The organism is Nostoc sp. (assembly GCF_036917615.1).
Lineage (GTDB): Bacteria > Cyanobacteriota > Cyanobacteriia > Cyanobacteriales > Nostocaceae > Nostoc.
This window is the reverse complement of the sequence record NZ_JBALCZ010000081.1, coordinates 1-57,671: the sequence shown is the minus strand read 5'-3', so window position 1 is coordinate 57,671 and position 57,671 is coordinate 1. Positions and strand designations below refer to the sequence as shown.

The 57,671-nt window shown below is 42.4% G+C and carries 50 protein-coding genes and 5 pseudogenes (1 of these 55 running past the window's edge); 29 read left to right on the top strand and 26 right to left on the bottom strand.

The features are described from left to right. Window positions 1-465 carry the 3' portion of a GNAT family N-acetyltransferase gene (locus V7K85_RS29645; protein WP_334819200.1) on the top strand. It extends 42 nt beyond the left edge of the window, so the window shows 465 of its 507 coding nt (coding positions 43-507); its start codon lies beyond the left edge, outside the window; its stop codon occupies window positions 463-465. 74 nt (window positions 466-539) lie between these two features. Here the strand turns inward: V7K85_RS29645 and msrB are convergent, their stop codons facing one another. The 4 genes from msrB to V7K85_RS29625 all read right to left on the bottom strand — a co-directional run bounded on the left by msrB (window position 540) and on the right by V7K85_RS29625 (window position 4,481). Further along, on the bottom strand, window positions 540-1,034 hold the full coding sequence (gene msrB, locus V7K85_RS29640; RefSeq protein WP_334819198.1) for a peptide-methionine (R)-S-oxide reductase MsrB: 495 nt from the start codon (window positions 1,032-1,034) through the stop codon (window positions 540-542). A gap of 113 nt (window positions 1,035-1,147) precedes the next feature. Then, on the bottom strand, window positions 1,148-1,825 hold the full coding sequence (gene msrA, locus V7K85_RS29635; RefSeq protein ID WP_334819196.1) for a peptide-methionine (S)-S-oxide reductase MsrA: 678 nt from the start codon (window positions 1,823-1,825) through the stop codon (window positions 1,148-1,150). A 634-nt stretch (window positions 1,826-2,459) separates the two neighbouring features. Continuing rightward, window positions 2,460-3,923 carry a D-alanyl-D-alanine carboxypeptidase/D-alanyl-D-alanine endopeptidase gene (dacB, locus tag V7K85_RS29630; protein WP_334819194.1) on the bottom strand — a complete coding sequence of 488 codons (1,464 nt, stop codon included), beginning with the start codon at window positions 3,921-3,923 and terminating at the stop codon, window positions 2,460-2,462. 81 nt (window positions 3,924-4,004) lie between these two features. After that, complete coding sequence (locus V7K85_RS29625) at window positions 4,005-4,481, bottom strand: tellurite resistance TerB family protein (protein WP_334819192.1); 477 nt, start codon at window positions 4,479-4,481, stop codon at window positions 4,005-4,007. A 718-nt stretch (window positions 4,482-5,199) separates the two neighbouring features. Here V7K85_RS29625 and V7K85_RS29620 point away from each other — a divergent pair. Together V7K85_RS29620 and V7K85_RS29615 are read left to right on the top strand one after the other, a co-directional pair. Continuing rightward, window positions 5,200-5,637, top strand: coding sequence for a hypothetical protein (locus V7K85_RS29620; protein ID WP_334819190.1), 438 nt, complete (start codon window positions 5,200-5,202; stop codon window positions 5,635-5,637). Between the two features lie 84 nt (window positions 5,638-5,721). Next, entirely contained in the window at window positions 5,722-5,949 is a 228-nt protein-coding gene (locus V7K85_RS29615) for a DUF4351 domain-containing protein (RefSeq protein ID WP_334819188.1), read from the top strand. A gap of 153 nt (window positions 5,950-6,102) precedes the next feature. Here V7K85_RS29615 and ilvB read toward each other — a convergent pair whose 3' ends face one another. The 3 genes from ilvB to V7K85_RS29600 form a co-directional block, all read right to left on the bottom strand. Beyond that, complete coding sequence (gene ilvB, locus V7K85_RS29610) at window positions 6,103-8,016, bottom strand: biosynthetic-type acetolactate synthase large subunit (RefSeq protein WP_334819185.1); 1,914 nt, start codon at window positions 8,014-8,016, stop codon at window positions 6,103-6,105. Window positions 8,017-8,148: 132 nt separating this feature from the next. After that, window positions 8,149-9,411 carry an MFS transporter gene (locus V7K85_RS29605; RefSeq protein ID WP_334819183.1) on the bottom strand — a complete coding sequence of 421 codons (1,263 nt, stop codon included), beginning with the start codon at window positions 9,409-9,411 and terminating at the stop codon, window positions 8,149-8,151. A gap of 119 nt (window positions 9,412-9,530) precedes the next feature. Continuing rightward, window positions 9,531-10,103 carry a hypothetical protein gene (locus tag V7K85_RS29600; RefSeq protein ID WP_334819181.1) on the bottom strand — a complete coding sequence of 191 codons (573 nt, stop codon included), beginning with the start codon at window positions 10,101-10,103 and terminating at the stop codon, window positions 9,531-9,533. Between the two features lie 624 nt (window positions 10,104-10,727). On the opposite strand from V7K85_RS29600, the gene V7K85_RS29595 reads away from it, so the two are divergent. Continuing rightward, on the top strand, window positions 10,728-11,843 hold the full coding sequence (locus V7K85_RS29595; RefSeq protein WP_334819179.1) for a ferrochelatase: 1,116 nt from the start codon (window positions 10,728-10,730) through the stop codon (window positions 11,841-11,843). 1,155 nt (window positions 11,844-12,998) lie between these two features. Here V7K85_RS29595 and V7K85_RS29590 read toward each other — a convergent pair. After that, window positions 12,999-13,544 (bottom strand): NADPH-dependent FMN reductase, encoded by a 546-nt coding sequence (locus tag V7K85_RS29590; RefSeq protein WP_334819177.1) that lies wholly within the window; start codon window positions 13,542-13,544, stop codon window positions 12,999-13,001. Between the two features lie 437 nt (window positions 13,545-13,981). On the opposite strand from V7K85_RS29590, the gene ftsH reads away from it, so the two are divergent. Then, a complete protein-coding gene (gene ftsH / locus V7K85_RS29585; RefSeq protein ID WP_334819175.1) occupies window positions 13,982-15,907 on the top strand; it encodes an ATP-dependent zinc metalloprotease FtsH in 1,926 nt (641 codons plus the stop codon). Window positions 15,908-16,766: 859 nt separating this feature from the next. Here ftsH and V7K85_RS29580 read toward each other — a convergent pair. Continuing rightward, window positions 16,767-17,147 (bottom strand): hypothetical protein, encoded by a 381-nt coding sequence (locus tag V7K85_RS29580; RefSeq protein WP_334819173.1) that lies wholly within the window; start codon window positions 17,145-17,147, stop codon window positions 16,767-16,769. A gap of 547 nt (window positions 17,148-17,694) precedes the next feature. Here V7K85_RS29580 and V7K85_RS29575 point away from each other — a divergent pair. From V7K85_RS29575 to V7K85_RS29560, 4 genes and pseudogenes are all read left to right on the top strand, one after another. Continuing rightward, window positions 17,695-17,868: a hypothetical protein gene (locus V7K85_RS29575; RefSeq protein ID WP_334819171.1), complete on the top strand. Its 174-nt coding sequence runs from the start codon at window positions 17,695-17,697 to the stop codon at window positions 17,866-17,868. A gap of 218 nt (window positions 17,869-18,086) precedes the next feature. Continuing rightward, on the top strand, window positions 18,087-19,163 hold the full coding sequence (locus tag V7K85_RS29570; protein ID WP_334819168.1) for a cellulase family glycosylhydrolase: 1,077 nt from the start codon (window positions 18,087-18,089) through the stop codon (window positions 19,161-19,163). A gap of 12 nt (window positions 19,164-19,175) precedes the next feature. Next, window positions 19,176-19,535: pseudogene (locus V7K85_RS29565) on the top strand (transposase); the annotation flags it as partial. Between the two features lie 312 nt (window positions 19,536-19,847). Continuing rightward, a complete protein-coding gene (locus V7K85_RS29560; protein ID WP_334819166.1) occupies window positions 19,848-22,544 on the top strand; it encodes a two-partner secretion domain-containing protein in 2,697 nt (898 codons plus the stop codon). A 459-nt stretch (window positions 22,545-23,003) separates the two neighbouring features. Here the strand turns inward: V7K85_RS29560 and V7K85_RS29555 are convergent, their stop codons facing one another. From V7K85_RS29555 to V7K85_RS29535, 5 genes and pseudogenes are all read right to left on the bottom strand, one after another. After that, window positions 23,004-23,519, bottom strand: a complete 516-nt coding sequence (locus V7K85_RS29555; RefSeq protein ID WP_334819164.1) for a DUF1036 domain-containing protein — start codon at window positions 23,517-23,519, stop codon at window positions 23,004-23,006. Window positions 23,520-23,575: 56 nt separating this feature from the next. Then, the gene (locus tag V7K85_RS29550; RefSeq protein ID WP_334819162.1) at window positions 23,576-23,740 is read right to left on the bottom strand and encodes a hypothetical protein; all 165 of its coding nucleotides are present in this window, start codon (window positions 23,738-23,740) and stop codon (window positions 23,576-23,578) included. A gap of 658 nt (window positions 23,741-24,398) precedes the next feature. Continuing rightward, window positions 24,399-24,615, bottom strand: a pseudogene (locus tag V7K85_RS29545) (IS4-like element ISLpn5 family transposase); the annotation flags it as partial. A 425-nt stretch (window positions 24,616-25,040) separates the two neighbouring features. Further along, entirely contained in the window at window positions 25,041-26,558 is a 1,518-nt protein-coding gene (locus V7K85_RS29540) for a M16 family metallopeptidase (RefSeq protein ID WP_334819160.1), read from the bottom strand. A gap of 35 nt (window positions 26,559-26,593) precedes the next feature. Next, complete coding sequence (locus tag V7K85_RS29535; protein WP_334819159.1) at window positions 26,594-28,237, bottom strand: M16 family metallopeptidase; 1,644 nt, start codon at window positions 28,235-28,237, stop codon at window positions 26,594-26,596. A gap of 150 nt (window positions 28,238-28,387) precedes the next feature. Between V7K85_RS29535 and V7K85_RS29530 the strand changes: the two genes are divergently transcribed. Beyond that, window positions 28,388-29,002 carry a TetR/AcrR family transcriptional regulator gene (locus tag V7K85_RS29530; RefSeq protein WP_334819157.1) on the top strand — a complete coding sequence of 205 codons (615 nt, stop codon included), beginning with the start codon at window positions 28,388-28,390 and terminating at the stop codon, window positions 29,000-29,002. Between the two features lie 62 nt (window positions 29,003-29,064). Here the strand turns inward: V7K85_RS29530 and V7K85_RS29525 are convergent, their stop codons facing one another. After that, window positions 29,065-29,505: a DUF4332 domain-containing protein gene (locus V7K85_RS29525; protein ID WP_334819155.1), complete on the bottom strand. Its 441-nt coding sequence runs from the start codon at window positions 29,503-29,505 to the stop codon at window positions 29,065-29,067. Between the two features lie 101 nt (window positions 29,506-29,606). Beyond that, window positions 29,607-29,768, bottom strand: a complete 162-nt coding sequence (locus tag V7K85_RS29520; protein ID WP_334819153.1) for a hypothetical protein — start codon at window positions 29,766-29,768, stop codon at window positions 29,607-29,609. Between the two features lie 178 nt (window positions 29,769-29,946). Between V7K85_RS29520 and V7K85_RS36705 the strand changes: the two are divergent. Continuing rightward, a pseudogene (locus tag V7K85_RS36705) lies at window positions 29,947-30,048 on the top strand (DUF29 domain-containing protein); the annotation flags it as partial. 11 nt (window positions 30,049-30,059) lie between these two features. Here the strand turns inward: V7K85_RS36705 and V7K85_RS29515 are convergent. Further along, complete coding sequence (locus tag V7K85_RS29515) at window positions 30,060-30,860, bottom strand: PhzF family phenazine biosynthesis protein (protein WP_334819150.1); 801 nt, start codon at window positions 30,858-30,860, stop codon at window positions 30,060-30,062. 320 nt (window positions 30,861-31,180) lie between these two features. Here V7K85_RS29515 and V7K85_RS29510 point away from each other — a divergent pair, with 320 nt between their 5' ends. From V7K85_RS29510 to V7K85_RS29500, 3 genes are read left to right on the top strand one after another with little or no spacing between them, the layout of a single operon-like run. Continuing rightward, the gene (locus V7K85_RS29510) at window positions 31,181-31,420 is read left to right on the top strand and encodes a hypothetical protein (protein WP_334819148.1); all 240 of its coding nucleotides are present in this window, start codon (window positions 31,181-31,183) and stop codon (window positions 31,418-31,420) included. A 35-nt stretch (window positions 31,421-31,455) separates the two neighbouring features. Further along, on the top strand, window positions 31,456-32,838 hold the full coding sequence (locus V7K85_RS29505) for an aminopeptidase P family protein (RefSeq protein WP_334819146.1): 1,383 nt from the start codon (window positions 31,456-31,458) through the stop codon (window positions 32,836-32,838). Window positions 32,839-32,891: 53 nt separating this feature from the next. Beyond that, window positions 32,892-33,362: a hypothetical protein gene (locus V7K85_RS29500; protein WP_334819144.1), complete on the top strand. Its 471-nt coding sequence runs from the start codon at window positions 32,892-32,894 to the stop codon at window positions 33,360-33,362. Between the two features lie 349 nt (window positions 33,363-33,711). Here the strand turns inward: V7K85_RS29500 and V7K85_RS29495 are convergent, their stop codons facing one another. Beyond that, window positions 33,712-34,341: a Uma2 family endonuclease gene (locus V7K85_RS29495; RefSeq protein ID WP_334819142.1), complete on the bottom strand. Its 630-nt coding sequence runs from the start codon at window positions 34,339-34,341 to the stop codon at window positions 33,712-33,714. A 215-nt stretch (window positions 34,342-34,556) separates the two neighbouring features. On the opposite strand from V7K85_RS29495, the gene ffh reads away from it, so the two are divergent. The 5 genes from ffh (at window position 34,557) to V7K85_RS29470 (ending at window position 38,599) form a co-directional block, all read left to right on the top strand. Next, window positions 34,557-36,023: a signal recognition particle protein gene (ffh, locus tag V7K85_RS29490; RefSeq protein WP_334819140.1), complete on the top strand. Its 1,467-nt coding sequence runs from the start codon at window positions 34,557-34,559 to the stop codon at window positions 36,021-36,023. 201 nt (window positions 36,024-36,224) lie between these two features. After that, window positions 36,225-36,485, top strand: coding sequence for a 30S ribosomal protein S16 (gene rpsP, locus V7K85_RS29485; RefSeq protein ID WP_334819138.1), 261 nt, complete (start codon window positions 36,225-36,227; stop codon window positions 36,483-36,485). After that, window positions 36,448-36,882: a KH domain-containing protein gene (locus tag V7K85_RS29480; protein WP_334819135.1), complete on the top strand. Its 435-nt coding sequence runs from the start codon at window positions 36,448-36,450 to the stop codon at window positions 36,880-36,882. The genes rpsP and V7K85_RS29480 overlap by 38 nt, the downstream gene beginning before the upstream one ends. Window positions 36,883-37,139: 257 nt before the next feature. Continuing rightward, a complete protein-coding gene (locus tag V7K85_RS29475; protein ID WP_334819133.1) occupies window positions 37,140-38,093 on the top strand; it encodes a PhoH family protein in 954 nt (317 codons plus the stop codon). 101 nt (window positions 38,094-38,194) lie between these two features. Further along, window positions 38,195-38,599, top strand: a complete 405-nt coding sequence (locus V7K85_RS29470) for a ChuX/HutX family heme-like substrate-binding protein (protein WP_334819131.1) — start codon at window positions 38,195-38,197, stop codon at window positions 38,597-38,599. 5 nt (window positions 38,600-38,604) lie between these two features. Here V7K85_RS29470 and V7K85_RS29465 read toward each other — a convergent pair whose 3' ends face one another. After that, the gene (locus V7K85_RS29465; protein WP_334819129.1) at window positions 38,605-38,943 is read right to left on the bottom strand and encodes a carbon dioxide-concentrating mechanism protein CcmK; all 339 of its coding nucleotides are present in this window, start codon (window positions 38,941-38,943) and stop codon (window positions 38,605-38,607) included. A 304-nt stretch (window positions 38,944-39,247) separates the two neighbouring features. Between V7K85_RS29465 and V7K85_RS29460 the strand changes: the two genes are divergently transcribed. Beyond that, window positions 39,248-40,045 (top strand): DUF6816 family protein, encoded by a 798-nt coding sequence (locus tag V7K85_RS29460; protein ID WP_334819127.1) that lies wholly within the window; start codon window positions 39,248-39,250, stop codon window positions 40,043-40,045. Between the two features lie 91 nt (window positions 40,046-40,136). After that, window positions 40,137-41,945, top strand: a complete 1,809-nt coding sequence (locus V7K85_RS29455) for an ABC transporter ATP-binding protein (RefSeq protein ID WP_334819125.1) — start codon at window positions 40,137-40,139, stop codon at window positions 41,943-41,945. A gap of 615 nt (window positions 41,946-42,560) precedes the next feature. On the opposite strand, the gene V7K85_RS29450 is transcribed toward V7K85_RS29455, so the two are convergent. The 3 genes and pseudogenes from V7K85_RS29450 to V7K85_RS29440 form a co-directional block, all read right to left on the bottom strand. Then, on the bottom strand, window positions 42,561-43,517 hold the full coding sequence (locus V7K85_RS29450) for a hypothetical protein (RefSeq protein WP_334819122.1): 957 nt from the start codon (window positions 43,515-43,517) through the stop codon (window positions 42,561-42,563). Between the two features lie 189 nt (window positions 43,518-43,706). Continuing rightward, a complete protein-coding gene (locus V7K85_RS29445) occupies window positions 43,707-43,871 on the bottom strand; it encodes a hypothetical protein (protein ID WP_334819121.1) in 165 nt (54 codons plus the stop codon). A 19-nt stretch (window positions 43,872-43,890) separates the two neighbouring features. After that, window positions 43,891-44,040, bottom strand: a pseudogene (locus tag V7K85_RS29440) (Uma2 family endonuclease); the annotation flags it as partial. Window positions 44,041-44,259: 219 nt separating this feature from the next. On the opposite strand from V7K85_RS29440, the gene V7K85_RS29435 reads away from it, so the two are divergent. Then, on the top strand, window positions 44,260-46,371 hold the full coding sequence (locus V7K85_RS29435) for a M3 family metallopeptidase (RefSeq protein WP_334819120.1): 2,112 nt from the start codon (window positions 44,260-44,262) through the stop codon (window positions 46,369-46,371). 450 nt (window positions 46,372-46,821) lie between these two features. On the opposite strand, the gene V7K85_RS29430 is transcribed toward V7K85_RS29435, so the two are convergent. Next, on the bottom strand, window positions 46,822-47,277 hold the full coding sequence (locus V7K85_RS29430) for a pentapeptide repeat-containing protein (protein ID WP_334819118.1): 456 nt from the start codon (window positions 47,275-47,277) through the stop codon (window positions 46,822-46,824). A 311-nt stretch (window positions 47,278-47,588) separates the two neighbouring features. Beyond that, complete coding sequence (locus V7K85_RS29425; RefSeq protein ID WP_334819116.1) at window positions 47,589-48,452, bottom strand: alpha/beta fold hydrolase; 864 nt, start codon at window positions 48,450-48,452, stop codon at window positions 47,589-47,591. A 286-nt stretch (window positions 48,453-48,738) separates the two neighbouring features. Here V7K85_RS29425 and V7K85_RS29420 point away from each other — a divergent pair, with 286 nt between their 5' ends. The 5 genes and pseudogenes from V7K85_RS29420 to V7K85_RS29395 form a co-directional block, all read left to right on the top strand. Continuing rightward, window positions 48,739-49,884 (top strand): glycoside hydrolase family 10 protein, encoded by a 1,146-nt coding sequence (locus V7K85_RS29420; RefSeq protein ID WP_334819114.1) that lies wholly within the window; start codon window positions 48,739-48,741, stop codon window positions 49,882-49,884. 12 nt (window positions 49,885-49,896) lie between these two features. After that, window positions 49,897-50,328, top strand: a complete 432-nt coding sequence (locus V7K85_RS29415; RefSeq protein WP_334819112.1) for a DUF2358 domain-containing protein — start codon at window positions 49,897-49,899, stop codon at window positions 50,326-50,328. Window positions 50,329-50,339: 11 nt separating this feature from the next. Next, complete coding sequence (locus V7K85_RS29410) at window positions 50,340-50,744, top strand: helix-turn-helix domain-containing protein (RefSeq protein ID WP_334819110.1); 405 nt, start codon at window positions 50,340-50,342, stop codon at window positions 50,742-50,744. A gap of 182 nt (window positions 50,745-50,926) precedes the next feature. Beyond that, window positions 50,927-51,097 carry a hypothetical protein gene (locus V7K85_RS29405; RefSeq protein ID WP_334819108.1) on the top strand — a complete coding sequence of 57 codons (171 nt, stop codon included), beginning with the start codon at window positions 50,927-50,929 and terminating at the stop codon, window positions 51,095-51,097. A 24-nt stretch (window positions 51,098-51,121) separates the two neighbouring features. After that, window positions 51,122-52,498: pseudogene (locus V7K85_RS29395) on the top strand (HNH endonuclease family protein); the annotation flags it as partial. Window positions 52,499-52,571: 73 nt separating this feature from the next. Here the strand turns inward: V7K85_RS29395 and uvrA are convergent. Continuing rightward, window positions 52,572-55,460, bottom strand: a complete 2,889-nt coding sequence (gene uvrA / locus V7K85_RS29390; RefSeq protein WP_334819106.1) for an excinuclease ABC subunit UvrA — start codon at window positions 55,458-55,460, stop codon at window positions 52,572-52,574. 119 nt (window positions 55,461-55,579) lie between these two features. On the opposite strand from uvrA, the gene V7K85_RS29385 reads away from it, so the two are divergent. Together V7K85_RS29385 and V7K85_RS29380 are read left to right on the top strand one after the other, a co-directional pair. After that, complete coding sequence (locus tag V7K85_RS29385) at window positions 55,580-56,329, top strand: Uma2 family endonuclease (RefSeq protein ID WP_334819104.1); 750 nt, start codon at window positions 55,580-55,582, stop codon at window positions 56,327-56,329. 398 nt (window positions 56,330-56,727) lie between these two features. Further along, a complete protein-coding gene (locus tag V7K85_RS29380; protein ID WP_334819102.1) occupies window positions 56,728-56,883 on the top strand; it encodes a hypothetical protein in 156 nt (51 codons plus the stop codon). Between the two features lie 161 nt (window positions 56,884-57,044). On the opposite strand, the gene V7K85_RS29375 is transcribed toward V7K85_RS29380, so the two are convergent. Continuing rightward, window positions 57,045-57,671 (bottom strand): WD40 repeat domain-containing protein (locus V7K85_RS29375; protein ID WP_334819100.1); only part of this gene is annotated, 627 nt, incomplete at its 5' end.

Genomic DNA, 57,671 nt, shown 5'->3' with positions numbered 1-57,671 from the left:
GTGGTAATTTATAATGCTGCAATTCCTAGCGGCATGGCAACCGCTGATTTAGAGCCAGTATCTGTGGAAAGTCGCCTTCCTTGGTTTAAGGCGCGATCGCCTTCACAACGCCCAATTTGGGTAATCGAAGTAGAAGGAGTAATTGCTGGATGGCTTAGTTTCCAATCCTTTTATGGGCGGCCCGCCTATAGTAAGACTGCCGAAATTAGTATTTACATAGCCCCTGGTTTTCATCGATGTGGTTTGGGACGACAACTATTAGCACAAGCAATTAGCGAAAGTTATAGTTTGGGTTTAAAGACCCTACTATGCTTTATTTTTGCCCACAATCAACCCAGTTTAAAACTTTTTGAAACATTTGGTTTTCAACACTGGGGACATTTACCTAAAGTTGGCGAAATTGATAGCGTTGAATGCGATTTAGTAATTATGGGACTCAGAATTATTGACACTCCCACAACTTGAAGTTGTGGGAGTGCAAGGTTTCAGTGAATCTGTTCATTGCCGATACATCTACCCTGAATAGAATTGGTAAGACTTTAATCTTGAACGAACTTCATCGCCACCCCATTCATACAGTAACGCTTGCCAGTAGGCGCAGGTCCATCATCAAAGACATGACCCAAATGCCCACCACAACGATGACAATGTACTTCAGTTCGGGTCGTCATAAAAGAGTTATCTACCGATGTACTAACTGCCCTATCAATAGGTGCATAAAAACTAGGCCAGCCTGTGCCGCTGTTGAATTTAGTTTTAGATGTAAATAATGGTAAGTCGCAGGCAGCACACTCATAAGTCCCTTTAGCATGTTGTCTATCAAGTGGGCTGCTGTTAGCTAGTTCAGTATCATGTTTCCGCAGCACATCGAACTGTTGGGGCGTTAAAATCCGCTGCCACTCTTCGTCAGTTTTAGTGATTTCAAACTCCTCTTTTGTAATTGCCATAACTTGTGGCCTCCCAGTTAAATACCGTGATAACCATCCTGCACCAACAATTGCTGCGCCAGCTTGTAAAATATATCGTTTTTTCATAATTCCGTGGCTGATTTAATTACTTGAATAATGTGCATGAGCAAAGATAATTTTTTAAGTCAAGGTGGTCGATATTGAACAATAGCAAAAGTATCTTTGCCAAAAAGCCACACCTACTTATACAAATTGGGGAACTGTGATTTTAGTTGAGCCAACTTCGGCAAGTCATTTACTACCACATAGGGATAATTTGGATTGCGGTCAATAAAGTCTTGATGATATTTCTCAGCCTGATAAAAACCCTTCAAGGGAACTAGTTGAGTTACTATCTGCTGATGAAAGATGTGTGCTTTGTTGAGTTGATGAATATAATCAAGCGCGACCCGCTTCTGCTCACCGTTGGCAAAAAATATGACTGAACGATATTGCTCCCCTGAATCAGGGCCTTGTCTATTTAACTGTGTTGGGTCATGTGCCACAAAAAAGTAAATTTTTAGCAGCTGACCATAGGATATTTGTGATGGGTCATAGGTGATTTTTACTGACTCAGCATGACCCGTCAAGCCGGAACTGACAACTTTGTAGTCTGCTGTTGCTGCACTACCACCAGAAAAACCAGAGACAACATCAGAAACACCTTTGAGATGCTCAAAAACCGCTTCCATTCCCCAGAAACATCCTCCGGCTAAAACTACCGTCTGTTTTTCTCTCGCTGGAGAATTTAAGATATCGGTAGCGGGATTAGGAAGGATTACTCTCGACGTACCACGCACGAGTAAAACAGATATCAGCGAAATGATGGACAAACTAACTAGTAAGTATCCCTTGAGGGGAAAACTGCGATTTGACATAAAATAGCTGATTTTTTCTGACTGTAGTCATTACTATAAGATTAATTTCTGAAAGCAACATTAGAGAAACATTAGAAGTTGCCGAGATCGTGCTTTTCTCAGTAGCCATTTTGTAGAGCTTTCCCATTACGGTTCGGTTAACGTTTTCAGATTTTGAATATCCCCCCAACCCCCCTTAAAAAGGCTTGCTCATAACCCTCTTTTACCCCTTTCAAATGGGGTCGCCACAGGCGGGGAGATATTAACCTAACCCTATTGACCATCAACCATATCTTTAGTCATTAGTCATTAGTACAAATGACCAAGGACTTTGGAGACGGGCGGCTATCCCGGATACCCCTTGAAGGAATGGGATTCCCGCCGATTTTCTTTAATTAAATGTTGAAAACTTATTTGTTGGTAGTACTGATATAATTGTCGTTAGAAAGCAGACTGCAACTGCGCTAAACTATTAAACATTATTGTCTTTGTATTAATGCCCAAGTGATAGCTCGGAGTCTAGAGACTTATTGTGAATAAGTTACGGTAGAACCAATGTTCTGATCATCCTGTACTGTCTATACTGCGATCGCTTCAATTAGTTACCAGATTAGGCAAATTTAGAGACGCAAAATTTTGCATATCTAAACATTTCTTAACAACGCTGCAACTGTGTTAACAACACAACAATTTCATCAATAGCCTGCCGCACAACTGTTGTCGGTTGTTCCGATTGATTCATGATAATACTAAAAACTAACGGCTCATACTTAGGCGCATTCATATATCCAGATAGAGAAACTACACCCGTTAACGTACCTGTTTTTGCTTGGACAATGCCCTCAGCAGAGGTGTTTTCAAAGCGGTTCTTCAAGGTTCCACTTTTACCCGCCACGGGTAAAGATGCACGATATACATATGCTGCTGGTGTTCTTGCTATTCCTCGCAAAGTTTGTACAAAAGTTTCTGGCGTCACTAAATTACGACGTGATAAACCCGAACCATCCACTAATATATAATTTGCTGGATCAACTCCCAATTGAGTTAAACTCGTTTTGACAACTTCCAAACCGACATCAGTGCTAGTCTGATTTTTCATTCTGGGTTTTTTCATAGCTAATGCTCTCAGAAGTGCTTCAGCATAAAGATTATTACTATTCTGAAGAGTTTCCATTAATAATTCAGATAAAGGTGGCGACTCTACAAATGCTATTTCCTCTTGATTAACGCCACCACTTACTACTAATGTTTGCCCCAAAGTAATTTTTTCTGTTACCAAAGCAGTACGAAAGCGCCGTAAGAAGTAATAATTAGGGTCAACTACAGGCAAATCTATTAAAGACGGTTCAGAATTTGTTGTCAGTTGTCCTTGAATTCGTAATATTGTTCCTGATAATTCGCGGGTAACGTTGACGTAGGTTGGTTGATTTTGGGCAACGGTTACTGACTGATTAATCGTCTGCCATTGTTTCGCCTCGCCAGCATCAATCCACACCACTTGTAAGGATTTACCTACAGCCTGCGGTACAAGTTTTAAGCTAAAAATATTTTGATTTAGAATAAAGCTGCTGACTGGTGCGCCATAGTCTGACTGCACATCTTCCCATTGCCAGGTAGGATTAACAATATCCCCTTGAATATAACTATCATCAGCTATCAATTTCTGAATTTGGGTAATACCTTTCTGTTTTAGCTGATGTGCCAATGTTTGCAGTTGAGTATCACTTAAGCTGGGATCTCCCCTACCGACAACACGTAAAACACCATTGCCATTCTGATAAATTGAAGTGCGAATCCGAAAATTAGCACCCAACTGCTGCAATGCAGCTGCTGTTGTCAATAACTTGAGGTTAGACGCAGGTGTAAAATATTTCTGAGCATCCCGACTGTAAAGAGTTGTCCCGGTTGACAGGGGTTGCACCAAAATTCCCCAGCGCCCCCGACTGAATAAAGGACGATTGATTACAGCATCGATAGCTGTTCCCAGTCGGGTGGAGCAAATTGATTTTGTGGTAGTTGTTGGTGCAACTGGGGTTTGTGCTTTAGCTGTTGACTGGGTAACACCAATTTGAGTATTCAGAAACAGCAGCATCAAGCCAAGAGAAATTTTTCTGGTCATCACATAGTTGTTAAAACTACTTGATGATAATACCTTTGTGTAGCATTTTTTTAACATCAGTTGGACGGGAGGAAATTAACACTATTCTTCCTCTTCTTCCTCTTCTTCCTCTTCTTCCTCGTCTGCCCCGAATACTTCGTCTATGAGTTTTTGTGCTCGCTCGTCTGAAATTTTCAAGGCTTCTTGAAGCTCAGAGATATAATCCTGTTCTGTTTCGGGTACTTTCTCATCAATCCCTACCATTAAAATAGCGGTGGTGTATGCAGCTTCTCGATAATCTTTATTCGGTAAGGATTCGATCGCCTGCTTGATTAAAACTTTAGGTTCTTCTTCTAGTAGGCTGGTGACTTTCTCGGTCAATTCTTCAAAGTCTTCATCAGAGTAATCTTCAAATTGGGAAACTGCATCTAATATCTCACTCAAAGCATATTTTTCTTCTATGGTTATGCCTTCACGATCAGCAGATGCGGAAATGAGTCCAATAACTGCGATCGCAACTTCTGGTTTTAGAGCAACTGAACTGGTGCTGTGGCCTTTGGGTAACTTGCGTTTAAACATAATTATCCTTTAAAAGTTACGTGATCTTTCAGGAAGTAACACCTTGCGGTTTCTAAACCTTCCTAAAATTTAGGATTCCCAAAAGAATGGGGAGAAATACATTAGTATGAATCTTTTTTTCATAAAAAATCCGCAGATGAAGATATTATCTGCGTATAAAAACGGTTAAGTTGCCTTGAGCGAGGGAGGTTTTTAGTACTTGTGTACGCCACCGCAGCCTAAGAGGATGTTTGAAAAGTTATGATTGATGTATCAAATATTCTTTTACCCCACCCTAACCCTCCCCTTGTAAAGGGGAGGGAACGAGAATCTCTTGTTTCCCCCCTTTACAAGAGGGGATTAAGGGGGGTAATTCGACTTGTGTGTACACCGAGCTTATAAAGGGGAGGGACTTAGATGTTCTAGTTTCCCCTTTATAATGTTATTTTTGCGATCGCATTTATTGATTTGGCGATGCCTGCGGCGGGCTACGCCAACGCATTTATTGATTTGGCGTTCGCATTTGTTGATTTAGCGTTCGCATTTGTTAATTCGGCGATTATTGTTGCTGATTGCACTTATTCTCAAACAACAAATCGATCTTAAAAATGAGTAAAAATACAGACAAACTCGTAATTATTTCGTTGAACTTTTAATGAAATAAATCCACAAAACTCCCCATCTCAGGCAAAAAGATATTCCACTATGTTGAAAAAGGATTATAAAAAAAGGATATCTGATGTCTTTAAGAACTCGTGGTTCTGCTGCTGTTGACAAAGCCCAACTTCGTCTCGCCTTGCTTAAATCCCTTAAAGAAAATCTGGATTTAGGACATGGATTAACCATTGAAGCCTACAACCACCTGATCAACACTACCCGTGCGACGTTAGAAGCTCAAAACACACTTGTGTCCAATCTTGAAGAATCGCGTAAAACAATAACCCAGATGGATAAAGCCCTCTCCGAAATGTCTGAACGAATGCTAAATGGAGTTGCAACTGTCTACGGCAGAAACAGTATAGAGTATTCCAAAGCTGGCGGCTCTAATCGAAAAAGAAGTAAACAGTCTAGTTCAAAAGTTGCTCCACTTGTAGCGGTTCTTGCCAGTCAACCTGCTCAAGCTGCAATTGCGAATGCGTCAACTAACGGTAAAAGCACAACTCCTTTGCTGCAATAATCGACTGATAGCAGAAATCTAGTGCCGTGTCAAGCCTAAATTTGTGCATTAAATGTAAGTTAAGTTGACGTAAGGAAACCCAACATGGATAATGTTCAAGACTTACGCGTATGGAAGCCGCTACAATTAATTTTGCGTCAGTTAACACGTCGCTTTGGTGCAATTGAGCCGGAGATGCAGCAGCAGATTCGCACATTATCCATAACTCAACTAGAAGAGTTAGCTGAGGAGCTGTTGGATTTCTCCAGTCAAACTGATTTAGTCAATTACTTTGGAAATATTTCTTTATCTCAACCTAATCAGGAAGATTAACTGATGTATACGCAAGAGGAAAGGGGGCAGGGAGCAGGGGGGAGAAAAAACCCCATAAATAAATTTATTTGCTCTTAAACCCTTGATTGCTGACGAATTCCAGCATCTTTCTCCCCTATTCCGCGGCTTCTCTGGTCAGATTATCAAAAAGCGTTACAACTTTGTCCCACACTCAGCGCAGAAGTTGTGGGTGGGAGCATTTTTCGCACTACAGTGGCTACAATAAACTGGCTCTGCTGCTGCTTTCGGCGGTTGCTTCTGCAAGCCGACCATTTGAGCGTTGCTCTTGCCAGGAACTACCATTGGATAGCAGTTTTCGTCTCTGGTGACGTGGATATTCAAGATCACTGGGCCTTTGTGTGCTAGCATTTCGGCGATTGCATCTTTTAATTGACTGCGATCGCTGATTACCATGCCCTTAATCCCATAGGCTTTTGCCAATAACTCTACGTCTGGCATCCCTACTTCCATGTTTGAGCATGAGTAACGCTCACCATAGAACGCTTGCTGCCACTGGCGCACCATCCCTTGCCAGCCGTTATTGATAATTATTGTCTTGACATTTATTCCATACTGTGCAAGTGTACCAAGTTCCTGTAAACACATTTGGAAACTGGCATCGCCGCTAATACAGATAACTTCTTCATCAGGAAACGCCACTTTAGCGCCCATTGCCGCAGGTAAGCCAAAACCCATCGTTCCCAAACCAGCACTAGAAATCCAGCGCCTTGGCCCGTTCTTGAGGAATTGTGCTGCCCACATTTGATGTTGTCCCACATCTGTGGTGTAGTAAGCCTGGGGTGCTTGGTTACTGACTTCTACGATCACTTCTTGGGGGGAAATGCTGTCGGGATGGTGCGGCACTATTAGAGGATACTCTTCGCGCCAACGGTTAACTAGATTCAGCCACTCTTGGTTTTGATTAGGTGTAGCCTTGACGCCTGCTTCTTTGCATCGACGCAATAAGTCTACCAACACATTCCGCACATCGCCGACGATGGGCACTTCAGGAACGCGGTTTTTGCCGACTTCTGCTGGATCGATGTCGATGTGAATTACTTTAGCGCGGGAGGCGAATTCGTCTAACTTACCTGTCACGCGATCATCAAATCTGGCACCAACACAAATTAGCAAGTCACAATCACTAACGGCGAAGTTAGCGTAAGCTGTGCCGTGCATCCCCAACATTCCCAAAGCTAGGGGATGATGTTCGTCAAAGGCACCGATCCCCATTAAGGTTGTGGTGACAGGGATATTGAATAATTCAGCCAGTTCTTTTACTTCTTCATGGGCACCAGCTGCGATCGCACCACCACCGACATACAATAGCGGACGGCGACTTTCTGTAATCAACTGGATCGCGGCATTAATTTGCCGGGGATTTCCCTTCACCGTGGGACGATAACCGCGTAACTTCACTGAACCTGGTTTTACAGGTATGTAGTCAAATTCTTCTAAAGCTACATCTTTGGGGACATCAATCAAAACTGGTCCCGGACGCCCAGTGCTAGCGATGTGGAACGCTTCGGCGACAATTCGCGCCATATCTTTGGGGTCACGCACTACATAGGAGTGCTTCACGATTGGTAGCGTAATCCCGTAAATATCAGTTTCCTGAAAGGCATCTGTACCAATCGACGGACGTGCTACCTGTCCTGTAACCACAATCATCGGGATCGAATCCATGTAGGCTGTGGCGATCCCGGTTACCAAGTTAGTTGCTCCTGGGCCTGAAGTGCCAAAGCATACTCCTACCTTCCCTGTGGCACGGGCATAACCATCGGCTGCGTGGGCTGCGCCTTGTTCGTGTCTCACGAGGATGTGCTTAATAACACCAGTCGCTTCCACCTTATACAGGTCGTCGTAAATTGGCAGAATTGCCCCACCAGGATAACCAAAAATATAATCAACGCCGTGGCGGTGAAGGCTGTCAAGTAGAGCAAAACCGCCAGATGCACGTTTGGGCACGACTGGCAGGTTAGAAGTACGAGACTGTTTGTGATTCTCGATTTGTGGGAGACTAATTTGGGAAGCCGATTCTCCTACGGAGACACTTTGTGAACGCACGGTCAAACCTCAGACTATAGCTAAAATTAATGCTGAATTCTGTAGTTAAGATTTCATTTTAATTGAAAACTTCAATCAAAATCTTATAAATTTTTATATTAAATATAAAGCTAGACTATTAGCCTACATTAATTAAATTACGTCTTGCAAGACTTTGCGGCTATTTTTCCAAGCCCAAACACCGACAACTACGACAACAATACTCATTCCTACAAGCACAAATCTCAAGCCCAGAGCATCAGTTAATGGCCCAGTAATCGCCAGAGGTAACGCCAGAGCGATGTTGACGGCATGATTTTGAAAGCCAAATACTTTACCGTGCATGGTAGGTGGTGTTTGCTGTTGAATTAAAGTTTGCATGGGCACACCAATTAAGGCAGCACCTACACCCAAAAATGCACATAGTCCTAGCGCCAGCAATAAGTTGTGTGTAAAAGTGAACACTCCTAAAACTAGTGAAATCATCAAAAATCCCATTAAAGGTAGGGGCTTATGATGCAATTTATCACCCCAGTGACCTAAAATTGCTGCTCCAAATACCATACCTACCCCTGCCGCTGCCAAGAAAAAGCCAAACTGTTTTTCTTTGAGACCAAACTCTGCGGCTAATCGAATCGTCAGCACTGTTAAGGCTGCAAACACACAATATAAAGTTGTCAGTTGCAACATGGCATTCAAGATCAAAGGGTTTTTCTTGAGATAGCGCAGGCTGTCGGTAAATTCAGCCCAAGGGTTATTTGATGTCCGCTGTTCCTTCGGTCGTTTGGGTTCTTTAAACCTAACTGGCTGGATAATAGCACCCGATAATATGTATAATCCACCAACCACAAGCTCTTGACCGTATTCTTCTCCCATCAAGCTTTTCGCCAAACTCAAAATCGGCTCTCCGATAGCAAAGCCAACAATTAATGCTCCCATCATCGTGCTGCTAAACAGCGCATTGGCTGCCAACAAATTCTCTCGCTTCACCAATAAGGGAATGGCTGCTTGTTCAGCTGGTGCAAAAAACTGCGTTACCGTGGAAATGGCAAAAGTCAGGATTAACAGAATCAGGAACTCTCGTGGTAACAAGGGAAGACACAGCGTTAATATTCCCCGCACGACATCTGAGCCGACCAGAATCAGCTTTTTTGGTAAGCGGTCAACAAAGATACCACCAGCAGAACCAAATAAAATTGCTGGTATTGTAAACGACAGCATCAATGTTGAATACATAGAGTTTCGTGCCAACCCACGAAGCGGTGGGTAGTTCTCCAGCAGAGCAATCAGCAAAACGAAGAAGACTTTATCTGCTAACTGGGACAGCAGTTGCCCAATCCACAGGAGCATAAAACCACGGTTTTTTAGCAGTGCGCCAAACCCGTTATTAACAGCAGTTGGTTCAGTTGGAAACATTTAGATACTTTGCTTTGGGTAGATGGGGGGTGGGGAGTGGGGAGTGGGGAGTTGGGAAACTAATGACAAATGACTCACTCCTCACTCCTAACTCCTGTTTACTTACTCTATTGTCCGGATTAATTTGCTTCATAGCGCTTTAACAGCATAAGCAAAAACTCAGATGCTGTGAGATGACCTTTGGGTGGAAAAATCCCAATGGATGAATCTAACCACCAGCCTTGTACAGTTTGGGGCGATTGCCACATGGACAAATGATCAACTGCTGGCTGTGCATAAAAGTTATTTTGCCCACTACCTAGCAAACAGGAACTCCAATGGGTGAAATAATCATGGCTGATCCGATGAATAGGGAAATTACCTTGTAGTGGTACTCCCCATCCATCTATAGCAATAAACGCTTTCACACGACCACCCAAGAGTTGCCATAAATGTGCCGCCCCTATTGCCCCAACTACGCCAGCACTAAAGCTAATAAATATAATTGGCGATTTTAGCTGATTGCCCAAGCGATCGCGCAAAAACTGTAAGAGATGAAATGCTGATAGAACCAAAACATCTTTACCCGGATAAATCAGTATATTTGCGGAATTATAGGCGATCGCGCCATTAGAAACTAAATCTAACAATCCTACTCTAAAGCTTTCAGTTAAGTTTGACTCATGAATTCCAGGGCAAATAATTATACTCATCTGTCTGTTATGAAAATTATGTATTGGAAGATAAATCTTTCTGCCTGCACAGTCAGACATAACCCTCTTCTGTCACTCTCCGGAAGGGTGATCGCTAGAAGCCTCATGAGGCAATCAATACAAGCTATACTATTAGAAAAAAATTGGTCTTGTATTTGTTATTAGAAAATAATCGCGCGATGGCTACGGCGCGGCGAAGCCATCGCTTGCTATATAAAAGCTCTAGAATCCAGAAATGGCAAGTGTTTTCGGAGAGTGACAGAAGAGGGTTATATTGTCATATCCTCTACTGCTTGTGCTTGCTCATGCCAGCAGGTAGTTTTTGAAATTCCCGGAAAATCATCAATCGCCATGATATCTGCCGACTGCCGCCCTATTTCAGGCAAGCTGAGGGTGCGTGAGCGTATCGCCTCATAGCCCTATTCCAGCGATACATACAGATGGCGCATTGATTCAATTTTCCATGCCCAATCCCTACGAAAGTCTTACTTTTGATGTATTATTTTGATTTCCCCACCTATCCTATCCCCCTGGATGGGATAATAAGTTAGTAGTAGGGAAAATGTGCAAGCTATTCCCTAATTTTATATCTCTCTGCACTCTGGTTATATTGAGGAACTCATTGTGGTTGCCACGCCGGAAAAAGTACAACACACCCACGAGCATCTATCAGGTAAAGACCGTGTAGCCGTACTGCTTATGGGCTACGGCGAAGTCGAAAGCTACGAAGATTTCGCCAACTATAACGAACAGGCTTTAAATCTACTGACAGCAAAATTCGCACCAGTACCAACCTGGATTTATCCCCCCCTAGCAAAACTTTTAGCGCTATTTGACCGCCATGAGTGGGCACACACACACCACGATTTTATCTCCCCACACAATGCCATTTTTGAACAGCAACGGGCTGGTATCGAAAAGCATATACAAGAAAAATGGGGTGAGAATGTTCAAGTTTTCAAGGCTTTCAACTTCTGCGCCCCTTTCCTACCCAATCAAGTCCTGGCAGAAATCAAAAACCAAGGCTTCGATAAGCTGCTAATCTACCCACTGCTGGTTGTTGATTCTATCTTTACTAGTGGGATTGCAATCGAGCAAGTTAACAACGCTCTTGTTGAGTTGACTGATGGTGAAGAACACTGGGTTAAAGCACAGCGCTACATTCCTTCTTTCTTCAATGAACCAGCCTACATAGATTTAATGGCTCATCTAGTTGAAGAGAAAATTACCGCTGATTTAGCCGCAGCTTACCTACCTTCTCAAATCGGCATTGTGCTAATGAACCACGGCTGTCCCCACAAAGCCAAAGGATTTACTTCTGGGATTACCGAAAGTCAAGCGCTGTACGATTTGGTTCGGGATAAGTTGATTAACCGCTATCCCTTAATCTCGGTGGGTTGGCTCAATCACGATACACCCTTAATTGATTGGACACAGCCAAACGCCGAGCAAGCAGCAAATAACCTAATTCAATTAGGTGCAAAAGTGGTCATTTTTATGCCAATTGGCTTTGCCACAGAAAACCACGAAACTTTATTGGATGTCCACCATATCATCCATGCTTTGGAAAAACAGCATCCTGGTACGAACTACGTGCAAATGGCTTGCGTCAACGACCATCCAGAATTTTTGGCTATGGCGGGCCAATGGGCTGATGCTCATATTGCAGAGCTGTTGTCACAAAGTTTGGTAGTTAATCCCCAACTAGCTGGGGATCACCATCACCACCATCATCATTAAGTAAAGTTTGAGTTTAGGAGGGTGGGCATAGCTTTGCCTACCCTAAATTTTATAGTGTACTCAATTAACACTCCTACGCTTTCAAGCGTGGAGTTTTTTGATTGAAACTAAGCTTTCTCTGTGCCTGTTACTTAAGCTTGAATTTCTCTATGCCGCACTGTACTAATATACAATTATTTTTTTAATTTATTTTCTAAGCAAAATTACGATATTACTTACGCATATTCACTGAAATTGCAAGCTCTTGACCATAGCAGGAGCAGAATTTTTAAGTAACATTACATATTGAAAACTGAAACGCAATTTTAACTTTTTATTGATCAGAGCAACAAGCTTTGCAAAATATTTGGCTGGAAGTTTTGAAAGAGCAAGACTTGACCGATTATCTCCGTGTGGGCGAACGATTAAAAAGTAATCGTTGAATTTGAATCACTCAAAAACAAATTACCTCAGTATTGTTACTTATAAATTTCTCAAAATTCTTGTAATTATCCTGTAGTTTCTAACGGTTACAACTAGATAGAAAATTCATATCTTTAAAGCATGTTTGAAAAAACATAAAGTTTACTAAATGCTTATCTGCATTAATACTGTCGTGTCTGACTGTGAGGGGATTCTATATTTTTCCGAGGAGTCAAGCATACGATTACCTTAGGCTGTTTCGGAAAAAGTGAGACATACCTTTATTTTGGGCGAAGGTATTGTTAAAAAGATACTTTTTCAAACTTTTTTTAGGTAGATATTTGCAGGATAGACGTGAGGTAATTAGTTATAGGACTTACGCACTGTACAAATTGATTATTATGTGCGTTACAAAAATATTTAGTTTCAGACTTTTCTCAATCATCCTTTGAGCAGTCTGATGACATCAAGCCCGATTAATTCCTTATGATATATCATTGCGTTGGCGTAAGCCTTCTCGTGGGGTACGCAACGGAGTAGTCAGAACAATTTTTACAAGTTTGCTACCTTCTAAAATTCCCCAAAGTATAAATATCTAGTCTCAGAAGGCAGGAGACAGAAGGAATATTGCTTATAAATTAAGCTTTTTAACTTTTTTCAACTAGATAGTTATTTCTGTGATGCACTAGCTTTAATTGACTCACCATTACCATCATTGAGTTTGGGGTAGGCAAAGCTTTGCCCACCCCACAACTAATTTACACCCCGTAGCTTGCGAGTATTATCAACTAAACTCTGAGCAAATTGATCAAATCTTTGAGAGAGTTTCTCATCTACTAGCTTGTTTTCAGGACTGAAAGCACCCCAAGCTTGTCCGATCGCAATTTGTTCGGGAATCACCCAACCATGTACCCAACGAATAATTAACCGTAGGTCATTTAAAGCATTACTATTAGACTGACCACCCAAGACACTAATTAGTCCTGTGACTTTATCAGACAGTTGGTCAAAACTCATCAAATCTAAGGTATTTTTCAGGACACCACTAACCCCACCATGATACTCAGGTGTCGCTAAAATCAACCCATCGGCGCCACTTACTGTATCTTGCAAGCGCTGAACATCTGGATATTCTGGATACTCCTTTGCTCCTGTACAAAACGGTAGCTGCAACTGCCGTAAATCGAGAATTTCTACCTCTGCACCCACAGCTTCAACCCTTTGCACTGCTACTTCTAAAGCAAGCTGGGTATAGGAGTTGGGTCTTAAACTACCACCAATGCCAACAATTTTCACCATAATTAACCTACAAACTATTAACTAGCTACTATCACCAAATTTATTTAAAGCGGAATCGTTATGACTATGTTTATTTTAGCGATTTGTGTCGGAATGTGTCAAATTAAAATTTACTGGAAGGATTGGGGATGAGGGAGTGAGGGAAGAAAGAACAACACTTGCTACCCTGGGGGAAGGCTAAGAGCTAACAAGCTGGGGAACTCTCCAACGCAGTGGCTCCCCAATCTCCGGTCTTAACAGATCACATGACTGGATAAATCTAGATAACGATCTAGGTTGCTCAACTTCATGCAATAGCCGCAAGAAACTTGGGAATGGTTTTGTGTGGAAGTTAGACTAGATAAGAAAAGTGTAATTTCCAGTTATTACAATTTTGAAGAGAAAAATAGGCATAAAACCATAACTCAACTTGTGCCAGCAGACAAAGGGTAATTATTATGACAAATTTGGGAAAAAAAGCATTGAAAAAAGGGCAGTCGTCAAAGCGGGTTGCTTGGGTTGATGCGTTGGCGTTCGCAAAGCGTCTCGTAGAGAAGCCCGCCGTAGGCATCGCTGCTAGTTTGATTATGTTGCCAGGAATTTTCGTGAGTACTCCCGTTTTGGCACAAAAAGCAGAGAGCGCCTCTCTAAATTATGGTGACTTGATTAAGAAAATAAAGGCGGGAGAAGTCGAAAAAGTAGATATTGACGAAAGTGAACAGATAGCAAGGGTTTCTCTCAAGGGGCAAAAGGATAATGCCCAACAGGTGAGACTTCTGGGACAAAACACAGAGTTGATTAACATACTCAAAGAGAAGAATGTTGATTTTGGCGAAGTTTCCTCTGCTAACAGTCGGGCTGCTGTTGGGCTGTTGATCAATCTTATGTGGATTTTGCCACTGATGGCTTTAATGCTATTGTTCCTCCGTCGCTCTACTAATGCTTCTAGCCAAGCGATGAATTTCGGCAAATCCAGAGCTCGCTTCCAAATGGAGGCAAAAACTGGAGTTAGATTTGAAGATGTAGCCGGGGTTGAAGAAGCTAAAGAAGAACTTGAAGAAGTTGTTACTTTCCTTAAACAGCCAGAAAGATTTACCGCTGTAGGCGCACGTATTCCTAAAGGAGTGCTGTTAATTGGCCCCCCTGGTACAGGTAAAACTCTACTAGCAAAAGCGATCGCAGGTGAAGCAGGTGTCCCATTCTTCAGTATTTCTGGTTCAGAATTTGTGGAAATGTTCGTTGGCGTGGGTGCATCTCGTGTGCGTGACCTCTTCAAAAAAGCCAAAGATAATGCTCCTTGCCTAATATTTATCGATGAAATAGATGCAGTAGGTAGGCAACGGGGCGCTGGTATCGGTGGCGGTAACGACGAGCGCGAACAAACCCTCAACCAACTGCTCACCGAAATGGATGGTTTTGAAGGTAACACAGGCATCATCATTATTGCTGCCACTAACCGCCCAGATGTTCTCGATGCAGCACTGCTCAGACCCGGACGCTTTGACAGACAAGTGATGGTGGATGCACCGGATCTCAAAGGGCGACTGGATATTTTGAAAGTCCACGCGCGGAATAAAAAAATTGATCCTAGCGTATCATTAGAAGCGATCGCTCGCCGCACTCCTGGTTTTACTGGCGCAGACTTAGCCAACTTACTCAACGAAGCTGCCATTCTCACTGCTAGGAGGCGCAAAGAAGCTGTCACCCTTTTAGAAATTGATGCTGCTGTAGATCGAGTCGTTGCAGGTATGGAAGGTACCGCCTTAGTAGACAGCAAGAGCAAGCGCTTGATTGCCTATCATGAAGTTGGACATGCTTTAGTGGGCACATTGCTCAAAGACCATGATCCTGTGCAGAAAGTTACATTAATTCCACGGGGACAAGCACTAGGATTAACTTGGTTTACTCCTAACGAAGAACAGGGGTTAATTTCGCGTTCCCAACTCAGAGCCAGGATTACTGCTACTTTGGGTGGTCGCGCCGCCGAGGAAATTGTTTTTGGTAAGCCAGAAGTGACCACAGGTGCAAGCAATGACTTGCAACAGGTGACAGGGATGGCGCGGCAGATGGTGACACGCTTCGGGATGTCAGAGTTAGGCCCATTGTCCTTGGAAAATCAGAGTGGAGAGGTATTTTTAGGACGCGATTGGATGAATAAATCAGACTATTCTGAGGAAATTGCCGCCAAAATTGATTCGCAGGTGCGCGAAATTGTTAACAATTCCTATATCAAGGCAAAAGAACTGTTGCAACTCAACCGCATAGTTTTGGAGCGTTTAGTAGATTTGCTAACGGAACAGGAGACTATTGAAGGTGATTTATTCCGCAAAATTGTTGCTGATAATGCCCAGGTAGCCGATGCGAAATTGGCTGTACCTCATTAGAAAAAAGGCTTTTAGCCATTTTGCTTAATTCTTTATTTACCGAGTCGATTACGCGAACGGTGAGTTATATCATGTCCGGCTAATTAGTTATGATTCTCATAATCATTGCACCCCAAAGAGCCAAAGCTACGCTTTGTCTCCCCTAAAAGCAAGCTCTTAGGGCATTAAGGGGAGCCAGTGGGTTGGGCGGCTCTGCCGACTTGTACTCCTACGGAGAAGCAAGCTACGCGCAGCGTCTCCCTTAGGAGAAGCACCTGGCGTGTGGGGTTCTTGGGGTTTAATAAGTAATCAAGCGGACATGATATTACTTAAATCAAATAATTTCTTTCACTATCGGGAAATGACTGAGGACAAGTTGTAGTAACAAGTAGAAACTAAATCAGGAACCAAAACCTCTGGGAACTCCAGAGGTTTTTTCTTCAAACTACGCTTTTATTGGACTTTGGACAAAAAAAAGATTTATTCGTGTGTCATTTACAGGAATAAATCGAAATGATTAATTTTGTTTATATTTTTCCGCCGATTTTATCAAATCGGCTGACTATAGCGTCAATTAACAACCTCCGTTGTGCAGCGTTACACGATTGAGCCATTACGTGCAATTAGTGACTATATATATTGATGTAACGTGATCGCTTTTTTGGCATTGAGCCGACAATCGTGTAATTTGGGTTAGTTTGTACGGAGTAGAGCATATACTCTGAACAAACAAGCCTGCCTGATGTAAGAAAAGCTCTTAAGCGACGGCTCTTTTATAAAGGCTTGCAATCACTTCTAGTAAAGCTTTCCAGCAGCCAGTCCTACTCCCCTTCAATGACGGGCCTTCAAGTATAGTGTTCATTTTATCTAGAGTTTTGAGCTACGCAGCTTTGAAATCAATCCACTGCTTGTAATCACGACCAGCACAAAGAAGTTCCTCATAATCTTGCTGTATCACTGACCAATCGCAATACCCTTGTTCAACATCGTCAAGGTCAAAATAAATCTGATAAATGCATTTTTGGAAGTCGTCTGAGAGTTCGTTATGCTCATTAATTAAGAAATACAGGTTGCTAAATAACTGACTGTGTTCCGGTTGTGCGAATCGACCATTATCAGGTAAAACAATTGGATAAACTACACCCAATTTTGCAATTAACAATCTGAAGGAAACTTCCAAATCTCTTTCACCTGGAATACAATCGAGCAGGTAAATAACGTCTAATAGATGTTTATCTTGGCTTGTAGATAACTCAATCATCCAGTCTGCGGGATGGTCGCTTTCTTCGAGAAGTAGGTTGTGGGCATTTTACAGCATAATAAATATTGTTGAATTTCAAAATTTGAAAATCCTATTTTTTGTCTCTAAACTGTCATCAACTATGCCAACCCCTTATTGCTCCGTTGATTGAAGACATATAGACAGGCTTGAAAACCCTTGTACAGACTGGGTTATAATTTCAGGACAAGTCTAATGTCATAAAAAGTCAGTTACACACCAGACTACTGTTAACTGTAACCGCTAACACTTAATTAAAGAAGTAGTTGTACACAACTACATTTAACTGTAATATCAGCTAATAGGGAACAAGGAACAGTTAATATAAAATAGTTTTAGCTTACTTTACATGACTGATTAAATGCTCTATTGAACTCCTGACATTTTCTGGCTCGACAGCCATAAACTACGGTGCATAATTCAAAGGTATTGGGGCTACCGACCATTAGAGGATTTTACCAAAGTACACAGACTTGGCTTAATTCAAGGGCATTGGGGCATCGAAAATCGACTGCATTGGGTTCGAGATGTGACATTCCAAGAAGACTTTCCACCACGACGTGGTGGCAATGCTCCTGTGAATTGGTCTATCTTACACAACTTTTTCATTACGAACGCCCGCAACCTCTGTTTCAGAACTATTCTTCAAGCACAACGTGCCCTCTCCAACCAACTGCACAAAGTTTTTTCTTTCTTTGTATGAAACTACCCTGCCCTCCTCGCTTGCTCTTAGGGGGTTGGGGGTGGGGTTCTTGTACCTCACTTAACCGATAACCGCTATAAAAGTAGTGGTAAATATGTAGGGACACCATAGTAGGGGCGAGTTTATATAATTCTTGATTCCCCTGAATCAATTGATGATAAAACTCGCCCATAACCAACAATAAATCAACAATCATTATTAAATTATTTGGGATTTTTATGAAACGTCGCCAGCTGATAATTAACACAGGAATGGTTTGTGTTAGCGGTTTATTATTTACTACATTACCATCACTAGTGAAGGCTCAAAATAAAAAATCTACCTTCTATACTGAAGGTCGATATCTTTATAATAGATTTGGTGAAAACGTAATTCTTAATGGAATAAATTTACCCATTTTGGATGACTGGAATTTTCCTCAAGAAGATAAGTTAGCAGAACTAGAAAAAACGGGAGCTAATGCGGTCAGAATTCAATGGTACAAAGATTATGGTCAACCTAATCGTCCTAGTTATTCGATTTCTGACTTGGATAATGTTCTCACTCGCTGTCGTCAAAGTCAAATTATTCCCATAGTCATGTTAGCTGATTCGACCTGTAATAGCGATCCACAGTTTTTAAATACCCAGTTAATTCCTTGGTGGACGCAGAATGATGTGCTGAAGGTACTTAAAAAACATGAATCCTATCTAATTATTAATCTAGCCAGTGAATTGGGAGTTTATCGGTGGACAGATAATCAACAAGCTGCTTTAAATAGTTTCAAGAATGCTTATAAAAGTGCGATTAGCAGTATTCGCCAATACTTACACCTACCAATTATGATTGACGCACCAGATTGTGGTACGTCAATCGAAGTTTTTCCCTTAATTGGACAAGAATTAATTGATTATGATCCCGATCATAATCTCTTATTTAGTGGTCATGCCTATTGGTCTGGCTATGATGGGATACCATATATTGACACCATAATTAATGCTAATCTCCCCCTCGTTTTTGGTGAAATTGCTAATAAGCAAGATGAAGATATTAATGGTGCAACTGAATATTGTTATTACGATCTAGATGGGACTACAGAAAATCACCCACCTCTCATAAATTTTGCCTATCAAACTTTATTAACAATTCTCCAACAGAAACAAATTGGTTGGATGGCTTGGTGTTGGTATAAAGATAATTGTACGAATCGTCAAATGACATTAAATGGCGATTTTGATGACCTAACACCCTATGGAAATGATTTAGTAAACAATCCGATTTATGGTTTAAAAGTGATTGCTAAAAAATCGCGGTAAAGTCTCAATACTTCTCGGTTAAGAATTAAGCAGTATTGTCCTAGAGGTGAGATGGAAAATTGCTTTAAGGAACAACAACTGGAACTTTTTAGTGATAGAACCAGTACACACACATTCGCGGGTAATCAGTTACGATTGTGGTTTTATTCTCTTGCTTACGTTTTGATGAATGCCTTGCAGTCAAAATGTTTGACCAAGACGGAACTACAAAACGCCCAAGTTGGAACTATTCGGACTAAATTACTAAAATTAGGCGCTCTGATTACTGCAAGCCCACGGCGAATTTTAATTGCAATTACTATCTCTTGTCCATATAAACATATTTTTGCTACTGCTTACAGATGCTTAAAATTGCTCCCCAATACTGCTTAATGTCAACTCAAACTGCATTCAATTTTTCATCATTAATAATACTTTAAGCTTGGTTTGATCTAAGTCTGGTTTTGAAATGCTTATTTTTCTGAACACAGCATTTAATTTTCAGTATAAAGATAGATATAGTGATGATTTTATCTTGATAACTACTATTTTATACTTAATCTATTACACCACGTAAATTTAATTTCATGATGTATCAAAAAAATGTCTTATATCAGATCATGTAAATTGATTTTTTATTGTTTGTGAGAAATCCGAGTTAGCAGAATAAAATTAGACCAAAGCATTAAAGTGATCACCAAAGCGATGACACAGCCTAAAATACCCATCACTACAATTACTATACAAACTAACCTTGATTCAACAATTGCTGTTTCTGTGGGGATGGGAATTGCGTGGCTTGCCGCCGTAGGCATCGCAGCTTTTTGGGCAAATTGCGCTTTTGCTCAAATTACCCCCGATACCACTCTACCGAATAATTCCACCATCAAACCTGAAGGGAACACCACAACTATTGAAGGCGGAACCAAAGTGGGTGGCAATCTGTTCCACAGTTTTAGCGAGTTTTCTATTCCTCATGATCGCACTGCTATTTTTAACAATGCTCTTGATATTCAGAACATTATCAGCCGAGTAACAGGTAGAGCGGTGTCTAATATTGATGGGTTAATCCAAACTAAAGGCACCGCTAACCTGTTTCTACTTAATCCCAATGGAATTATTTTTGGACCTAATGCCAGTTTAAATGTCGGTTCTTTTTTGGCAACAACGGTCGATGCGATCGTGTTTCCTAATGGTGCTCAATTTAGTGCAACTAATCCCGGTGAACCGAGTAGCTTACTGACGATAGTAGGCGATCCGAGTGGTTTCCTGGCTTCTCAGCGGCAACCTGGGAGCATTCAAACCTTCGGTAGTACCCTCACAGTTCAGGGAAGGCAGAGTTTGGTCTTACTCGGCGGAAATCTCAGCTTCGATTCTGAAGGCAGTAGTCCAGACGGTACATCAAGCGTTTTAGGTACCGCTGACAATTACGAAGGGCAAGTTGAACTGGGGAGTATCGCTGGGGCTGGCATTGTCCAACTCTCCAGAATGCCAACACCGGATGGTAACCTTCTGAGCCTAAGTTTTCCAGATCAGTTGGCACGGGGAGATGTATCATTCAGGCACGGAAGTACAATCGGTGTTCTTGCTGAAAGTGGCGGCAATATCTCAATTTATGCACGAGATATCCGCATTTTGGAAGGCAGCCAACTTTTAGCTGGGATTGGGGGAGGGTTAAACGGAACACAGGCAGGAGATATTAGGTTAAATGCAACGGGTGCAATTACCTTGAGCGGTCAATCCAGTCATGGAGAAAGGAGTCGTCTTTTTAACACGGTGAGTAGTAAGGATTCTGTTGGCAATGCCGGAAACATTCTGATTACAGCCAGATCGTCGCTCTCGGTCACCGATGGCGGCGAAATCAACACCAGCAGCTTTGGGCAAGGCAATGCAGGCAATATCGCGATCGCCGCTCCAACGGTTTTCCTGGATACAGGGTTTCAGGGGGGTGGGATTTTCAGTGATGCGAACCCGGCTGTTAGTGGAGAAGGCGGGAGTATCTTTATTAAGACGGATACCCTTTCTCTCACGAACGGATCAACGCTAAATGTAGCTGCCACCGGACAAGGAAATGCAGGCAATATTTTCATTGATACGCGATCGCTCTCGGTTACTGGAGGTGCTCAAATTAGTGCTGGCAGCAATGGATTGAATGCCGGGAATGTAGCGATCAATGCCAGGAATACGGTTAAGGTGGATGGGTTTGGAGTGGATCAAAATGGGCAAGTGATGCGTCGAGAAAATAAAGAACCTGCACTCAGTCAAATCATTAGTGGTGTAGCCGGCAGTGGGCAAGGGGGAGATATTCGCATCACCACCGGATCTCTATTCGTTACCAATGGTGGACAACTCACCGCCAACACCTTTGGGCAAGGGAATGCTGGAAACATTATCGTCAATGCCCGTGACTTTATTTCTCTCAGTGGAAGACTCGACCAAGGCTCCTTCCATGAGCCAAGCGGACTGCTTGCTAGAACTACAAATAGCGGACAGGGTGGAAGCATTATCCTCCAACCCCAGGCTGTTAATCAAGTATTGTCTGTGTTTGTTCAAGATGGAGCCACGATCGCCGTCAACAGCCAGGACAGTAGTATAGGACAGGGCAATGCAGGCGACATACGAGTTACAGCCCGTTCTATTCGTCTTGATAACAAAGGCAGTATTCAAGCTATAACTACATCAGGCAATGGTGGAGATATTACGTTGAACGTGCAAGACCTGTTAACCTTGCGTCGTACCAGCCAAATCTCCACTACTGCTGGTACTGACCAAAAAGAAGGAAATGGCGGTAATATCACCATCAATACCCCGTCGGGCTTCATTGTCGCCGTTCCCAACGAAAACAGCGATATCAGCGCTAACGCCTTCACAGGGATTGGTGGTAGAGTTGACATTACAACAGAAGGGCTTTTCGGTATTGTGCCGCAAAAAAGTCCAACCGGAAAGAGCGACATTACAGCGAGTTCCCAATTGGGAGTGAGTGGGGAGGTAACTATCAAAACTCTGGGTACTGACCCTAGTCACGGCTTAATTCAACTACCCTCTAAGGTCGTGGATGCATCCCAACAAATCGCCCAAGGTTGCACACCCAGAAGAGGAAAAAACGCCAGTCGTTTTATCGCTACAGGACGCGGTGGATTACCCCTTAGCCCCAACGAGCCTCTGCGGGGACGAGCAGTGATTACAGGTTGGGTAGATTTGCCCCCACAAGCAACACAGAGAGTAAGGAATAAATTAGCTGTGGAAATTCCAGATAAAAAACCTACTGTATCTATTACCAAATCTACTAATCAGATTGTGGAGGCTCAAGGATGGATTGTCGATGCTAACGGTGATATTATCCTTGTGGCTCAATCTGGGCAAAGTTCTTCTATTCCGTCTGCCATTTACTGTAATCAATGATTCCTTACCCCAATCTCAATGTTGGTAAAGTCCTGGTGGTTCGCTTTCGTCTCGCAACTCAATTATCGGCGCTGTCATAAGCGGAGTTTATATTTCGAGCCTCACACCCTGATTCTGTGGTGAGAAACCAGAGCTGCATCGCCATGTAGATTAATAAGGAAAACGTAATTCCAAAACATCAGAGCTTGGAGTCACCAAACAATCAGGGTTTGAGTCCTGTACATTAATAATGGTGACAAGACCCTATCGGCACTTGAGCGCTATTTAGAAGTGACCGACGAACAGAAACATCTGGCGATCGCGCTTGTTGATTTTTTGAGCGCCACGCTCTGAAATTCTACCGTTGCTGGGATTAATATCTGGAACACACCACCAAAAAACAAATCAATACCTTCCCCAAAATGCCCAATTAGCGAAGGTATTGATTATTGAATAGCTTCTGTAGTCAGAAACCATCACTTATCGTTCCGCACGCGGAGAGTTCCAGTTGTTGGAATAATTATTAGGTGCAAACGTGTAACCGTAGAATGTGGGGCTTATTCCTGTTACTGGGTTGGGAACCCAAACTGAGAAAAAGTTTTGTACAGAACCGCAATATTGGGTTTCGTCAGCGTAGGGGATTGTAAAATTTGGGGTGCTTCCAATACAAAAAGGATGGTTTCCTTGCCACTGATTACCTGAATCACTAGTGGCATAAAGGTAGTAGCGAGTGTTAGTGAGTGAGTTCTGAACTTGTATGCACGAGCCAGGTGTTTGAGATAACTGGTATCGACCTTGGGTAGTCCAAATGTAACCGTTGTAGTAGGCAACTGTGACATTAAGATTTTCACCCGATTCGTTGCAGACATACAAACCTGATGGTGATGTTTGGGCAGAAGCTTTTTGATTTGGTAGAGGTGCAAATGTCATACCAACAAATAAAGCTGTAATAGTTACAGTTTTTGTCCAGTAACTTAAAATTGATCTAAATAGCATTTTGAATTCACCCAAGTTAGTTGATAAATTGGTACAGTGTGCTTACGCCGCTCTACTTACGTGACATCTTCAGGGTCAATGCCAGCAATGCCAGCAATGCCAGCAATCAGCCAATAAGTCTTGCGTAAAATGGTCAATTTAACGTTGTTTTCGGAAAACCAGTTATGCCCCGATCCGTAATTAGGATAATGTGGCAATATCCAAATCGAGGGTTTTACCAACCCTCATTGCCTATTACGATGCATTTTTGTGATTTATGCATGTGAACAAAAAATTAAATAGATGATGTAGAGCGATAGCACCTCGCCACCGATGCAAAATCCACAGCTAGCTATAAGAAGTGCTACGCGGTAGTTAAATTATTTAATCGTGGGTTTGAAACGACATCGGATGATGAAGGCGCTGGTGAGAGGCTGCCATTCGATCCAGAAACCTATGAGCAGCTAGAACAGCTTATCGAATATACAGGGCTGACGAAAGCGAAGCTGCTCAGGGCTTTAATTCAAGAAACAGCAAATTTACTGCAAAAATCGCAGTAAAATATTACTTTAATCTGAAGATTAAAATGGACTTTTCCCGTCCCAATCTCAATTAAAATGCTCAAACCGTTTGGGGTTTTGAGCGGTGTAACGAACACTGTGCTGAATATTTTTGTGACCTAAATAACTGGAGTTTAGACTAATTTTACCCATCAAACCGCCAAACCCTTATCCAGACAGGCTTTGATAATTTATAGGCTTGATAGAATTCCGAAGTCTAAAATGCTCACCACACAAGGGTTGTAGCCTTAAAAAAAGAATTTAGTCTAAACTCCAGTCATAAGATCCCTGCTAAAATCATCAAACTCAGTCCGAAACAAGTCCAAATTCAGGTAAAAAATACGGTCTTCATACCATCAGCAGCAAGTCTGTATCTTTCTACCTGACATCCCGACTTGAAAATTTTGTGATATTCCTCTACACGCCAACGGTAAGAATACCAACGTAAAATTGTGGCAGCCATCTGTTCATCTGCAACAACTTCCGTAGTCAGCAGCATCCACGTCCACTGGTGTTTCACCTTCTGGGCAATCAATCTCAGGGGCATAAACAGCATTTTTCCTAGTGCCATTCGATACTTGTACCCTGAAATCAGCGGTTTCGACTATTTCGCATGGGGGGAGTCAATAATTACCCTTGGTCAATACCTTTATCTGGGGAAAGGGTATCACTTGCTCAAAGTGGTGTTAATGTAGGCAGTGAACAAATCCTATCTGTGATATGCGATTCATCACTACCATGGTATAAACAATTGTATTTGTTAATAGCAGATAGTGCCTATAGTCAGCGTTCATTTATCTTTGAGCAATCCATTCACAAAAATTTGGTAGTGGTAGCCAGAGTTCGCTAATTTTCAAGACATGACTAAACGAGTTTCGTCTGTAGAAGAGATGATTGTATAATATTCTGATCTGGTTTGTGATTCTAAATGACTAGAGACGCGCTAAATCGCGTCTCTAGTCATTTAGATCGCAATTTGTGATTAATTCTTCGCCTGTGGCTGCGAACCAGGAATCGTTACATCTATTGGTATCACCTGTGTTGCTAGCTGCGTCAAGGGTGGTTGAATGGTAGTTTGATTCCCCACCACTAGAGTGACGATCTTTTCTGGCTTGAGGTATTCTCGTGCTACCCGTTGCACATCAGCAGCTGTGGTGGCGGCGACGGCTTTTTGATAGCGAAACAGAAAATCAGCTGGATAACCGTAATATTCGTATCGCATCAACCGTGATAAGGTTTGGCTGGGGTCTTGAAAGTTGAATACAAAAGAGTTAAGTGTAGACTCTTTGGCAAAAGCCAGTTCTTTTGCTGTTACTCTTTGAATTTGGATACGCTTGATTTCATCTTGTAAGGCTTTGACAAACTGGACGGTAGCATCCGATCGCGTTTGTCCACCAGCAATAAACATGCCAGGATAATCGTAGCGGGGACTCCACTGGCCATAGACAGAGTAAGCTAAACCTTGACGCGATCGCACTTCATTAAATAAGCGTCCACCAAATCCATTTAACACCCCATTCAATACATCCAGCGCTGGATAATCAGGATTGTCGAATCGTCCGCCTAAATGCCCGATAAGCACACTACTTTGTGTTAGTTGTGGCTGATTCACAAAAAAGACTCCACCTGTATTAGCTGGCGAAACCTTTGGTAATTTGGGTTTAGCAATACTTGGGTTGCGATACCAGTCGCCAAACTTAGCTTCAACGAGCGATCGCATTTTTTTGGCCTCAAAATCCCCCACAATCCCTAAAATCATATTATTGGGGTGAAAATATTGCTGATAAAACTTGAGCAAATCCTCACGCTCAACTTGATCCACCGTTGCATACTCTATCGTGCGTGCATAAGGACTATCTTTGCCATAGATCAATTTCTTAAATTCTCGACTAGCAATACTATCTGGATCATCATTGCGACGGGCAATGCCACCCTTAGCTTGTGTCTTAGACAAGTCTAGCTTTTCTTGAGCAAATACTGGCGATCGCAGCACCTCGGCAAACAGCCCAAACACCGTTTCTAAATCTTCACTGAGTGCGTCAAAGCTAGCACTACCAAAAGCTTCAGCAATACCAACTTCTACAGATGCCGCCCGTTGTTCCAATATTTCGTTGAGTTCATCAGCCGAATGCTTCTTAGTTCCCCCAGTTCGCATTACCGCGCCTGTAAAACCAGCTAAACCGACTTTTTCCAGTGGTTCCAAGCGATTCCCTGTCCGTACAAACGCCGTCCCATTCACCAACGGTAACTCGTGATCCTCCATTAAATAGACAACCAAGCCGTTTTGGAGAACAAACCGCTCATACTTGGGTAACTTAATCTCAGGTAGCGCTGGCAACTGCAACTCAGTATAATGCTTTGCTTGTGCCGTCGCTGCTAGAGAAAAATTACAAGTTAAAAGTAAACACGCAAAAACTGCAACCAAAGCATAAATAAACCCCTTGCCATTTTGAATCTTGAACACCATCCGCCTTTTACCCTTCACCTTGTATCTCTGCATATCTCTCTACCTTTGCGCCCTTTGCAGTTCGTTTTTCATCCTTGTTTCGACAACAACTTACCAATCGAGCGATTTCCAGCCGTAAATGTCTCCTTTGCCACCCGTTGAATATCAGCTGTCTTTACCGCTGCAATATCATCCAACTGCTTAAACAAATTCCGCCAAGAGCCAGTTTTCACCTCATATTCCAACAATTGTTGAGCCATCCCCATATTTGAATCGAGGGTGCGTAACAAACCCGCCCGTGCTTGGGTTTTCACCCGTTGCAAATCAGCCGCCGCTACAGGCTCAGTTTTTAATTTGTCAATTTCTTGACGCAAAGCCACCGCCAACTCATCAACTGTATGACCAGGAGCCGTGAGAGCATAGAAAAATATCAGGTTTGGGTACTTATCTCCAGGAAATCCACTGTAACCTTGAGCATTTAGCGCCAAACGCTGCTTTTCTACCAAAGACTTATACAACCGCGACGTGCGCCCATTACTCAATAAACTGCCAATGATTTCATAGACTGCATTATCTGGATGGGTAATTGCCGGACGATGATAACCTTCTAAATACCAGGGTTGAGAAGGTAGCTGTAAAGTAACTTCCCGTGTTTGTTGTTGTGGCGGTTCCGCCGGGATTTGTTCAACAGCTTTGGTTTTTGCTTGATAGCGGCCAAAATAAGTTTGCGCCAGTTTTTTCACCTCAGCCGGCTTAACATCTCCGACAATAGCGATCGCTAAATTACTTGGTACGTAGTGAGTATCAAAGAAATTCTGGACATCTTCTGGTGTCAGATTGCGGATATCTTCGTCATAACCAATCACCGGACGCCTGTAGGGATGGACTTTGTAAGCAGTATCAATAAATTTCTCCACCATCAATCCAATGGGTGAATTCTCCACCCGCATCCGTCGCTCTTCTAAAATTACATCTTTCTCTTTATAAAACTCACGACGAATTACAGGATCAAGAAATCGCTCCGACTCCAGCGACATCCAAAGTTCCAGCTTATTGGCAGGAAAACTGTAAAAATAACGGGTGGCTTCAGTAGAAGTATTGGCATTTAAACCCACGCCTCCCGCTTGTTCCACAATTTGCCCCAGTTCGTTTTGCTTGACTAGCTTACCTGCTTGTGATTCTACTTGTTTAAACTCAGTTTCTAACCGAGTAACCTCATCTTTTTTGCCATCAGCTTTTGCGGTTTTAATTTGAGCATCCAACCGCTCTAAGGTTTCTAATAAAGGTTTTTCTGCCTTGTAGTCTTGTGTACCAATGCGTGTCGTGCCTTTGAACGCCAAATGTTCCAGAAAGTGAGCTACACCAGTTTTGCCATCTGACTCATCCACACCACCGACATTGGCATAAGTAAGAAAGGAAACCACGGGCGCTTGATGTCGTTCTAAGACAATGAATTTTAGACCATTGTCGAGGCGAAACTCTGTTAACTGCTTGATTACTCGATCCAGATAAGGTTGGATCGAACTCTCAACTGGCTCCTTTGGAATTTTGGTTCCTTGAAGAGGAGGTGCAGCCTGAGTTTGAGCCAGAGCAATTTCTGGCAGCAATCCGTACCAAAGGACGATCAAAGCCAACAAAGTGATAAACAACCGCCGCAATATCACAGATACTTGATCTGACCAATCCAAAATCCCAAATTTTAAATCCAAAATTGACCGACTGATCTGGTTCATAAGCGAAAATTAAGATAAAGTTACACTACCTAAAAAACAGGATACTTAGCAAAAGGACATTAATCTTGTATTAAGCTTTCAGTGGCTCTTTTCCTTGACGTTAGACAATAATGCTACAAATCCTGTTCCGCAAATCTCACCATAACTGTTATGCGAGTTTTTAATTCTTCCCCACCCTCAGAGGCTCAGACGCGCACCCGGATTCTACAGGCAGCACAACGGTTGTTTGCCTCTCAGGGATTTGACGGCACTACTACCCGCGACTTAGCACAGGCAGCAGGTGTAGCTGAAGGCACTCTATTTCGTCATTTTCCCAATAAAAAGGCAATTTTGGTGGAAGTAGCCACGAGTGGCTGGGTAGAGATTCTGACAGATTTACTGACAGAATTAAGTGAAATGGGTAGCTATAAAGCTATAGCTCAGGTAATGCGCCGCCGGATGTGGAATTTCCAAAAAAATGCCGATTTGATGCGTGTTTGTTTTATGGAGGTGCAGTTTCACCCCGATTTGCGCGATCGCATTCAATTAGAAGTCATTACCAAAATGACCGATGTCGGCGAAGCGTTCTTTCAAACAGCTATGGATAAAGGCATTTATCGTCAAATGGATGCCAAGCTGGTTGCCAAAGTTTTCTTAGGAATGTTTGCGATCGCAGGTTTTTCTAACAACACTCTCATAGAACCTGACGCCTCTCCCCAAGAAATGCAGCAAATGGCCGAAGGACTTGCTGATATCTTCCTTAATGGAGTCTTAGCCAAAGAATGAAGAATCATGAGTTATAAATTATGAATTATGAATTATGAATTATGAGTTTTAACTCCTAACTTCTAACTGATGATTGTTTGTGCTTGCTGACTCCACTGTTGTACTAATTCAATTGCTGGACACAAATCTCGTCGCTGCATTGTTGCTACCTGCAAGCGCATAATTTGTTGATGCAATCTGTGAGTTGGAGTTTGAGCTAACTGCGCTACAGAACCAATACCCGCATGGAGCAATAAACCACAATATTGTGTCCCGACACTGGGAATACGCGCCAAGTCAGCCAAAGCTATCCATTTATTTACATACTGAAGATGAATCTGTAGTTTATTGGCTAACGCTAGTCTTTCCTCTAGAGTTTTCCCTTGTTTGACTAGCGCTACTGTGCTAGTAATCCCACAATTTTGCAGTTGAGATTGTTCCTCGTGGCTCAGTCCAGGTAATTGCTCAATTGGCCAATCACGAGATTGCATAGGACTTCTACTATCTTTGTGTTTAGCAGACATTTTTGAAATTAAAATATAGGTGTGTTTAAATATTGTGACAGTCGCTTCTTGGCAAAAGTACGCTCTTGCGGTTTAGTATTTGTATTGCCGTGTTATTTTAATTAAACCTCTGACAATGCGATTGTATCGACTGACAATGCAATTGTATCGACTGACAATGCAATTGTATCGAATGACAATGCAATTGTATCAACTGACAATGCAATTGCATCGACTGACAATGCGATTGCATCGACTGACAATGCGATTGCATCGACTGACAAAAGATTACTCTCGTTCCCATGCAGAGCATAGGAATGGCTGATTAGAGGCTGCTGCTTCCACTTAGCTCTACTTTATCCAAAATTAAGAACTCGGTTTTCTTTCTCCGGCAAGGTTTCAGCGATAGCGTAGACGCTTTTTAGTGGCTTACCGCAGGCATGACGTTGCGAAAAATGCCAGAATGAAACTGAACTACCAATAGATATGTTTCCAGTGGAGTGTCCTTATTCCATTGCCCAAGTTCTTAATGGTGAGTTTTTGCCAGATGCGATTAATTTGTAATATTATTAAGTTTATGCGGTAATTAACTCACCTCGCATAACAGTTACCGCTTGTCCGCCGAGAAAGACGCGATCGCCTCCGTCATAATACACCTTTACTACCCCACCGCGACTGGATGCCTGATAAGCTAATAACTCATCTTTGTGCAAGCGATCGCGCCAGAAGGGAGCAAGACAGCAATGGGTAGCACCAGTCACTGGATCTTCATCAATCCCTAAACCCGGTGCAAATAAGCGAGAAACGAAATCATATTCAGAATCCGATTCGGCGAGGCTGGTGACAATGATCTCAGATATCGGCAATGTTTTGAGTATCTGGAAGTTTGGTTGCATTTGCCGTACCAAATCTTCAGATTCCAATTCCACTAAATAACCAAAGGAATTCAGGAAAACAGATTTGTATGGTACACCCAAAGCCTCGCTGAGTTTTGGCGGGGCGACTGTTGCTTGTGAGTGATTTACGGGAAAATCTAATTCAATCCACTCACCTTGCAACTTAGCAATCAGCACTCCGCTTTTGGTGTAAAAACGCGCCACTTCATTCAGTGACAAATGCCCGTCTGACCAAAGTACATGGGCACTAGCTAAGGTTGCATGACCACAAAGTGGTACTTCTACCGTCGGCGTAAACCAACGCAGATTGAAGCCATCATCCTGTCTAACTAGAAAAGCCGTCTCAGATAAATTCATCTCCTGCGCTACATTCTGCATCCAGCGTTCGTCTTGGGGAGTAGGTAAAATACAAACAGCAGCCGGATTACCTGCGAAAGGTGTATTGGTGAAAGCATCAACCTGAGTAATGATTTGTCTCATTAGGGTCACCTTGAAAATTAGACAGCAATATATTTCTCAGGAGTGCGTTAAAGATTTATGCCGACCGTTACCATTATTCTTAAGCTTACGCGCTGGCTCCCCTTAACAAAGGGGGAACTAAAATCGAATATCCCCTTGTTAAGGGAGTTGGGGGATCTAAAACGATGGGAAATTGAGTGTTTAAGCTGAAGTTGACACATATGACAGCGGTGCTACCAAAGCGCGTGTTACATCCAAATCAGAATCGCCATATACAGTACCTTATAAATTAGGAATACAATCTCCGAAAACTAGGGTCAATGTTAAAGCAAAACGGAAACATGAGGATAAAAATCTTCAGAAGCATCTTTGCTGCTGTCAACTTAGCGCTAATTTCTGGAGGATTAGGTAGTTGTGTTGTTGAAGCACCGCAGCCACCTGCTCCCACTGAGCAACAAAAACCAGTCGTACAACCTACCCAACAGCCTAAACAGACTAACCAGAACAACAAAAATGACGACGACAAACATCGCGATCGCAAGAATGATAAAGACGATGACGATAAAGAAGATAACGACTAAATAAAGACATAAACTATAACCTTGAGTTTCCATTTATGCTTATCCAACAAACTTCTACTTCCCTCATGGATACTTTACGTCTCCGACGGCAACAACTAGCCAACCTCATTGATTTTCCAGTAATTCTGTGGTCAGGTAGTAACAGTCCGCGCAACTTTCCAGCAAATCTTCTTCCGTTTCGCGCTAGCAGTCATTTCCTTTATTTTGCCGGACTGCCATTATCAAAGGCGGCAATTCGTCTAGAAGCGGGTAGGCTAGAACTATTCATCGACGATCCATCACCCAGCAGCGCCCTTTGGCATGGAGAAACGCCGACACGCGAGGAAATAGCCCAGAAGATTGGGGCAGATGTGGCAGGGCCAATGGCAGAATTACAGTCCTGGGTAGAAGATGCCGCCACACTTGCTGTACAAGATGCAGCGACTTGGACGCAACAATCGCAGCTATTAAATAGATGGGTGTTACCACAAAGTCCTCCCCAAGGAATTGACTTGGAGTTAGCTAAGGCGATCGTTTCTATCCGCCTCACTCATGATGATGCTGCATTAACCCAGTTGCGAAAAGCGGCGGCTGTCACTGTTGAGGCGCACAAAGTTGGTATGGCAGCAACACCAAAAGCCAAACTGGAAGCAGAAGTTCGGGCAGCGATGGAAGGGGTAATTATTGCCCACAATATGACCACCTCATACAACAGTATTGTCACCGTTCACGGTGAAGTTTTGCATAACGAACACTATCACAATCCCTTACAACCAGGTGACTTATTGCTTGCCGATGTTGGCGCTGAAACTGAGATGGGTTGGGCTGGTGATGTGACTCGCACTTGGCCAGTTTCTGGTAAATTTTCATCGACCCAGAGAGATATTTATAATGTCGTACTAGCAGCCCATGATGCTTGCATTGCCAAAATACACCCTGGTGTAGAGTATGGAGATATTCATTTGCTAGCTGCCACGGTTATCACTGAAGGTTTAGTAGAGTTAGGAATTTTACAAGGAAACCCCCAAGATTTAGTAGAAATGGATGCCCACGCGCTGTTTTTCCCTCATGGTATCGGTCATCTACTGGGTTTAGATGTTCATGATATGGAAGATTTGGGCGATTTAGCAGGGTATGAAGAGGGACGGGAAAGGAGCGATCGCTTTGGCTTAGGCTACCTGCGTTTAAATCGTCCTTTGCGTCCAGGAATGTTAGTCACAATTGAACCTGGTTTTTATCAAGTACCAGCAATTTTAAATGATGCCAATGTCCGCTCAAAATATCAGAATGTGGTGAATTGGCAACGTTTATCTGAATTTGCCGATGTCCGCGGAATCCGCATCGAAGATGATGTTTTAGTTACCGCAGAAGGTAGCGAAGTTTTAACAGCCGCATTACCAAATGATGCCGATGCTGTCGAAAATCTAGTAGGTTGTTAATCTGTGGATCATGCCTTGCTAATTGATAGCGTAAAAGCATAAGATGTTACCTTATGAAAAAAAAACCCATAGGATTATTACTCAACGGAGTTATTGTCACCTTCGGACTATTGCCATTATTAGCTCAAGCACAGCAGCCAGTTTCTGATACCCAAGTTGCGGCGATGGTAGAGGCGTTGCGAGAAGCTGCACCACAGACAAAAAAACCCAACGATGGACTTTATAGCGAATGGCAAGTTAAACCAGAAACCCTCAAAGGCTGGTCAAAAACTTGTCTTAAACGAGAACTAACACCGACGCAGTTTGAAAACAGCCCTGCGATCGCTCGTCAAGTTGTATCCTGTATCACGCGCCGTGAGTTAACCAATCAGTTTCGCGCCACCAATAATAATGAAATTGCATCTGTGCGTGGCGCAGCTTGTTGGTGGATGACTGGTAGCTATACAGGTTGTAACAAAGGCTTCACTGCTGACTATGTGCAAAAAGTTGTCCACTTTTATAAACAACAGCTCTCAAAACCATGACTACTTTCAACTGTTCTTCATTAAGAACGTAACCTGTGGCTGCAAAATTCTACCAGACATTGGCGAAATTTGGCCAAATTCCAAGCTGGAGTTATTTACCCGCCCAATGTCAAACTTTTTCTTCAAGATCAAATATCTTCAGTCTACCTAACTCAACCTATAATAATCCGAATACACCAACACAATGCTTAATCGGACTAGCATCTCTATTTCCTGAATAATTCTGATCACAATAACGTGTAAGAAGTGACCAAAAGTATCGTAACTTCTTTATCGAGTATGAATAGACTTTGATTCGCTGCGACATATATGCTTCTAAGTCTATCTAAATTAATTCGCTATTTTGATATTAAATTTGGCTTCTAACCCATTGGCGAAATTCTTTAACTAATTCCAAATAATCTTTTTCTCCTACCTGCTCTAAAAAATTAGAAATCTCTGTTAATGGCAGATTGGGAAATACTAAACTCCGTTCAACAGATAGATATTTCTGATTTTGCAAAACGTTAATACTAAAAAAATTGCCATCATATCGCCAGATTTCAGGCACACCCATATCAGCATAGATTTCAAAGCGATTTTTAGAACTGCTAGTAATATCAATTTCCACTACCAAGTCTGGTGGCGGATCTTGTTGCAAATTAATTCTTTTTTTACCCTTGATGAACTGGATATTTTTAATGTAAAAGCATTCATCTGGTTCCGCACCACTTAATTCTGGACGCTTGAAAGTAGTAGAACCAAGCGGTTGAATATTGACTTCTAATTCTTCTGCTAGAGTTTCGACAAATCTACCCAAGACTTTTTTATAACTCTCATGTTCAGGTGAAGGAACCATGATTTCTAGAGTACCTCGATTGTAAGTAAGCCGGAGGCGGCGACTAGCACTAAGTTCTGTTAGCAAGTTTTCATAGGTTTGCCAACTGATACCCGATAGGTGGATGATTTCTGTGGGTTGAAGCAGTGTGTTGCTAGTCATAGCGATATGTGATGTAGGTTCTCGCTGTACAATAGCTGTTCTTGCCCTAATTATACTTTAAGCTCAATCTTCTATAAAGGTAGGTATCTGGTTGCTACAGTCGCGGTGAAAAATACTAAGCTGGTAGATAGCACGTTTAAACTTTAGCGGAAATTCCAAATCGCATTCATCGGCGGTTCAAACTTCCTCATTGGCGAACTACCTGTAATTACATTATGTTTGATGCATTATCTGACCGTTTAGAATCCGCCTGGAAAAAACTGCGGGGACAGGACAAAATTTCTCAATCCAACATTCAAGATGCATTGCGCGAAGTGCGCCGCGCCTTGTTGGAGGCAGATGTCAATCTCCAGGTAGTCAAAGATTTTATTAGCGAAGTCGAAGCCAAAGCACAGGGAGCCGAGGTGATTACCGGCGTGCGACCTGACCAACAGTTTATCAAAATTGTTCACGATGAACTGGTGCAGGTAATGGGAGAAGAAAATGTTCCCATCGCAGAAGCCCAAGAAAAGCCTACTATTGTGTTGATGGCTGGCTTGCAAGGTACTGGTAAAACTACAGCTACGGCTAAGTTAGCTTTACATTTGAGAAAATTAGAGCGTAGCTGCTTGTTGGTGGCGACAGACGTATATCGCCCAGCAGCGATCGACCAGTTGGTGACGTTGGGTAAGCAAATTGACGTACCAGTATTTGAACTAGGAAGCGACGCAGATCCCGTAGAAATTGCCCGACAGGGTGTAGAACGTGGCAGGGCAGAAGGTGTAAACACAGTTATTATTGATACTGCTGGACGCCTGCAAATTGACGAAGAAATGATGGCGGAATTAGCCCGGATCAAAGCAACTGTCCAACCCGATGAAACTCTGTTGGTGGTGGACGCGATGACGGGTCAAGAGGCAGCTAATCTTACCCGCACCTTTCATGAGCAGATAGGAATTACTGGGGCAATTCTCACTAAGCTGGATGGTGATAGCCGTGGCGGTGCAGCGCTTTCGGTGCGAAAGATTTCCGGAGCGCCGATTAAATTTGTAGGCGTGGGTGAAAAAGTCGAGGCACTGCAACCGTTTTATCCCGATCGCATGGCATCGCGGATTCTGGGAATGGGCGATGTTCTCACCCTGGTAGAAAAAGCCCAAGAAGAGTTTGACTTAGCAGATGCTGAGAAAATGCAGGAGAAAATCTTGTCAGCAAAGTTTGACTTTACTGACTTTCTCAAGCAGCTGCGGATGCTGAAGAACATGGGTTCTCTGGGAGGCTTGATTAAGATGATTCCAGGGATGAACAAGCTCTCAGATGATCAGCTCAAGCAGGGAGAAACCCAACTCAAGCGCTGTGAGGCGATGATTAACTCCATGACTCGCCAAGAACGCCACGACCCCGATTTATTAGCCAGTTCTCCGAGTCGGCGGCGGCGGATTGCTTCTGGCTCCGGCTATAGAGAGTCCGATGTCACTAAATTGGTGGGTGATTTCCAAAAAATGCGATCGCTCATGCAGCAAATGGGTCAAGGTGGCTTCCCTGGAATGCAGGGAATGTTCGGCGGCGGCGGTATGGGTAATGCCTTTGCAGGTGCAGGTAATCGTCCCGCAGCCCCAGGATGGCGAGGTTATGGTGGTGACGCCACAGGCACGAAAAAGAAAAAAACCAAAGATAAAAAGAAAAAAGGCTTCGGCAATCTTTAGTCATTAGTCATTAACTAAGGACAAATGACTAATGACTAATAGCAGCAAATGCTAGGCAGTGCTAAAATTAGCATTTCGACCTCAGATTTGATGAATAGAGGAAACTGACCCTGAATTTCTCGGCAGCAGCCAGATTTAGGTTACTTCCTGATCAACTAGTTACTAACTAATATCTAACAACAGGAGAATGATTCTTCAACCATGATCAAACTGCGCTTGAAGCGATACGGTAAAAAGCGGGAAGCAAGTTACCGCATTGTCGCCATTAACAACCTCGCTCGCCGCGATGGTCGTCCCCTAGAAGAGTTGGGATTTTACAACCCCAGAACGGATGAAGTGCGACTAGACGTTCCCGGCATCGTCAAGCGACTACAACAAGGCGCTCAACCCACTGCCACCGTCCGTCGCATTTTAGTAAAAGCCAATGTTTTTGAACAGGTCAGTGCCACAGCCGCATCATAATTCCGGAACAATATCCCCAACAGCTAGTCCCAACTATGTTGGGCTGGTTCAGTTTTTGGTGCAACCGTTTTTGGAATCTCCAGAGACTTTAAGCGTCGATTGTGAAATTTCTCAGACCCTCAACCGGGTTTGGGTTCGCATCGCCTTTGAAAGCACGGATAAAGGAAAAGTGTTTGGTCGAGGGGGACGCAATATTCAGGCGATTCGTACAGTAATTGCCGCAGCAGCAGCTGCTGCTGGGCAATCAGTATATCTGGATATCTACGGCAGCACCACGCCGGGCCGGGAGGGTATGTCTTTTGATGAAGACACAGAAGAGCGATCGCCACCGCCGACTAGGAGAGAACCGCGTGGAAATGATGGGCCTAGACCCATTGTTAAACCCCGCCTCCGCTAGATTAAAACTAGAGAGCAAATCTGAGCGGTTGTGGTTACCTCCGCTCAGAATTTTTGTAAAGATGGAAAGTAGCAAAAAGATTTTTGAATCTTTTTTTGGACTCTTCACCCGTAGGGGCGTACAGCTGTACGCCCCTACAGCTGATTTATTTGTTGCAAAGATTTTTCAAAAATGTAAGTAATAAAAGTTTAATTTCCCCCTTGGCGAGAAAAGATTAACCTTTGTCAAAAATAGATCCTCACCAATTAAGAAATACTATGGCAGGTGCCTTAACAATTCAGCTGCCGAATATTCCCAGTGCGATCGCTCTTGTCGGAGAAGGAGAAGAAAATCTCAAAATCCTATCTCAGCAAACAGGAGCTATTTTAGTGCTACGCGGACAGGAATTAGTGATTTCTGGTACCCAAGAGCAAATTGATCTGGCTTCTCGATTAGTGCGATCGCTTGAAGACCTTTGGATTAAAGGCAATACCATCTCCAGTGCCGATATTTTAACAGCCCGTCAAGCCATTGATAGCGATCGTCAAGGGGAACTGCAAGATTTACAGCGAGATGTCCTCGCCAAAAGTCGTCGGGGTGAAGAAATCCGTGCCAAAACCTTTCGCCAGCGTCAATATATCGACGCACTCCGTAGGCGTGACCTCACCTTTGGTGTTGGGCCTGCTGGTACCGGCAAGACTTATCTGGCTGTTGTTGTCGCCGTGCAAGCGCTCCTTGCTAACCAGTTTGAAAAGCTAATTTTAACTCGCCCTGCCGTCGAAGCCGGTGAAAAACTTGGTTTTTTGCCTGGAGACTTGCAGCAGAAAGTTAATCCCTATCTTCGCCCGCTTTACGATGCTATTTATGAATTCATCGACCCAGAAAAAGTACCCAGTTTAATGGAACGCGGTGTGATTGAAGTCGCACCACTCGCCTATATGCGGGGACGCACCCTGAATAACGCCTTTGTAATTGTGGATGAAGCTCAAAATACTACACCCGCTCAAATGAAAATGGTTTTGACTCGTTTGGGCTTCCGTTCTCGGATGGTGATTACAGGCGACATGACACAAACTGATTTGCCACTTCACCAACAATCGGGTTTAGGAGTGGCTTTACAAGTTTTAAAACCCGTTGAAGGCATTGCCTTTTGCGAATTTTCTCAAAAAGATGTCGTGCGCCATCCTTTAGTTCAGCGCATTGTCACTGCTTATGAACAATACGAAAAATAGGCACATTAGTCATTGGTCATTGGTCATTGGTCATTAGTAAAAAAACTAATAAATGACGAAGGACGAAGGACAAAGGACAAATAACAAAGGACAAATAACAAATGACCACAACCTTAAAAGAATTTTTAACAGCTTGCGAGACTCTTGGAACTTTGCGTCTAATTGTGACTAGTAGCGCCGCTGTATTAGAAGCAAGGGGGAAGCTAGAAAAGTTATTTTATGCAGAATTGCCTAAAGGTAAGTACGCGAATATGCACACCGAAGGCTTTGAGTTTCACTTGAATATGGACAAAATTACTCAAATTAAATTTGAAACAGGTGAAGCGAAGAGGGGTAATTTTACAACTTATGCCATCCGGTTTTTAGATGAGAAACAGGAGCCTGCTTTAAGTCTATTTTTGCAATGGGGTAAACCGGGAGAATATGAACCCGGACAGGTGGAAGCTTGGCAAGCTTTACGGGAGCAATATGGAGATATTTGGCAACCTTTACCAGCAGAAATTTAATACAGCTAAACTGATAGGGGTGGAGGAAATCGGATATCTGCACTGAACTGCTCGACATTAACGCTGCGATGAATCGGTAAAACATATTCTAAATTTTCGTGGGGGCGGGGAATAATATGATAAGAAAGCACCTCGCCACCGTTAACTCGCAGAACCGCCTTTAGTGCTGCTGTCACCGCCACATTTACCTCGCCCACAACTCCCCGAATTAACACGGTAATTCGTCCCAAATCAGTATTTTCATAACCAACAAGGGTGATACGGGCAGCTTTACACATGGCATCTCCCGCTTCTACTGCTGTGGGAACGCCATAAACTTCAATCATGCCTAATGCTAACGTCATGGTGTTACCATAATTTAGGATTGTGGGGTTAAGTATCTTTAACTATCTTGGCTGCTTGTGATGGTAAATTAGTCACTAAACGATATTCTGTGGGTGAATAGCTAGCAGAATAATACACAATAGCTTAAGTTTGTTATTATCTCATAAATTAAGTAAATTGGCGCAAATAAACTGAACTATCCAAAAAAAGTAACACTGTGTGATTAGTTTGTAGTAAGCACTTGAGCGTTAAACCACTTACTAGAAACTTTTAATTTTTTACAAAAACTTACTTAATTCTTAATCGATAAATACAAAACTGCTAATGCATACAATGAAGGTAATTTGGAGTTGTTGCTTGCTGGTTTTATTCCTATTGTGGGGTAGCGAAGCTCTTGCAGGAGAGTTGTCTGAACGGTTAGCAAATTTTCCCCAATGGGAAAAATTAACTTCAGTGCAATCGGCTGCGGGTGATTTGATCTACCCTGAATGGATGGCTGGTTCTTGGCAAGTTACGAGTACGTTGGTAGATTTAGTTGCGCCTTTAGCACCAGATATCGTAACGCCAGGGTTTGAAGGTAATCGCCGACAATTAAATCAGCCTGTGAGTTTTGTAGTAAGATTTGTGAAAGAGCAACCACATGTTCCTGGGTTAAAAATATTTCCTCAGATAGATAATAAATCCCCAATTTTAGTAGCAGATAGAGCGTTTAATAGCTTAAATTTGGCACGGGCTTATTTAGGGGATGAAGCGGTGTTATTAGTCAAAGTAGATCCAGATTCGCCTAATCGTCAGATTACGTTCTTGCGTAGCAGTCGCCAACTAGTTTCCATTGTGACTGCACGGGCTATAGAAACTACTCCTGATGACAAATTCATCACCACAGAAGTGTTTCAACAACTATTCAAAGGCGGTTCACGCCCCTATTTCAATTCTGTAGAATCTACCACCGCTTATCATAAACTTCCAACAGCTAATCCGGCGATTGAGGCAGATCAAATTACTGCTGTCTATCTTTCACCCCAAGATCCAGATTACTTTAAGGCTGGTTCTCGACCAGTTGCTCTCTATCGCTATCGCCTAGAATTTGTCCCTGCACAAATACCTACTACTTCAAAGTAGTGATTTAAACGTATAACCCTTAACTACTCTGTAATACGACTGTAATATAAAAATTCCAAGTTCTCGATCGCGCCCTTGGGCAGTGTGCATCATGGCAAAATTTAGAGATATTCTCAAATACTACGATCGCTATCGAGCGCTGATAATTTTCAGTATTACCGCAGCTAGCGTTTTTGAAATAATTGATTTGGTGGTGCCCTATGCCACAGGGCAAATTTTAAACGTACTTTCGGGACAACCCCTAGATCGTCCCATAGAGAATGCGATCGCTGCAATTAGCAACCTCACGCAACTACCACAAAATCGATTACTATCGTTAGGGGTGCTAATGAGTATAATCTTCTTAGTAACCGTTGCCAGAGCGCCGATTCAAATCTGGTCAACTTGGTGGTTTCATTGGGATATTGCTTTACGTACCCGACGAGATAACTTCACAAAGACGGTAATAAAAATACTCACTCTCCCTTTAGAATTTTACGATGAAAATAACCCAGGACGGATTGCCGGAAAAATTTCTAGAGGTTTAGAAAATCATACCTGGGCTTATCCAGAAATTGGCGGACAATTAATTCCCAAGCTATTGCGAATATTGGGAATTTTTGTAATTATCTTGTTGATTGAGTGGCGCATTGCCATATTCTTTCTGATTTCGCTCATAGTCATTCTCCGCTTTACCCTCAGAAATTTAAACCAACTGATGGAACGAGAACGACGTCTAGATAAATACATGGAAAATACACAAAGCCGCAACTCAGAAATTATTACCAACATCAAAACAGTTAAAGCATTTGCAACAGAAGCGCTAGAACTCAAACGGCAAAACCAAAGGCTTAACCGAGAGTTGAAAGTAGTAGTTTTCCGCATCCATCTTGGTTACATCAAGCTGAGTACTTTCAGAACGACAATCATTCAGGTTTGTGTGTTGACAGTGCTAGGTTTGACCCTTGTAGCTACACTAAAAGGTCAGATTTCTTTAGGACACTTTATCACCACTTTAACAGTTTCCAGCATGGCTTATGCCGAGTTGGAACCCATCAGCAACCTGGCTGAGATTTTTGCTCGTCGTTATGCCTCAATGTTGGGGTATCACGAATTTATGCAGCAACCAACAGGGGTAGATGCAGTCAGTTTAGAAGAAAGTACATCAGCCTATAGTTTCACTGGGAAAGTTGAGTTGTCGCACGTCAGTTTTAGATATGATGCCAACCGTCAAGTTTTGCAAGATATCAACTTGTTGATTGAGCCATACCAAACAGTGGCATTAGTGGGGCGTTCCGGTTCTGGTAAGTCTACTTTAGTGAAGTTGCTGTTGCGATATTTTGAACCTCAAGAAGGTCAAATTCTGATTGATGGTCAAGATATTCGCACTTTGGATGTGAGTAAGTATAGACGGAGGCTAGCGATCGTTCACCAAGAAGTAGACGTTTTTAACGGTACTATATTGGATAATCTCACCTACGGCAGACCGGATGCCAGTTTGGAGCAGGTTCAAGAAGCCTGTAGAATTGCCAGAGTCGATGAAGTAGTGCAGCACTTGCCCCAAGGTTATTACACCGTCGTGGGGGAACGAGGCGTCAGGTTATCTGGAGGACAAAGACAACGCTTGGGAATTGCCAGAGCGTTGCTAGTGCAACCAGACGTGTTGGTTTTTGACGAAGCCACCTCTAGCTTAGATTATGAGTCTGAACGTTCAATTCAGCTAGCAATGCGATCGATTCAGGGCACTTGCACCACCATCGTCATTGCCCACCGTCTAAGCACAGTGCGAGAAGCAGATAAAATTGTGGTTCTGGAGCAAGGAAAGATTGTAGAAGTAGGTAGCCACGATGAACTCTTGCGTCACGAGGGTATTTACCGCCGCTTGCATTCCCTGCAAGAAACAGGAGAACTCTTGAGTTAACTTAATATCTTGCACCTGCTCAATCTCCAGCCAAGAAATAAATTTATTGGCTGATAGCCTTAGTGGACTTAAGTGGACTGAAATCCATGCTATCAATGGGTTTAATACCAATTGTGTATGAAGATGCGCCAAACTATATGAGAAACGAACCGCAAAGGGCGCATTCGCGTAGCGTCTCGTAGAGAAGGACACGAAGAAAGAAAGAAAATTTGGCGCAGCCTCACAAAGAAATGGTATTAGGACTTACGCATCAAGTACGAAATGTAGAGGCAATTCATGAATTGCCTCTACGCTAAATCAAGGCTATCACTGCCTTTTTACGTAAGTCCTGTAAGTTAAGGGACTTGCAAATAGCGTTAAAGAACTGCTGAAAATCCAGCAACAAAATAAGATGCCAGGAGTTCAATTTCGCACCTATTCTGCGGCACAATTAATATTACTAAGTGGGGAATTTGCTCCCATTCCCCAAGAAAAGCGTCAGCTATAATCGAAGCGGTGACATATTGAAATTCGTTTTACGCGCTTAAGTGAAGTGCGAGAAGTAAATAAAATAAATAATCCATTTACCACTGCTAAAATACTAATCAGTGATCGAGGTGTTCCAATAAGAAAGAACTAAGATTTACTCTTATCTGCTTCTTTCTGCGCCGCCTCACTATATTTCTTATATAGTTCAGTCCGAATTTTAGCTTCCCGATAACGGCTGTGGTTTTGTGGCACCGTGCCCATTAAATCTGAAGCCCGTTGCCACTTAGCAGCTATCTCTAACCACTGAGTTGAAGTTGTGGCTGTTTTACCAGATACAGAAGCAAGATTTGCAATTCGCACAGATATTGGAAATGGGTCATCAGATAGCTCAGAAAGGCTATTGTTAGCAGCATGGGATGGTATTTGGGCTTTTTTATCGTTAGTATTTTCTGTAGTTAAAGATTTGGAAGTTTCTAGTTGCATTAGGTTTTTCAGTTGATTACCTAACTGGGCGTAAACAAGCCAACTAAGCAACAACAGTGAGCATAAACCAGCCGCTGCTAATATTTGTGTTTTAGGTTTATTTTTGTGTTTTTCTTTGTTAATAAGTACTAAAGGACGAGAGACTGAAGTTTTAGGAAAATTTGGTTTTCCTAGTTCAGCTTGAGCTTCTGCAAAATCTTTAATTAGTTGCTTTACAATATTAGGCTGAATTAATGTAATTTCATGTGACCAAAGCAATTGGTTATCGCGATCGCTTTCTATTTCCTTTAACCAAAGTAATTGTTGTTCCCGAACAATCCGACTATTGATATTGACTCGGCGAATGTAACGCGGGGCGATGGATTCAAGAATTTGCTGGATTTGTTCTACGAGGGGAGATTGCTCAAGTTGCTCTACCCTAGCCGCCTCGCACAGAAGTTGTAAGACACCATCAGAAAAAATGGCTCTAGTTCTGACACCACACTTGGCTAGCTTTTCGTTCAATAGCTGAATAATCGCAGCAACGCTACCTTGGTGAGCTTGCCAAGCGATATCGTTTATCCGATCTATCATCTGAAATTTAGTGATAGCTCTTCCACCCTGACTGATTAACGTACTCATTAATTTAGGGACTCTTTTTTACTGACCTTGATCTTGTCTTCGATTTTACGAGTAAAAAGATGAGTTGCCAAATAAAATCATAAATATAGAGCTTCCCTTCTGAGTTCGGCAAGGACGCTGGCTCACGCTAAGTTAATTGGACACTCTCACGTCTTGAAAGCGTGGGATTCTGGGGCTGAAACTGCGCTTTCAGGGTAACGCCCATGCTGGCGGACGAGCTACCTGTTTGACATAGTATATTATCATGTCTTTTAGCGATCGCCTTTGGTGAAGTTGAGGTAGGTGAATGCACTCTGCGATCATGCGAAGCACCGAGCAAAGGCGATCGCATTCTCTATCGCTAAATAGTATCAAGGTCAACACCAAGCGATGTCTAACGACAAGCCGCTTCTCGTCTACGCAATTGTTCTTTCAATCTTTCCTGTTTGAGCGCCTCTGCCAACTCCTCTGGAATCAGCAACTTTTCCCCAGTGTCTTCTCGATAAAAACCAATCAGTTGCCCCTCTATTTGCAAGCGCAGCTTATTATCTCAGAGACTTTCGCTGATATTTCTGGGACTGTCGTTTATCAGGTATTGAAACCAAACAGAATAGCTGTATCAGGATTATTTTATAAGTAATTCTCGGTTTTTTTGCCATTTTGTCAGAATTGCAAGACTAAATAGCACAGCGATCGCTACATTAGAAGATATATATATAAAAATCAACAATGATTTTTATTCGTCCGCAGTTCACACAAAATCATGAGTGCAAGTACCATTATTTTCGACAACCCGTTACTCCAAGGCATTGGTTTACCTCCCTTTGCAGAGATTAAACCAGAACGAGTAGTACCAGCCTTCAATCAGTTGCTGGCAGAACTTGACCAGCAGCTTGCCACCTTGGAGGCTAGTGTACAGCCTACTTGGAGTGGTTTAGTAGAACCCTTAGAAAAGCTCACAGAACGGCTTACCTGGAGTTGGGGGGCGGTAAATCATTTAATGGGTGTTAAAAATAGCCCAGAACTGCGCGAAGCTCATGAAATCGTACAGCCACTAGTCGTACAGTTTATCAACAAGCTCGGTCAAAGCCAACCGATCTACAATGCCTTTAAGGCACTCCGCGCTAGTAATAATTGGGCAACTTTAGAATTAGCCCAACAGCGCATTGTAGAAGCCGCCATTCGAGATGCAGAACTTTCTGGTGTTGGCTTAGAAGGAGAGGCAAGAGAGCGTTTCAACGCCATACAAATGGAGTTAGCAGAACTTTCTACCAAATTCTCTAACCATGTACTTGATGCTACTAAAGCCTTCAGCTTAACCCTAACAACACAAGCGGAAATTGATGGTTTACCACCAAGCTTAGTGAGTTTAGCAGCCCAAGGTGCTCGTGCAGCTGGGGAAAATAACGCCACACCAGAAAATGGCCCCTGGCGGATTACTTTAGACTTCCCCAGTTACGGCCCTTTCATGCAGCACAGCACCCGTCGAGATTTGCGCCAAAAGCTCTACAAAGCTCATATCACTCGCGCTTCTGGTGGCGATTTGGATAACAACCCCTTAATTGAGCGCATTTTAAAGTTGCGCCAAGAACTCGCAGATATACTAGGCTTTAAAAGTTTTGCCCAATTGAGCCTGGCTAGTAAAATGGCTCCCAACGTTGAGGCAGTCAACGCCCTGTTAGAAGAACTACGCCGCGCTAGTTATGATGCTGCTGTCAAAGACTTGGCAGAACTCAAAGCTTTTGCCGCGGCAGAGGGAGCAGCAGAAGCTACGGACTTAAAACACTGGGATATCAGCTTTTGGGCAGAACGCCAACGAGAAGCAAAATTTGCCTTTACCTCTGAAGAATTGCGTCCCTACTTCCCCCTTCCCCAAGTGTTAGACGGCTTATTTGGACTAGTCAAGCGGCTATTTGGCGTTACTGTCACCTCTGCCGATGGTCAAGCGCCAGTATGGCATGAGGATGTCCGTTATTTCCAAATTGCTAACGAAACTGGTTCTCCCATAGCCTACTTCTACTTAGACCCTTACAGCCGTCCAGCCGAGAAACGCGGTGGTGCTTGGATGGATGTGTGCATCAATCGGGCCAAAATCACTGAAAATGGTGTCACTGCCATCCGCTTACCTGTAGCTTATTTGGTGTGTAATCAAAGTCCTCCCGTAGATGGTAAACCTAGTTTGATGACTTTCTATGAAGTAGAGACTTTGTTCCACGAGTTTGGTCATGGATTGCAGCATCTGCTTACTAAAGTTGACTATCCCGCAGCCGCAGGCATCAATAACGTGGAGTGGGATGCAGTGGAACTACCTAGTCAGTTTATGGAAAACTGGTGCTATGAGCGACCCACTTTGTTTGGAATGGCGAAGCATTACGAAACTGGTGAAGCCCTACCGGAGCATTATTATCAAAAGCTGCTAGCGGCGCGTAATTATATGAGTGGTACTGGTATGTTGCGGCAGATCCACCTGAGCAGTCTTGATTTAGAACTACACTATCGCTATCGCCCTGGTAGTAATGAAACTCCGTCAGATGTGCGTCATCGCATAGCCAAGAATACTACCGTTTTACCACCACTTCCAGAGGATTCAATTTTATGTGCTTTTGGACATATTTTTGAGGGTGGTTATGCAGCAGGCTACTACAGTTACAAATGGGCCGAGGTACTGAGCGCCGATGCTTTTGCCGCTTTTGAAGAAGCTGGGCTAGAAGATGAAGAAGCTATAAAAGCTACAGGTCGGCGTTATCGGGATACGGTGCTGTCATTAGGTGGTGGTCAGCATCCAATGGAGGTGTTTAAAACTTTCCGGGGTCGTGAACCAAGTACGATCGCTTTGCTCAGGCACAATGGTTTAGTCAGTGCTGCTGTAAACTAAACAACACCTCTGTAGGGACGTTGCATTGCAACGTCTTTACTGGCATCAAATCTTTGCAAACAATCCTTAGCTGGAGATGGTTTGCCAACCTGGTAGACCTTATGGCGGGGTTGGTTGAGATTACAGCATATGTGTTGGGCTGCTGATTTGATTACACAATCACTTTATAAAGATGTTGGTAATCACAAGGCGTTAAAAAAGCTTGCTCTAGTTCTCTCCTTTTTAAAGAGGGTTAAGGAGGATCATTATTTACGTGGATATTGGCTCAATCCCAATAAGAAACCCCCTCTGCTTTCGTCATAGTAAAGTGATTACAAGGCAGAAGGGGTTCATTTTTTATTTTTGTATAGGCAGATTTTAAGGATAATGCTGGCAAAAAACCAGTTTCTCTGATTTAAAACCCGCAAAAACCCATGTTGTGTTTATTTTAACCTGCCTAATCAGTTGAACCTATTTCCAATCGGGAATTTCAGCATCTTCTCCACCAATCCCGATTCCAGTGTTGAATATTTCGGCATCAGTAAGATTGAGATCATTCATTGATGCTTTATACACATTAGAATCGTGAATGGTAGCGCGAGTAAAATTTACCCTGTTGAGATTGGTTTGCTTCAAATTCACATTGCTTACATAAGCTGATGTTAGATTAGCACCTGCCAAGTTTGCACCCGTTAAGTCAGCACCTTCAAGGTTAGCCCCTACAAGGTTGGCTCCTTGAAGCTTTGAGCCTCTCAAGTCAGCACCAATTAAATGAGCGCCACTGAGGTTAGCTCCCGATAGATCACAATGGGTACATTCCCCAGTTGAAAGCAGCTTTTGTAAGTCCTGCGGATTTTCGGCTCTAACCGAGCTAGCGAAAAATAGGGGAGTTGCTAAGGCAATGGCCGCTAATAGCTGGAGTTTCATAATTTTCCCCCTTAATAATCAAGTTGCGTCCGTTCTGTCCCTCACAACTCTATTATCTCACTAAATTTTCTGAGGTCAATCTATCTCTTGACAAGTTAGTTGTGATATGAAACAGGGATAAAAATGAAATCACAAATGTAATTAATTCTGATCTTTGGGGATTTTTACTCGATAAACCCGAAAAAACTGCCAGTATTAAATCACTGTTAAATCTTTTTAAGAGTTTGCACAAGTCGCCATAATTTGCCTACTTTGATAAATATTTATACTTGAGCAATTAATTTCATCACATATTAACAAATACTGTTAGGTTAAGTCTTCAGAAATTCTCGTATATACTGATTGACCAACTCAGGCTGTTCTTGCTGCACCCAATGACCACAATTGGGAATGTACTTGATTTGAAAGTCCCTGACATAGGCTACGGTGTCGTAGGTTAGTTCCTTGCCGAGTGCAGTGTCATTTTCTCCCCAAATCATCAGTGTTGGTATTTCCAGAACGCTCCAATTTGGATTTAGCATTCTCTGTTGAAAAATATTGCGGTAGTAATTCAACATTGCTGTAAGGGCACCGCGTTTTGCCGCAGCATCTTTATAAGCGTCAATATCCGCTTTGGTGAAAGCACTCTTGTTAACTGCTATACCTTTAAAAATTGTTTCAATTGCTTGGTAGTTTAAAGATTGTAAAAGTAATTCTGGTAACCACGGTAGTTGAAAGACAAATACGTAGTAACTACGCAGCAACTGTTGGGGAGTACGTAAACCTTGGGCAAATTTAGCAGGATGAGGCAGGTTAAGGATAATTAATCCCTCCAGCATTTGGGGGTGAGCATAGGCAAAATTCCAAGCGATCGCACCTCCCCAATCATGTCCAACTAATACACATTTTTGGTATCCTAATCCTTTAATGACTCCTTCAATATCTTTGATAAATTCATCCATTACATAAGCTGATTGCTCATTTGGTTTATCACTATCGTTGTAGCCACGCAAATCAAGGGCGACAACTTTAAAATCTTGGGCAAATTCTGGTATTTGATACCGCCAAGAGTACCAAAACTCTGGGAACCCATGCAACATCAATATTAAGGGGCCTTCACCTTGGGTGACGTAGTGTAGTTTCACCCTATTAGTAGTTATATAATCGTGTTTCCAAGTCAGTTCTATTACACTCATAGGTTGTATTTTTTGTTGGTGATATTCATTATGTGTAATAGTTTTGGTCAAAACATCTGCTAGGAGATAGTTTCAAAATTGCAATTTTCCTTTGGGTAGATGCTGGTAAGAAATCAGTAGGGTTTCATAAGAAGCAGAATATATAGCAATCCGATCTGATTTCTAGAAAATGAACGAAATGAACGAACCACCAAGCCGCCAAGCCGCCAAGAGAAGAAAGAGAAGTTTTCACATGTGATTTAGGACTGCTATATCAAGCTGGATAATATAATTATTTGATATACAAATGAGCAGAATAGAAACGCGTGGTATCTGGCTGACCACTACTGATAGTAAAGTTCTCAGGTCAAAGCAACGCATTGCCGAGGCGATGGATTTCCTGGCCGAGACAGGATTTAATGTGGTGTTCCCGGTTGTTTGGAACAAGGCTGTAACTCAGTATCCCAGTCAAACAATGCAGCAAACCTTTGGAGTCGAAATTGACCCTTTATGTGTAGGTCGCGACCCTTTAGAAGAAGTGGTGGTTGAGGCGCGGCGAGTTGGGTTAAAAGTCATCCCTTGGTTTGAATACGGTTTTGCCAGTTCCTACAATTTGAATGGTGGTGTACTTCTACAGAAAAAACCGGAATGGGCTGCGCGTGATTGTAACAGCAACTTACTAAAGAAAAACGGCTTTGAGTGGTTGAATGCACTCGACCCACAGGTACAGGAATTCTTGTTGAATTTGGTGCTGGAAGTTGTAAAAAATTATGATGTGGATGGTGTTCAAGGTGACGATCGCTTTCCAGCATTACCCTGTGAAGGTGGCTATGATCAAGTAACTGTAGGACGTTATCATCAGCAATTCAATCACAATCCACCACAGAACCCCAAAGACAGACAATGGTTACAGTGGCGTGCAGATATTCTCACTGAGTTTTTGGCGCGTCTCTATCGGGAGGTGAAAGCGGTGAATCCTAATTTATTAGTAGCGATCGCACCTAATATTCATAATTGGGCATTCCGGGAATATCTGCAAGACTCGCCCGGATGGCTGAAGCGGGGAATAGTTGATATGATTCAGCCGCAGATTTACCGCCGTGACTTTAGGAGTTATCAGGCGATCATTGATAAACTTGTAAACCAGCAGTTTACAGATGGGACACTGCCGAAGTTAGCGCCGGGAATTCTGATGAAGCTTGGCAGTTATTGTATTAGTCCAGAATATCTGGTGCAGGCAATTGAATACAATCGTCAACTTGGCATTCAAGGAGAGGTATTCTTTTTTTACGAGGGTTTGCGCGAGAATAACAATACCCTAGCTAAAGTTTTGCGAAATGGGCCTTATGCTAAGTCTGCATCATTTCCCACTCTGTCAGATTTGAGTGCGGGTGGTGTGATTAATAATAGTGCATCTTCAATTTGGCAACAGTTGTTAAAAAAGATTTTTTAAGGAAAAATGCGCGTGGAATCTCAATTATCGGTGGAACAGGTAATTAAAACTTTAAAAGAGGATTTACCAACACTTTTTGAAAAAGATATTTCATATCACATTTATACAGACGATATCTACTTTAAAGACCCAGTAAATACATTCAAATATAAATTTAACTATCGCATTATCTTTTGGACATTGCGATTTCACGCTCGGCTATTTTTTACCCAAATTTACTTTGATGTGCATGAAGTTTATCAGTCAACCGAAGACACGATTTTAGCAAAGTGGACAGTGCGGGGAGTGTTACGCGTTCCCTGGAAAGCAGGTTTACTTTTTAATGGCTATTCAACATATAAACTCAACCAAGATAATTTAATATACGAGCATATCGACACATGGGATCGCAAACCAGGGGAAATTTTAAAGCAGTTTTGGCAAACGGGAGATATGGCTAATTAGCTATTGGAAAAATGACCCTTACTTTTAACTCAGACATTTACAGCCAATTGCTGTCTCAATATCAACCTCGGATTATTAAGACAGAAGACGAAAACGAAAAGTTTTTAGAACCTGTTGAAGAACTGCTTTCTCGTTCCCATCTGACTTCTGAAGAAGATGCTTTGTTGGAATTATTGGTAAAACTGATTGAGGATTTTGAAGAAAAACACTATCAGCTTAATGTTTCAACACCTCGGTCAAGACTTAAGCATTTGATGGAAGCTAGGAGTTTGGAACAATCTAATTTGGTAAAAATTCTTGGTTCGAGCAAGATTGTTACTAAAATCATTAATGGCGAGTTAGAAATCACGAAAGAACAAGCTCAGGCTTTGGGAAAGTTTTTGCACGTTGACACAAGTTTGTTTCTTTTAGAATAAGTGATCGCTTTTTAAGTAAAACCTAGTTCAGATACATTAGGCGATCATTTATTTCGCCCAACTTAATTCCTATGAAAGCTTCTGGCTATTATATTGATAAATTAAAATTTTAATTGTACGATTTTTAACTAAAATGTTATATATACTTATAATAAGTATAAAGAACTCAAGAGCCACTTGATATGCCAAAAGATAGCCCAAAAGTTAGCCTAGATGCACTTATACCTAGAGAAGCATTTGAGGTTCAAGGACAGCAAGCTCAAATTATACTCAATAATATTCCTATGATACAAATTCGTAATTTAGAGCAAAAAGATTTTTTCTATCCATTTTTACGAAAACCCGATTTTTAACGAGAAACGAATGAGTGGGATGCTCAGAAAATATGTGATTTTATTGAAAGTTTTTTAGATGGAGATTTAATACCAGCCGTTATTCTTTGGAGAAGTGATAGTGGTTATTTTTTCGTAATTGATGGCTCACATAGGCTAAGTGCTTTAATAGCCTGGATAAATGATGATTATGGCGATAAAAATATTTCTAATAAATTTTATGATGGATACATCACAGAAGAAGAAAAAAATACTGCTCAGGAGGTTAGGAAACTAATTAAGAATAAGATAGGCTCCTACCAGGATTATGAATTATCAACACAGCATCTAGATAAAATAGATCAAAAAACGCTTGAGAGAGCAAGGAATTTGGGCAGTCTAGGTATCCAACTTCAGTGGGTTGGTGGTAATGCATCTAAAGCAGCAGATTCATTTTTCAATATTAACCAAAAAGCAGCACCTATTAGTCCAACTGAAATGCGTTTATTAAAAGCTAGGAATAAACCTAATGGCGTTGCTGCTCGTGCAATTATGAGAAGTGGTAATGGTCATAAATATTGGTCAGAGTTCTCACAAGAGAAACAAGATAAAATTGAAAAACTAGCTCAAGAAATACATCAACTTATTTTTGAGCCTAAGCTTAAAAATCCTATGAAAACTACAGACGTTCCAATGGTAGGAAATCTATCAACTTCACAGAAAAATGAATTTATCTTAGAATTTGTCAATATAGTTAACAATATAGAAGTAGAAAATGAACTGGATTTAAATGATGATTCAACAGGAGAAAATACTGTAAAATTCTTAACGAATTGTCAAAAATTAGCCCAAAGAATAAATACTAATGATCCTTCATCTCTCGGACTTCATCCACTTGTATATTTCTATACTTACGATAGCCGATATAGGATAGGTTCATTTTATGGTGTTGTTAGCTTGGTATTACATCTAGGAAAAACTAAATCTTATGATAAATTTATAAAATGCAGAAAAGATTTTGAATTTCTGATTTGGCAACATGATGATATAGTTCCACAAATTGTAAGTAAAAGTAGTGCAGTCAAGGCACGAGAAAAGGTTAAAGATTTTTATTTGACAATAGTTGAAAAATTAACACAAGGTGTAGATAAAAAAAATATTATAAAGGAGATAGTAGCCGAGAAAACTTTTGGTTCATTAAAAATGAAAGCTAGAGTAAACACAAGTGAAACTCAAAGTAAAACTTTTTCACGAGAAACTAAAGCCGCAGCTTTTATTAGAGATGCTTTACCTAAAATTCAAAGATGTAAAATTTGTGGTGGCTATCTCCATAGCCACTCTATATCTATAGATCACAAAACAAGAAAACAAGATGGTGGCTTGGGTAATTTAGATAATGCACAGTTGACTCACCCATATTGCAATTCAACAGTTAAAAATTAAATAGTCTCAAACTAGAGAGAAAATTTAGAGATAGGATGCTTAGTTTTATGTAATACACCCTACTTGGAAAAGACTAAGACTTCATCGCCGGATATTGTTTCAACACCTGCTTTAAATATTGCCCAGTATAAGACCTGGGATTTTTTGCAACTTCCTCCGGTGTACCCACAGCAATCAATTCTCCACCTTTATCGCCACCTTCTGGCCCCAAATCTATCACCCAGTCTGAACAGCGAATTACATCTAAGTTGTGTTCAATTACTAATATTGAATTACCTTTATCTACCAATCGTTGCAACACATCCAACAATTTGTGGACATCGTAAAAAGATAAGCCTGTTGTCGGTTCATCTATTAAATAAAGTGTCTTACCTGTGGCGCGTCGAGATAGTTCTGTTGCCAATTTTACCCGTTGCGCTTCACCACCAGATAAAGTAGTCGCAGGTTGTCCTAGTTGGACATAACCCAACCCGACATCAAATAAAGTTTGCAAACGCGCGATCGCTTTGGGAATATTTTGAAAAAAGTCTAAACTTTCCTCAACTGTCATTCTCAGAACATCAGAAATAGACTTATCTTTGTACTTCACTTGTAAAGTTTCGCGGTTATATCTTGCACCTTTACAAATTTCGCATTGCACGTAAACATCTGGGAGAAAGTTCATTTCAATAACATTCACACCCTGTCCGCTACAAGCTTCGCAACGTCCACCTTTAACGTTGAAAGAAAATTGTCCAGGTTTGTAACCCCTAGCTTTAGCTTCTACTGTTTGGGAAAATACATCCCGAATGGCATCAAAAATTCCTGTGTAAGTTGCAGGGTTTGAACGTGGTGTGCGTCCAATGGGAGATTGATCGATGACGATCGCTTTATCAATCGCATTTAATCCCTGAATTTTCTCCAAATGTCTCGGTAAGGGAACTTTCTTAGTTAAATGGTGTTGCAGAGATGGGTACAGTAACTCGTTAATCAGGGTAGATTTGCCAGAACCAGACACACCTGTGATGGAGACAAGTTTACCTAATGGAATTTCTACATCTATATTTCTTAAATTGTTGCGATGGGCATTTTTTATGATCAAACTGCGCCCATTTCCTTCTCGACGTTCTGCTGGTGTGGTAATTACTCGCCTTCCTGATAAATAAGCACCCGTCAAGGAATCTTCTGCTGCTAATAACGCCTGAAAATCACCTTGGGCGACAATATTTCCACCGTGAATTCCTGCACCAGGGCCAATATCAACTATGTAGTTAGCTGCACGAATTGTTTCTTCATCATGTTCAACGACAATTAATGTATTACCCAAATCGCGTAATTTAGTTAAAGTTTTGAGTAACCTGCCATTATCTCGTTGATGCAATCCAATACTCGGTTCATCTAAAACGTAGAGAACTCCTGTTAAACCAGAACCAATTTGCGTTGCTAAACGAATTCGTTGGGCTTCGCCACCAGAAAGGGTCATGGCTGGACGGTCAAGGGTGAGGTAATCTAAACCTACATCCAACAAAAATTGCAATCTAGCTTTAATTTCTCTTAGGACTAAATCAGCAATTTGCAACTGGCGATCGCTCAACTTGAATTGATCAATTCTCTCTCGACAATCTCGAATTGATACGGTAGTTAATTCTAAAATTCCATATTGTCCCAACTTCACCGCCAAGGCTTCCGGTTTTAACCGTTTTCCCTTACAAACCTCACACGGTTGATCAATTAAATACTGCTCTAATTTTTGCTTAATTAACTCAGAACCACCCTCATACTGCCGTTGCAAAATTGGAATAGCACCTTTAAAATTTTGGGTTTTTTGTGCTTTTGTGCTGACTTCTTCATTCTCTCCATACAGAATAATCTGCTGCTGTTCTCCTGTCAGCTTGCTCCAATTTGTCTGTAATTCAAACCCATGAGCCTGCCCGATGCTATAGAGTAATTCCAAATAATAAGAATTATCTTTTTCTGACCAAGGCGCGATCGCAGCATAAATTGGCGCTTCCGGGTCGGGTACTATCAAGTCTGGCGCAAATCTTCTTAAAGTTCCGATTCCATGACAGTGCGGACAAGCACCATAAGGTGAGTTAAACGAGAACAATCGCGGCGATAGTTCCTCCATCACCGCCCCATGTTCTGGACAAGCAAAGTTTTCCGAAAATACTAATTCTTCTTCTTTTTCTTGTCCGTCGTCACCAAGTAGACTCACAAGAATCGCCGCAATACCACCCGATTGTTTGAGACACGTAGACAGGGAATCAACCAAACGCTCCTGAATATCAGCCTTTTTCACCAAGCGGTCAATTACCACTTCGATGCTGTGGGTAAAATTTTTATCCAATTCAATTGAATCTGACAGTTCGCGGATCTCGCCATTGATTCGCACGCGGACAAAACCTTGGGATGCCAGACTTGACAAAAGCTTACGGTGTGTGCCTTTTTTCCCTCGAACAACGGGTGCTAGGATTTGGAAGCGGGTGCGTTCTGGTAATTCCATAATCCGATCGCACATCTCATCAATTGTCTGAGGTGCAATACAGCGATCGCATATCGGACAATGGGGTTCGCCAGCCCGACCAAACAACAGTCGCAAATAGTCGTAAATCTCCGTCACTGTACCCACGGTGGAACGGGGGTTATGAGACGTTGACTTTTGGTCAATGGAAATTGCTGGACTTAAGCCTTCAATCGCCTCTACATCCGGCTTATCCAACTGTCCTAGAAATTGCCGTGCGTAGGCGCTGAGGGATTCCACATAGCGACGTTGCCCTTCAGCGAAAATGGTATCAAAGGCGAGGGAAGACTTACCAGAACCAGAAACGCCAGTGAATACAATCAGGCGATCGCGTGGCAATTCCAAGTCAATATTTTTCAGATTATGCTGCCTAGCACCCCGAATCCGAATGGTATTCTGGCTGTTGTGGCTGGGGTAGGGAAGATGTCCGTTCAAGGATGCTGCTAGCTGTTTGTCTGACATATTGGGCGGCGAAGAGGGAGTTTCCTATGAAACAGTCCTTAATAATACTATCTTTAATCGGTTTATAGTAGAACAATCGTACTGTTTTAAATTGAAGTTGTACTTGAGATATTCTGATCATGCTAGCCAATGCAGCCACCCATGATGTCACCTGGGAAAAGTTACCTGATGATTTTGTTTTAGACAACGAGCCAGTGGATAACATTAATCAGCCACTCTTGGCTGCGCCTTTAACAGAAAGCTTGGAACTTGCTGGCAGATTACCTGCCAATGCTTTAACCATCACTAACTACGGTATCTGCGCCACTTTAAATAATCAATTTGTGGTCAAAGCAACAGATTGGGGATATGTATCATCTATTCGAGTCTCACGAGAAGAAGTAAAGCGCAGTTATACGCCACGACTCCAAGGTGATATTCCCGTAATTGTGATGGAATTTCTCTCGGATACCGAAGGTGGAGAGTATTCTAGTAAACCGACCTATCCCCCAGGTAAATGGTTTTATTATGAGCAGATTTTACAAGTGCCAAACTATGCCATTTTTGAACCAGAGCAAGGAGAGTTAGAAGTTTATCGGCGAGATGATTTAGGACATTATGAACTGCAAACACCGGATGCGAATAATCGTCACTGGATTGTCGAAATGAACTTGTTTTTAGGCGTATGGCAAGGAAGCCGAGAAAACCGCACAGGTTATTGGTTGCGTTGGTGGGATGATAAGGGCGAATTATTACTGTGGGGTTTGGAGTTAACAGCAAAAGAACGGCAAGAGAAAAACGCTGCTCAACAGCGTGCACAACAAGAACGCCAGCGTGCAGAGAGATTAGCCGCTCAGTTAAAAGCGCTGGGAGTGGAACCGGAGGTTTAACTCGGAACTTCGACCTTTTTGCTCGGCCATTCGTGTTCATAACTCGGAACTTCCACCTTTTTGCTTGGCCATTCATGTTCAGAACTTGAAACTTCGACCTTTTTGCTCGGTCATTGGTGTTCGGAACTCGGAAGTTCGACCTTTTTGCTCGGTCATTGGTGTTCGGAACTCGGAAGTTCGACCTTTTTGCTCGACCATTCGTGTTCGGAACTCGGAAGTTCGACCTTTTTGCTCGGTCGTTTGTGTTCGGAACTCGAAACACCGAGTTTAGAGGATGTTTTAAAAGTGGTTGGCTGTGATTTTAGGCACTTATTGATCCCCCCTAGCCCCCCTTAAAAAGGGGGGAACCGGATCAAAGTCCCCCTTTTTAAGGGGGATTTAGAGGGATCTAGAACGTTTTGCTACCGACAAGAGGACTTTTAAAACATCCTCTAATAATTGCCGCAGCTACGCCCGTCGTAGACATCGCATTTCTTTTTGACCAAGCGATGTCTACAACGGACTATGCCTACGCCTTTGGCTCTACATTTAAACTGAGCATTACAGCAGTCTAGTACAGCGCGGCGTAAATCAAGCTACCATTTTAAAACTTGCAAAAGCCTTGATATACAAAACTTTTGACTTTTGACTTTTGAACGCCAGTTGCTTCAAGTCGGCAGAGCCGCCCAACGCACTGGCTCCTTTTGATTTCCGCCTTGCGGTACTAGCCCCCTGATCACTTCTTCTTGCAAAGCTGCTTATCGCTATTACTCAAATTAGGCGCATAAATTAAATAGTTATGCAACCACCGACAACCCCGTGCTAGTAATTGCTCCAAGCTTTCCACATTCCACGCATAAATAAACACAACTCGCCTTGTTTTGTCCAAGGAGGCGCTGAGGATGTGCTGCCCATCGCGGCTAAAACTGGCACTTATGACCCCACCATCACGCCCTTGGAACTTGGCAATTTCCTTGCCCTGTAAGTCCCACAGCCGCGCTGTCTTGTCAGATGAGGCGGTGAGGATGCGCTGCCCATCCGGGCTAAAACTGGCACTTCTGACATAACTTTCATGCCCCTGTAACTTGGCAATTTCGTTGCCCTGTAAGTCCCACAGCCGCGCTGTCTTGTCAGATGAGGCGGTGAGGATGCGCTGCCCATTCGGGCTAAAACTGGCACTTGTGATATAACTTTCATGCCCCTGTAACTTAGCAATTTCCTTGCCCTGTAAGTCCCACAGCCGCGCTATATTGTCCAAGGAAGTGGTAAGGATGCGCTGCCCATCCGGGCTAAAACTGGCACTTGTGACATAACTTTCATGCCCCTGTAACTGAAACTTGGCAATTTCCTTGCCCTGTAAGTC

Coding starts and splice junctions, on each gene's coding strand:
- ffh (WP_334819140.1), top strand. CDS start 34,557: ATGTTTGATGCATTATCTGACCGTTTAGAATCCGCCTGGAAAAAACTG.
- V7K85_RS29435 (WP_334819120.1), top strand. CDS start 44,260: ATGAGTGCAAGTACCATTATTTTCGACAACCCGTTACTCCAAGGCATT.
- V7K85_RS29590 (WP_334819177.1), bottom strand. CDS start 13,544: ATGGTGAAAATTGTTGGCATTGGTGGTAGTTTAAGACCCAACTCCTAT.
- V7K85_RS29555 (WP_334819164.1), bottom strand. CDS start 23,519: ATGCTATTTAGATCAATTTTAAGTTACTGGACAAAAACTGTAACTATT.
- V7K85_RS29525 (WP_334819155.1), bottom strand. CDS start 29,505: ATGTCTGCTAAACACAAAGATAGTAGAAGTCCTATGCAATCTCGTGAT.
- V7K85_RS29450 (WP_334819122.1), bottom strand. CDS start 43,517: ATGAGTACGTTAATCAGTCAGGGTGGAAGAGCTATCACTAAATTTCAG.
- V7K85_RS29460 (WP_334819127.1), top strand. CDS start 39,248: ATGCATACAATGAAGGTAATTTGGAGTTGTTGCTTGCTGGTTTTATTC.
- rpsP (WP_334819138.1), top strand. CDS start 36,225: ATGATCAAACTGCGCTTGAAGCGATACGGTAAAAAGCGGGAAGCAAGT.
- V7K85_RS29620 (WP_334819190.1), top strand. CDS start 5,200: ATGTCTTTAAGAACTCGTGGTTCTGCTGCTGTTGACAAAGCCCAACTT.
- msrB (WP_334819198.1), bottom strand. CDS start 1,034: ATGAAAAAACGATATATTTTACAAGCTGGCGCAGCAATTGTTGGTGCA.
- V7K85_RS29515 (WP_334819150.1), bottom strand. CDS start 30,860: ATGAGACAAATCATTACTCAGGTTGATGCTTTCACCAATACACCTTTC.
- V7K85_RS29420 (WP_334819114.1), top strand. CDS start 48,739: ATGAGCAGAATAGAAACGCGTGGTATCTGGCTGACCACTACTGATAGT.
- ftsH (WP_334819175.1), top strand. CDS start 13,982: ATGACAAATTTGGGAAAAAAAGCATTGAAAAAAGGGCAGTCGTCAAAG.
- V7K85_RS29540 (WP_334819160.1), bottom strand. CDS start 26,558: ATGCAGAGATACAAGGTGAAGGGTAAAAGGCGGATGGTGTTCAAGATT.
- V7K85_RS29455 (WP_334819125.1), top strand. CDS start 40,137: ATGGCAAAATTTAGAGATATTCTCAAATACTACGATCGCTATCGAGCG.
- V7K85_RS29560 (WP_334819166.1), top strand. CDS start 19,848: ATGACACAGCCTAAAATACCCATCACTACAATTACTATACAAACTAAC.
- V7K85_RS29600 (WP_334819181.1), bottom strand. CDS start 10,103: ATGAGTATAATTATTTGCCCTGGAATTCATGAGTCAAACTTAACTGAA.
- V7K85_RS29430 (WP_334819118.1), bottom strand. CDS start 47,277: ATGAAACTCCAGCTATTAGCGGCCATTGCCTTAGCAACTCCCCTATTT.
- V7K85_RS29615 (WP_334819188.1), top strand. CDS start 5,722: ATGGATAATGTTCAAGACTTACGCGTATGGAAGCCGCTACAATTAATT.
- V7K85_RS29465 (WP_334819129.1), bottom strand. CDS start 38,943: ATGACGTTAGCATTAGGCATGATTGAAGTTTATGGCGTTCCCACAGCA.
- V7K85_RS29505 (WP_334819146.1), top strand. CDS start 31,456: ATGCTTATCCAACAAACTTCTACTTCCCTCATGGATACTTTACGTCTC.
- V7K85_RS29605 (WP_334819183.1), bottom strand. CDS start 9,411: ATGTTTCCAACTGAACCAACTGCTGTTAATAACGGGTTTGGCGCACTG.
- V7K85_RS29475 (WP_334819133.1), top strand. CDS start 37,140: ATGGCAGGTGCCTTAACAATTCAGCTGCCGAATATTCCCAGTGCGATC.
- V7K85_RS29410 (WP_334819110.1), top strand. CDS start 50,340: ATGACCCTTACTTTTAACTCAGACATTTACAGCCAATTGCTGTCTCAA.
- V7K85_RS29480 (WP_334819135.1), top strand. CDS start 36,448: ATGTTTTTGAACAGGTCAGTGCCACAGCCGCATCATAATTCCGGAACA.
- V7K85_RS29495 (WP_334819142.1), bottom strand. CDS start 34,341: ATGACTAGCAACACACTGCTTCAACCCACAGAAATCATCCACCTATCG.
- V7K85_RS29510 (WP_334819148.1), top strand. CDS start 31,181: ATGAGGATAAAAATCTTCAGAAGCATCTTTGCTGCTGTCAACTTAGCG.
- msrA (WP_334819196.1), bottom strand. CDS start 1,825: ATGTCAAATCGCAGTTTTCCCCTCAAGGGATACTTACTAGTTAGTTTG.
- V7K85_RS29500 (WP_334819144.1), top strand. CDS start 32,892: ATGAAAAAAAAACCCATAGGATTATTACTCAACGGAGTTATTGTCACC.
- V7K85_RS29535 (WP_334819159.1), bottom strand. CDS start 28,237: ATGAACCAGATCAGTCGGTCAATTTTGGATTTAAAATTTGGGATTTTG.
- V7K85_RS29580 (WP_334819173.1), bottom strand. CDS start 17,147: ATGATTGAGTTATCTACAAGCCAAGATAAACATCTATTAGACGTTATT.
- V7K85_RS29530 (WP_334819157.1), top strand. CDS start 28,388: ATGCGAGTTTTTAATTCTTCCCCACCCTCAGAGGCTCAGACGCGCACC.
- V7K85_RS29405 (WP_334819108.1), top strand. CDS start 50,927: ATGCCAAAAGATAGCCCAAAAGTTAGCCTAGATGCACTTATACCTAGA.
- dacB (WP_334819194.1), bottom strand. CDS start 3,923: ATGACCAGAAAAATTTCTCTTGGCTTGATGCTGCTGTTTCTGAATACT.
- V7K85_RS29570 (WP_334819168.1), top strand. CDS start 18,087: ATGAAACGTCGCCAGCTGATAATTAACACAGGAATGGTTTGTGTTAGC.
- uvrA (WP_334819106.1), bottom strand. CDS start 55,460: ATGTCAGACAAACAGCTAGCAGCATCCTTGAACGGACATCTTCCCTAC.
- V7K85_RS29425 (WP_334819116.1), bottom strand. CDS start 48,452: ATGAGTGTAATAGAACTGACTTGGAAACACGATTATATAACTACTAAT.
- V7K85_RS29385 (WP_334819104.1), top strand. CDS start 55,580: ATGCTAGCCAATGCAGCCACCCATGATGTCACCTGGGAAAAGTTACCT.
- V7K85_RS29625 (WP_334819192.1), bottom strand. CDS start 4,481: ATGTTTAAACGCAAGTTACCCAAAGGCCACAGCACCAGTTCAGTTGCT.
- V7K85_RS29470 (WP_334819131.1), top strand. CDS start 38,195: ATGACCACAACCTTAAAAGAATTTTTAACAGCTTGCGAGACTCTTGGA.